Genomic DNA, 51,460 nt, shown 5'->3' with positions numbered 1-51,460 from the left:
TTGATCATCATGAAGAAGCCTATGGCGACTCATCCGCTGCTCCAAATCCACTGAAGGTTACGGATTTAACCTGCTCGATTCAAATGAGAACGCCCCCTAACAGAAGAAACAATTTGTAATGGAGCCGTGCATGTACTGGACAGAATTTTTGACCGTTGCCCTGATTCACTTGCTGGCCGTGGCCAGCCCCGGGCCTGATTTTGCGGTGGTGGTGCGCGAAAGCGTGACCCACGGTCGCCGCGCCGGGATGTTTACCGCGTTTGGTGTGGGCACGGCGATTTTCGTCCACGTCGGCTATTCGCTGTTGGGTATCGGGATCATTGTGTCGCAGTCGATTGTGCTGTTTAACGCCCTTAAATGGCTGGCAGCGGCTTACCTGCTGTACATCGGGATCAAGGCCCTGCGGGCCAAACCGGCCGACCCTGCAGCCCTGGCGGCCGCGTTGCCGGTGGGTGAGCGCACGGCGCGCGGGGCTTTCACGTCGGGCTTTGTGACCAATGGGCTGAACCCGAAAGCGACGCTGTTTTTCCTGTCGCTGTTCACCGTGGTGATCAACCCGCATACACCGCTGTCGATTCAGGCCGGTTACGGCGTGTATCTCGCGGTCGCCACCGGTGTGTGGTTTTGCATGGTGGCCATGTTGTTCAGCCATCAGCGCGTACGCACCGGCTTTGCCCGCATGGGCCATTGGTTTGATCGCACCATGGGCGCGGTGCTGGTGGCGCTGGGTGTGAAGCTGGCGTTTACCGAAATGCACTGATTACAGTCTTGTAGCAGCTGCCGCAGGAACGAGGCAGCGTCCGGCGGCGGAGCCGTCGTAAACCTGAGGCTGCGGTCCACCTGTTAAACCGCGTACACAGGTTTTACGATTGCTTCGCAATCGCACGCAACCTTCGTTCCTCGGCAGCTGCTACGGGGATAGTTGGGTTCTTGTCAAATTCTGGTTTTGCTTCATCCTTGCGCACTTAAATGCAGTGTGCCCACGGAGAAGTATCGATGTCCTCAGTCAACCGGTTCTGGCGCCGAGCCCAACTGTCGCTGGCAGTCAGTCTCGTTTCGACGCTCTCCGGGCCCGCTTGGGGCGTAAGTTTCAACATTGGCGAAGTCGAAGGTCAGATCGATTCCGAGCTGTCCATCGGCGCAAGCTGGTCGACCGCCAAGGCCGATCGCAGCCTGATTGGCGCCAACAATGGCGGCAAGGGGCAGTCCGAAATCTCGGACGATGGCCGTCTCAATTTCAAGCGCGGCGAAACCTTCTCAAAAATTTTCACCGGCATGCACGGGCTGGAGCTGAAGTACGGCGATAGCGGCCTGTATGTGCGCGGCAAGTACTGGTACGACTTTGAGTTGCAGGACGACAGCCGCCCCTTCAAACCCGTCAGCGACAGCGGGCGCAAAGCCAGTGCGCAATCAGCCGGGGCGCAACTGCTGGATGCTTTCGTGTATCACAACTATGAGATCGCCGATCAGCCCGGCGCGGCGCGCCTGGGCAAGCAAGTGGTCAGTTGGGGCGAGGGCGTGTTTATCGGCGGCGGGATCAATGCGATCAACCCCACCGACGTGTCAGCTTATCGGCGGCCGGGCACTGAATACAAAGATGGCCTGGTGCCGGTCAACCTGTTCTATCTCTCGCAAAACCTGACTGACAATCTGTCGGCCGAAGCTTTCTATCAGCTCGACTGGCAGCAGTCAGAGGCGGACAACTGCGGGACGTTTTTCTCGCAGTCGGACGTGATCGCGGACGGTTGCAGCGGCAATTACCGGGTCATGAGCAAGCGCTCGGCGCTCGATGCGGCCGACCTTGCGGCGCTGAGCAGTGCGGGTGTCGATGTGAATGGCGAAGGCGTGCTGGTGCGTCGTGGCGCCAACCGCAATGCGCGCAACAGCGGGCAGTTCGGCGTGGCCATGCACTATGTGTTTGAGCCGCTGGACACCGAGTTTGGCGCCTACTTCATGAACTACCACAGCCGTGACCCGATCCTCAGCGCAGGCGCTGCGCCGCAGTCGGCCTATAACGCGGCGGCTGGTGCGGGCGGGCTGGCGCCGATGATCGTTGCCGGCAACTCCAGCTACTACGTCGAATACCCCGAAGACATCCGTCTGTATGGTTTGAGCTTCGCCACTACGTTATCCACAGGCACGGCCTGGAAAGGCGAGCTGAGCTACCGTCCCAATGCGCCGGTGCAACTCAACAGCAACGACTTGCTGTATGCCAATGTCACGTTGCTGCCCGGCCTTGCCGATGCCTCGCCGCTGACCGTGACCCCCGGAGCGGATGTTCAGGGCTATCAGCGCAAGGAAATCACCCAGTTCCAGACGTCGCTCACGCATATTTTCGACAATGCGATGGGGGCCAATCGCCTGACCGTGATCGGTGAGGTGGGCGTGACCCATGTGGGCGGTCTGGAGGGTACGTCAGACCTGCGTTATGGCCGTGACCCGGTCTTCGGCACCGAGGGTGACGACGGTTTCGCCACCACCACGTCCTGGGGTTACCGTGGCCGGGCGGTGTGGGAATACAACAGCGTATTGCCCGGTGTGAACCTCAAGCCCAATCTGGGTTGGTCCCATGACATCAGCGGCTATTCCCCCGGCCCCAACGCCAACTTCGAAGAAGGCCGCAAAGCCATCACCCTGGGCCTGGACGGTGAGTATCAAAACACCTACACCAGCAGCCTGTCGTACACCAACTTCTTTGGCGGGCGCTACAGCACCCTGAGCGACCGCGACTTTGTGACGCTGACGGTGGGCGTGAAGTTCTGACAGCGGCTGTATAAAACCCATACCTGCAGTGGGAGCTTGCTTGCCAGCGATGCAGTCGCCTCGGTTTGCCTGCAATTGTTATGCGCAGCAAGGCGACCAAAAAGTAATGGGGTTGGCGAGGGTCAGGGATTTGTGGGCATGCAATCGGGCGACTATGGTTTGTTGACTGCAAATGTCAGCGCCCAAAGGAATTTTTACCATTGGTCGTGTTCTAACGCCCATGAAGGTCTAATGCCTATGGCCTTTTGCCCCCAGAAAGATTGATCAGGAGCTTCACCATGTTCATTTCGCGTCGTTTGATTGTTGCTGCAAGTGCGGTTGCCTTGCTGGCCGGCTGCGCTACGCCCAACCCGTATGGCAACCAGGGCCAGGCTTCCTCCGGGACGGGCTTGAGCAAAACCGCTACCTACGGTGGTCTGGGGGCTTTGGCCGGTGCTGTGGCGGGTGCTGCCATCGACCACAATAACCGCGGCAAGGGTGCGTTGATCGGCGCCGCCGTGGCGGGCCTGGGTGCGGCGGGTTACGGCTATTACGCCGACAAGCAGGAAGCTGCATTGCGCGCCAGCATGGCCAATACCGGCGTTGAGGTTCAGCGTCAGGGTGACAACATCACCCTGGTGATGCCGGGCAACATTACCTTCGCGACCAACTCCGCCAACATCGCCCCAAGTTTCTATCAGCCGCTGAACAACCTGGCGAACTCGCTGAAGCAGTTCAACAACCAGAACCTGATCCAGATTGCGGGTTACACCGACAGCACCGGTAACTACAACTACAACATGCAGCTCTCGCAGCAACGTGCACAAAGTGTGGCGACCTACCTGACGTCCCAGGGCGTGAGCGGGCAGTACCTGTCGGTCAAGGGCATGGGCCCGGCTGACCCGATTGCCAGCAACGCAACAGCTGACGGCCGTGCGCAGAACCGCCGCGTGCAAGTCACCCTGGCACCGATCCCGGGCATGCAATACCAGCAGCCGGGTCAGGTTCAGCAGTACCCGTAAAGTCCACGTTGTAGCCACTCAACAAAAAGCCCCGCGATCCTTATCGATCGCGGGGCTTTTTGTTTAACGCTTTACCGGAGGAATTACTTCTTCAGGCCGTAATGCTCATCAAGCATACCGGGGGCGTTCGGGGTTTTCGGTGCGTAATCCAGCGGCGGCTCAGCGCTGCGCGGCGGGGTAATGCGCTCGCGATGCGGTTGTGGCGCGTCAGAGTGCAATGCCGCCAGCAGGCGTTGGCGAGTTTGCTCGTCCAGGGCCAAACGGTTGGCGCCCTCGGCGAGGTGGTCTTGCACGTCCTGATGGCTCTGAGTGAGTTTTTTCATCAGGTTGGCGGTGCTGTTGAAGTGGGTGACCACTTCACTTTGATAACTGTCAAAACGTTCCTGGATGTCGTCTAGCTGACGCTGCGTGCGGTTAGGCACGGCATTTGGCAGCAGACGAGCGACCAGAAAACCAATGGCGACACCGGCAACCAAGGCTAGAGTCGGCAACAACCAAATCAAGAGCGAGTGTTCCACGAGTCCTTCCTCTATAAACGGCTTTGCTTTACGTTAACGGCTCGGACCTGCGCTGTATACCGCGATGCACTCGCAAATATGTCAGACAGAATCTATCAGCTAGACGAGTCGACCCAATTTGAGGTCACGGAGTTCCTTCTTGCTTACCCGCGAAACCCCTGTAGTAATTGATGGCCCCGTCGGCCAACTGGAAGCCTTGTACCTTGATTCTGCTGAGCCAAAGGGCCTTGCGCTGCTGTGCCACCCGAATCCGGTGCAGGGTGGAACCATGATGAATAAAGTGGTTTCGACCCTGCAGCGCACCGCACGTGATGCTGGCCTGATTACCTTGCGATTTAATTACCGCGGTACGGGTGCCAGCGAAGGCAGCCACGATATGGGTTCTGGCGAAGTCGATGATGCACTGGCTGCCGCGAACTGGTTGCGCGCCAAACACCCTGAATTACCGATTACCCTGCTCGGCTTTTCGTTTGGCGGTTTTGTTGCGGCCAGCCTGGGCGGGCGGCTTGAGGCCCGGGGCGAGAACCTGTCGCGCCTGTTCATGGTGGCCCCGGCGGTCATGCGATTGCGTGACGAAGATGCCTTGCCCCACAACTGCCCGCTGACGGTTATCCAGCCCGAAACCGACGAAGTGATTGACCCGCAGCTGGTCTATAACTGGTCAAGCGCGCTGACCCGCCCCCATGAGCTGCTGAAAGTGGCAGAATGCGGACACTTTTTTCACGGCAAGCTGCCCGAGCTCAAAGAGTTGGTAGCGCCACGCCTTTCGAATTGATTGCAGCCTGATAAGCGATTAACCATGACCACTCGTACTCGTATCCTCACCGGTATCACCACCACCGGTACGCCGCACCTGGGCAACTACGCCGGGGCCATCCGCCCTGCGATCGTGGCCAGCCGTGACCCCAATGCCGACTCGTTTTACTTCCTGGCCGACTACCACGCCCTGATCAAGTGCGATGACCCGCAGCGCATCCAGCGCTCGCGTCAGGAAATCGCCGCGACCTGGCTGGCCTCGGGTCTGGATGTCGATCGTGTGACGTTTTATCGCCAGTCCGATATCCCGGAGATCCCGGAACTGACCTGGCTGCTGACCTGTGTCGCGGCCAAGGGCTTGCTCAACCGGGCTCACGCCTACAAGGCCTCGGTCGACAAGAACCTGGAAAACGGTGAAGACCCGGATGCGGGCATCACCATGGGGCTGTACAGCTATCCGGTGCTGATGGCAGCAGACATCCTGATGTTCAACGCCAACAAGGTGCCGGTCGGTCGTGACCAGATCCAGCACGTAGAAATGGCTCGTGACATCGGCCAGCGCTTCAATCACCTGTTCGGCAATGGCAAGGAATTCTTCGCCATGCCTGAAGCGCTGATCGAAGAAAGCGTGGCCACTTTGCCGGGCCTTGATGGCCGCAAAATGTCCAAAAGCTACGACAACACCATTCCGTTGTTCAGCAGCGCCAAAGACATGAAAAGCGCGATTTCGCGGATCGTCACCGACTCCCGTGCGCCGGGCGAAGCCAAAGATCCGGACAACTCGCACCTGTTCACCCTGTATCAGGCGTTCTCCACGGCTGAGCAGGCAGATGAGTTGCGCAGCGAATTGTTGCAGGGCCTGGGCTGGGGCGAGGCCAAAGAGCGCCTGTTCAAGCTGCTGGATGCCGAGCTGGGTGAGTCCCGCGAGCGTTACCACGACTTGATGTCGCGACCTGCGGACATGGAAGACATCCTTCTGGCCGGCGCCCAAAAAGCGCGTAACATCGCGCGCCCGTTCCTGACCCAGTTGCGTGAAGCGGTTGGCTTGCGCTCGTTTGTCAGCGCCGCCCAGGCCACCACCAACATCAAGAAAAAAGCCGTCAAGGGCCCGAGATTTGTCAGCTTCCGCGACGAAGATGGCAGCTTCCGTTTCCGCCTGCTGGCCGCTGATGGCGAGCAACTGCTGCTGTCGCGCAGTTTTGCAGATGGCAAAGCCGCCGGTCAGGTGACCAAGCAACTGCAGGCGGGTGAACCGCTGGATGTGCGCAGTGACGAGCTGAGCTTCAGCGTGTGGCTGGCCGACGCATGCGTGGCAGACAGCCCTGCGTTTGCCGATAGCGCAGCGCGTGACGCGGCGATCCAGGCATTGCGCCTGGCATTGGTCCCCGCTCAAGACTGAGAAAGTGCGACGTTTCGTCTCAGGTTTGATTGCCATTCCCCAGGGCCGTCGCTACAGTGGCGGCCCGTTTTTGTTGCCTTGCTAACGAATTATGACGCCTCTAGAACGATACCAAGCTGATCTGAAACGCCCGGACTTCTTCCACGATGCCGCACAGGAAAACGCTGTGCGCCATTTGCAGCGTCTTTACGACGACCTGGTTGCTGCTTCCCAGAGCAAGCCTGGCGTGTTCAGCAAGCTGTTCGGCAAAAAAGAACGTACGCCGGTCAAGGGCCTGTATTTCTGGGGCGGTGTGGGTCGGGGTAAAACCTACCTGGTGGACACGTTCTTTGATGCCTTGCCGTTCAAAGAGAAGGTTCGTACGCACTTCCACCGCTTCATGAAGCGCGTGCACGAAGAAATGCGCACCCTCAATGGTGAAAAGAACCCGCTGACCATCATCGCCAAGCGTTTCTCCGATGAGGCCCGGGTGATTTGTTTCGACGAATTCTTTGTTTCGGACATTACCGATGCGATGATTCTCGGCACCTTGATGGAGGAACTGTTCAAAAACGGCGTGACCCTGGTCGCGACGTCGAACATCGTGCCGGACGGTTTGTACAGGGACGGCCTGCAACGCGCGCGCTTCCTGCCGGCCATTGCTCTGATCAAGCAGAACACCGAAATCGTCAACGTCGACAGCGGCGTCGACTACCGCCTGCGTCACCTTGAGCAGGCCGAGCTGTTCCACTTCCCGCTGGATGAAGCTTCCGAGAAGAGCCTGCGTGAGAGCTTTAAAGCGCTGACGCACAACTCCACCCGGGCGATTGAAAATGACGAGCTGATCATTGAAAACCGCACCATTCGTGCACTTCGCACTTGTGATGACGTGGCCTGGTTCGACTTCCGCGAACTGTGCGACGGCCCGCGTAGCCAGAATGACTACATCGAGCTCGGTAAAATCTTCAATGCCGTTATCCTGAGCGGTGTAGAGCAAATGGACGTCAAAAGCGACGACATCGCCCGCCGTTTCATCAACATGGTCGATGAGTTCTATGACCGCAACGTCAAGCTAATCATCTCGGCTGAAGTCGAGTTGAAAGACTTGTACACCGGTGGTCGTTTGAACTTTGAATTCCAGCGCACTCTTAGCCGCTTGCTGGAAATGCAGTCCCACGAATACCTGACGCGGGCGCACAAGCCTTAGTCCAGCGCTGTATCAAAAGGCCTGCATTGCAGGCCTTTTTGTTTTTCAGGGGAGCGATACGGCGCGGGCTGTCATGTGTCGCTGGTTTTTATCCCCAGCCGTTGCAAGTGCTTGCTGGCTTCGCGGCCCTGGCCTGAGCCGATCAGCAGCCATATCAGAATTCGCGCCTTGTGCGGGCACAGAAACCCGCACATCAGTGCTCCGCGGTCGATCAAGTCCATTTCGCTGCCGATAAAACCGCAAGACGTCTCGGCGGTCGAGCCAGAGCCTGTTCGGGTGCCCACCAGGACCGGGATCTGCGTGGAGATCTGATCGATCAGGTCGGCCCACTCGAGACTCACATGGCCGGCCCCGAAAGCGCTCACGACCAGCGCTTCATACCCCAGGGCAAGTACGTGGTCCAGCAGCAGGGTGTCGGCGGACAGGGATGCTTGCAGGAACGCGACCTTGTGATGGGTTGTGCGGGGCAAAGGCAGGACCGTTCGGGGTGAAGGTTTGCGCAAATAGCAGATACGTCGCTCGACCAGTAGTCCTGCCGGGCCGAAAAGCGGGGAGCTGAAGGCTTCCAGCGCCATGGATGAGCTTTTTCGTACATGCTGTGCCTGATGAATCTGGTTGTTCATCACCACCAGGACGCCGCGCTTGCGGCTCTGCGTGTCGAGCGCAACCCTGATGGCATCCAGCAGATTGGCGGGGCCGTCTGCACTGGGCTGGACGAAGGCGCGCATGGCGCCTGTCAGCACCAGCGGCACGTCGCAATTCCATAACAGATCAAAGAAAAAGGCGGCTTCTTCCAGGGTGTCAGTGCCCTGGGTAATCACCACACCTTGTACACCGAGTTTGACTTGCTCCTGGGCCCAGATCAGCACCTCAAGCAATAAATTGAAATCCAGCGAGGCGCTGGGCGCCATGCACAAGGTTTCGATGTGGACATCCAGCTCCTCGTGCAGCTCCGCTATGCTGCTGAGCAGCGCTTCATCGCTGGCCGCAGGCGCCAACCCCGCTGCGGGCTGCGGTGGGCGGATGCTCACGGTTTCGCCCAAGGCGCCGATGGCAAGTATGGGCAGGGAAGTGTGGTTGAGTTTTTGCTGCATGGTGCGTACCTCCGCAGGGGGCAGGTAAAGCCTCTATACACGCCCCGTTCAGGGCGTTTTTTATCAGAGGCTTTTCAGGTACGCAGAGGAATAAGATGATTCCGTTTGATGTGTAGTCCATCGCTATGAATTTAAGCGATCTGCTTTTCGACGTACGCCGCCTGCTGAAACTGCTGGCGATACTGGTTCGGTGACAGCTCGGTGTGCTGGCGAAACAGCCGGGCAAAGAAGCTTGCGTCGTCATAGCCCACGTCGTAGCTGATGGTCTTGATGCTTTTGCGGGTGGCCGACAGCAGGCCCTTGGCCGTTTCTATGCGCAGTCGTTGCAGGTAGTGCAGCGGTTTGTCGCCCGTTGCCATCTGAAAACGTCGCATGAAGTTGCGAATGCTCATGCCGTGCTCGCGGGCAACGTCTTCGAAGCGGAACTTGTCGGCAAAGTGATCTTCGAGCCAGTGCTGGATTTGCAGGATGATCACATCCTGGTGCAGCTTCTGACCGCCGAAGCCGATGCGCCCCGGTGTGTAGTTGCGCTGCACTTCGTAAAGAATGTCGCGGGCCACGGCCTGGGCGATGTTGGCGCCGCAGAAACGCTCGATCAGATAAATATAAAGGTCGCAGGCTGAAGTCGGGCCGCCGGCGCAGTAGAGGTTGTCTGCGTCGGTGAGGTGCTTGTCCTGGTTCAAATGAATCTTGGGGTAGCGCTGGGCGAAAGTGCTGAAAAAGCGCCAGTAGGTCGTGGCTTCTTTGCCATCCAGCAGCCCGGCTTCGGCGAGCCAGAACACACCGGTGGCCTCTGCGCACAGGACGGCGCCGCGTGCATGCTGTTCACGCAGCCATGGAAGGACTTGCGGATAGCGTTGGCAGAGGGTGTCGAAATCGTCGCCAAAGGCCGGGAGGATGATGATGTCCGCGTCTTCCAGGCCGCCATCGACGGGGAGCAGCACATTACTGAAGCTGATCGCCGGTTTGCCGTCGGGGCTGACCAGGCGTGTTTCGAAGGTGGCGGTAAGGCCTTGGCCCAGTTGCTTGCCGTGACGCAGGCTGGCGAGATGAAAGAAATCCTTGGCATGCATCAAGGTCGAGGCGAATACCCGATCGATGGCCAAAATGCTGACGCGCCGCAGGGGCGTGGAGAGTTGATTAGACATATTTTTGATTATTCTTATAGGTGAAATTGGTCAACTTGCGGCTGGATCGTCTTATTTTTTTTCCTGTGTGTCTAGGGGGAGGGTACACAACCCCCTGTAGGCGCTGCCGAAGCACGATGGCTGCGACGGTTCAAAAGATCGCAACCTGCGGCAGCGCCTACGAGGGTTTTATTGGGGTCAAGGCGCCGGGTTTGGCTGCTCCTTGTGGATTGCTTCGATGCCGGCCAGCACTTCATCCGATAATTGCAGGGCGAAACTCGCGATATTGCTTTCGAGCTGCTCCATGGTCGTGGCACCAATGATGTTGCTGGTGACGAAAGGTTGTCGGGTGACGTAGGCCAGGGCCATTTGCGCCGGATCCAGACCATGTTCGCGGGCCAGGGCCACATAACGCTCGCTGGCAGCCACGGCCTGGGGGTTTGAATAGCGCGAGAAGCGGCTGTAGAGGCTCAGGCGGCCTTTTGGCGGCCGGGCACCGCCACAGTACTTGCCCGAGAGCATTCCGAACGCCAGAGGCGAATAGGCGAGCAGGCCGCACTGTTCGCGAATGGCGATTTCAGCCAAGCCGACTTCGAAGCTGCGGTTAAGCAGGCTGTAGGGATTCTGGATCGAAACGGCACGGGGCCAGCCACGGCTTTCGGCCAGTTGCAGGAACTTCATGGTGGCCCAGGGTGTTTCGTTGGACAGGCCGATGTGGCGGATCTTGCCGGCCCTGACTTGCTCGTCCAGTGCCTCAAGGGTGTCTTCGAGCGGGGTGAAGGTTTCGTCGGCGTTGTGCTTGTAGCCCAGCTGGCCGAAAAAGTTGGTGCTGCGCTCGGGCCAGTGCAATTGGTAAAGATCGATCCAGTCGGTCTGCAGGCGTTTGAGGCTGGCGTCCAGGGCTTGCACGATATGGGTGCGGTTGTGCTTGAGGTGGCCGTCACGAATGTAATCGATGCCATTGCCGGGGCCGGCGATCTTGCTGGCCAGTACCCAGTCGGCGCGATCACCCCGGGCCTTGAACCAGTTTCCGATGTAGCGCTCGGTGCTGGCGTAGGTTTCTGCCTTGGGCGGCACCGGGTACATTTCGGCGGTATCGATAAAATTGATCCCGGCGTTTTTCGCGTATTCGATTTGAGCGAAGGCTTCATTCTGGGTGTTTTGCTCGCCCCAGGTCATGGTTCCGAGGGCGATTGCGCTTACTTTCAGATTGGTTCGGCCTAGCTGGCGGTAATCCATCGGTGACTCCTTCGGGTAAAGAATCATAAAAGCAGGTTGTATTTTTTTTCGCAATCTGGATAATTGCCGACCTCTTTCTGCGGTGGAAGTGATGCGCCGCCCGCCGAAGAATCTTGCCGTTGAACGGACGCGCTGACCCGAGCCCCCGATAGCGTCTGTATCCGGCTGCCTTTGACTTGTCAAAGTACGCACTATTCAGTAAGATCCGCCGTCTAATTTACAGGGCGGCCCCTGAGGCTATAAAGAATGAAAACTTTTACTGCTAAACCGGAAACAGTTACGCGCGACTGGTTTGTCGTCGACGCTGCTGGCCAGACACTGGGTCGTCTGGCCACCGAAATCGCGAGCCGTCTGCGTGGCAAGCACAAGCCTGAATACACTCCGCACGTTGACACCGGTGACTACATCGTTGTTATCAATGCCGAGCAGATTCGTGTCACTGGCGCTAAAACCACTGACAAAATGTACTACTCTCACTCCGGTTTCCCGGGCGGGATTAAGTCGATCAACTTCGAAAAGCTGATCGCCAAAGCTCCTGAACGCGTGATCGAGACCGCGGTTAAAGGCATGCTGCCTAAAAACCCGCTGGGTCGCGACATGTACCGTAAGCTGAAAGTCTATGCGGGCGCTGTACACCCTCATACTGCTCAGCAGCCCCAAGAACTGAAGTTTTAACGGAATAGTTCATTATGTCGGCGACTCAAAACTACGGCACTGGCCGTCGTAAAACCGCAACCGCTCGCGTTTTCCTGCGTCCGGGTACCGGTAACATCTCGATCAACAACCGCACTCTGGAGAATTTCTTCGGTCGCGAAACTGCCCGCATGGTAGTTCGTCAGCCGCTGGAACTGACTGAGACTGTCGAGAAATTCGACATCTACGTCACCGTGATCGGTGGTGGTGTAAGTGGTCAAGCTGGCGCAATCCGCCACGGTATCACTCGCGCACTGATGCAGTACGACGAAACCCTGCGTGGCGCTCTGCGCAAAGCTGGCTTCGTTACTCGCGATGCTCGTGAAGTTGAACGTAAGAAAGTCGGTCTGCGTAAAGCGCGTAAGCGTCCGCAGTACTCGAAGCGTTAATTCGCAGCTTCGTTCAAAAGCGCCCAGTCTCCTTCGGAGCTGGGCGTTTTTTATGGGTGATGATTTCTTGATGTGACAACTTGCCACATCCAGCAAACGCCTATACTGCAAGGCTTGTAGCCGCCCGAGAGCGGTAATTACCTTGTCAGAGTAGGGGCTTTTCATTACCATTCTGCAAAATTTTTATAAGTTCAGATGCAAATTTAGTAGATGCCTGATTTAACAGGCCACAAAGCTGATGGGAGAGGACTGAATGAGCAATGACGGCGTAAATGTCGGCCGGCGTCGCTTCCTCGTAGCAGCCACATCCGTGGTGGGTGCTGCAGGAGCGGTGGGGGCGGCGGTCCCGTTCGTGGGGTCGTGGTTCCCAAGTGCCAAGGCGAAAGCCGCAGGCGCACCGGTGAAAGTGAATATTGCAAAGATCGAGCCGGGGCAGCAGATGATTGCTGAGTGGCGCGGTCAGCCAGTATTCATTGTCCGCCGCACTGAGGAGATCCTGGCGAATCTGAAGAAGATCGAAGGGCAGCTTGCTGATCCTGAGTCCGCGCAATCGGATCAACCTGAAAACTCGAAAAACGAGTGGCGGTCCATCAAGCCAGAAGTGTTGGTGTTGATCGGCATTTGCACGCACTTGGGTTGCTCGCCAACTTTCCGTCCCGAGGTCGCACCTGCTGACCTGGGCAAGGATTGGGTCGGGGGGTATTTCTGCCCTTGCCATGGTTCGCACTATGACCTGGCCGGCCGCGTCTACAAGTCGCAACCTGCTCCGCTGAACCTGCCCGTGCCTCCTTACTACTATGTAGCTGGCAGTGACAACATCATTGTCGTTGGCCTTGAAGAGGAGAGCGCGTAATGAGCAAGTTCATGGATTGGATTGATGCTCGCTTCCCCGCTACCAAGATGTGGGAAGACCATCTGAGCAAGTATTACGCTCCGAAGAACTTCAACTTCTTCTACTTCTTTGGCTCTCTCGCATTGCTCGTTCTGGTAAACCAGATCGTTACCGGTGTGTGGCTGACCATGAGCTACACGCCGTCGGCAGAAGAAGCTTTTGCTTCTGTCGAATACATCATGCGTGACGTCGAATACGGCTCCATCCTGCGTTATCTGCACTCTACGGGTGCATCGGCGTTCTTTGTCGTCGTCTATCTGCACATGTTCCGCGGCTTGCTCTACGGCTCGTACCAAAAGCCCCGTGAGCTGGTGTGGCTGTTCGGCATGATGATTTATCTGGCCCTGATGGCGGAAGCCTTCATGGGTTACCTGCTGCCTTGGGGGCAAATGTCCTATTGGGGCGCCCAGGTGATCATCTCGCTGTTCGGTGCGATTCCGGTTATCGGTAACGACCTGACCCAGTGGATTCGCGGTGACTACCTGATCTCCGGAATTACCCTGAACCGCTTCTTCGCCCTGCACGTGGTGGCTTTGCCGATCGTGATTCTGGGCCTGGTCGTGCTGCACGTTCTGGCCTTGCACGAAGTCGGGTCCAACAACCCGGACGGCGTGGACATCAAAAAGCACAAGGACGAAAACGGCGTACCGCTGGACGGCATTGCCTTCCATCCGTACTACACCGTGAAAGACATCGTCGGCGTGGTGGTGTTCCTGTTTATCTTCTGCTCGATTGTGTTCTTCTTCCCGGAAATGGGTGGCTACTTCCTGGAAAAACCGAACTTTGAACAGGCTAACGCCTTTAAAACGCCGGAACACATTGCGCCTGTCTGGTACTTCACACCGTTCTACGCGATCTTGCGTGCAATCCCGGACAAGCTGCTTGGCGTAATCGCCATGGGCGCTGCTATTGCCATGTTGTTCGTGTTGCCATGGCTTGACCGCAGCCCGGTTAAATCCATGCGCTACAAGGGCTGGCTGAGCCGAATCTGGCTGTGGATCTTCTGCATCTCGTTCGTGATTCTGGGTGTGTTGGGTGTATTGGCACCGACCCCGGGTCGTACGTTGCTGTCGCAGGTGTGTACCTTCCTGTACTTCGCCTACTTCATTCTGATGCCGTTCTACACCAGGCTTGAGAAGACCAAACCGGTTCCGGAAAGGGTGACTGGCTGATGAAAAAGCTATTTGCTGTATTGATGCTTGCGGTGATGCCTGCTTTGTCCTTTGCGGCCGAGCAGGGCGTACAACTCGACAAGGTCGACATCGATGTTTCTGACAAGGCTGCCATGCAGGACGGCGCGCGTACGTTCGCCAACTACTGCATGGGCTGTCACAGTGCCAAGTTCCAGCGCTACGAGCGTGTGGCAGACGACCTGGGGATTCCCCATGACGTCATGCTCGACAACCTGGTGTTCACCGGTGCCAAGATTGGCGACCACATGAACATCGGCATGCAGCCTGCTGATGCCAAGGCCTGGTTCGGTGCTGCACCGCCAGACCTGACGCTGGTGGCCCGCGTGCGCGGTACTGACTGGCTCTATAGCTATCTGCGTTCTTTCTACGAAGACCCGTCGCGCCCTTGGGGTGTGAACAACAAGGTCTTCCCGAACGTGGGCATGCCTAACGTTCTGGCGCCGTTGCAAGGTCGTCAGGTTGTAGGCTGCAAGCAAGTACAGATCGTAGAAGACGGCAAGAAGCAGTATGATCCGTTGACCGGCACGCCTTTGACACATGAAGCGTGCGACCAGCTGACAGTTCTGCCAAAAACCGGCACGCTGACTGAAGAGCAGTTCGATGAGAAGATCAAGAATCTTGTGACCTTCCTGGCCTACTCGGCTAACCCGGTGAAGCTGGAGCATCAGCGCATCGGTACTTACGTGCTGCTCTACCTGGCCTTCTTCTTTGTGTTCGCTTATCTGCTCAAGCGCGAATACTGGAAAGATGTGCACTGATATAGTTACACGCATTGCTGTTAATCGTGCGCGCCCGAGGGTGTCTCTGAAAAGGTAACAGTGCAGGACAAGCGGCAAGCCGGGTCGAAAGACCTGGTTTGCCCGGGTTCTGCGGTTATCGGAGACGTTCCTTGGGCGCGTTCGTTTTTCCGCTCCCGATAATTTCAACAAGCGAGGAGGACCGCCATGGGCGTGACCAATCGGTTGGCCTGTTACTCCGACCCCGCCGACCACTATTCCCACCGAGTACGCATTGTGCTCGCAGAGAAAGGTGTCAGCGCCGAGATCATCAGTGTGGAGGCGGGCCGTCAGCCGTCGAAGCTGATCGAAGTGAACCCTTACGGCAGCCTGCCAACCCTGGTCGATCGCGACCTGGCGTTGTGGGAGTCGAGTGTGGTGATGGAATATCTGGATGAACGCTATCCGCATCCGCCGTTGTTGCCGGTTTATCCGGTAGCGCGGGCCAACAGCCGTCTGCTGATGCATCGCATCCAGCGCGACTGGTGTGTGCTGGTGGATTCGATTCTCGATTCGCGCACCAAAGAGCCGGCCCGGGTTCAGGCGCGCAAAGAGCTGCGTGAGAGCCTGACAGGGGTGTCTGCGTTGTTTGCGGACAAACCTTTTTTCCTCAGCACAGAGCTAAGTCTGGTCGACTGCTGCCTATTGCCGATACTCTGGCGCCTGCCCATTCTGGGTATTGAATTGCCGCGGCCGGCCAAGCCGCTGCTCGACTATATGGAGCGCCAATTTGCGCGTGAGGCTTTCCAGGCAAGTTTGTCTGGTGTCGAACGCGACATGCGCTAAGGCTTTAGGAGCCCTCGATGAATTCAAGTCGACCTTATCTGGTGCGTGCGCTGTACGAGTGGATTGTGGATAACGATTGCACTCCGCACATGCTGGTTAACTCTGACTACCCCAAGGTGCAAGTACCTCAGGGTTTTGCCAGTGACGGGCAGATTGTCCTGAATGTTTCGCCAACCGCCGTGCGTCAACTGCACATGGACAACGAAGCAGTAAGCTTTGAAGGGCGCTTTGGTGGTGTCCCACACACGTTGTACGTGCCCATATCGGCAATTCTGGGGATTTATGCCCGCGAGAATGGCCAGGGTATGGTGTTCGAGCAGGAAGAGCTTCTTGAAGGCGATGACGAGCTCGAGCCGGATGACGATGTGCCGCCGCCAGGCACTGAGCCGCCAAGACCTACGGGTCGGCCAAGCCTGAAAGTGGTCAAGTAATAAAAAGGCGACCTGCAAAGGTCGCCTTTTTTGTGCCTGACAATCGGGTCTGTCAGTCGATGTACTCAAACAGTTTGACGATTTTTTGTACCCCGGAAACGCCTTGCACCAGGCTGGTGGCGCGGGCGGCTTCTTGCTTGGTCACCAGGCCGAGCATGTAGACGATGCCGTTTTCGGTGACGATCTTGATGCGCGAGCCGGGGATCGCACTGTCGGTCAGCATCTGGGTCTTGATCTTGGTGGTCAGCCAGGCGTCATTGTTGCGCGCAATGATCGATGACGGTGCCATGACCTGCAGCTCGTTGTTCACCTTTTTGACCCGTTGAACAGCTGCAGCAGCCTGTTCGGCCTGGGCCTTGAGATCGGCGCGGGGGGTCTGGCCGGCCAGCAGCACGATGCCGTTGTAGCTGGTGACAACGATGTGCGAGCCCTTGTCCAGATCCGGGCTGGCCTTGGCCACGTTCACGGCGACCTTGGTTTCGATCAGGGAGTCGTCGATCTTGCTGCCGAAGGTGCGGGTGCCGCGGTCATCTTCGATTGGCGTGTCGCGGGTGGCGGTCAGCACCGAGCTGCAGCCGGCAGTCAGGCCCAGGCATAGCGTCAGTGCTACGAGGCTAAGGCGATTAAAGGTCATTCTTCACTCCCGAACAGTTGGCTGTCGATCAGATCGCACAAGCAGTGGATCGCCAGCAGGTGGACTTCTTGAATACGTGCAGTGACATTGGACGGGACGCGAATCTCGACGTCCTCAGGCAGCAGTAGCGAGGCCATGCCGCCGCCATCGCGGCCAGTCATCGCGACCACGATCATTTCACGGTCGTGCGCGGCCTGGATGGCCTGGATGATATTGGCCGAGTTGCCGCTGGTGGAAATGGCCAGCAGCACGTCGCCGGGTTGGCCGAGTGCGCGGATCTGCTTGGAGAATATCTCGTTGAAGCTGTAGTCGTTGGCGATCGAGGTGATCGTCGAGGTGTCGGTGGTCAGTGCAATGGCAGGCAGGCTGGGGCGCTCACGCTCAAAGCGGTTGAGCAGTTCGGACGAGAAGTGCTGGGCGTCACCGGCTGATCCACCATTGCCGCACGAAAGCATTTTGCCTTCGTTGAGCAGGGCGTTGACCATAACCTGGCTGGCTTGCTCGATGTGGGGGGCAAGAACGTCCATCGCCTGCTGCTTGGTGTCGATGCTGGCCTGAAAAAGCTGGCGAATCCGGGATTGCATGTCCATCTATGTGACCTTAAGTAGGGCGGCTGGTCGGGCGTGATCCAGGTGTTCCTGAGTGACTTCCCGGCACAAAAATGTGCAGCCCGCAAAGCAAAGCAAAATCGTTTAAAAAAGGGTGCTGGAATCGGCCTGGCAGCGCATTAGCTGTCAAAGGCGTTCCGTAGCCAGTTCAATTGGGGTGTTGCGCCGTCCAGTGTCACGACGTCAAATCGGCACGGCTGACTGGCCCAGCGCGACTCGCGCTGCAAAAAGTACTGGGCGGCAAGTATCAGCTTTTGACGCTTGCGTGCGTCAATGCTGGCAAGTGCGCCACCCCATTGCGCGTGTTTTCTGTAACGAACTTCGACGAATACTACTGTATCGCCGTCAAGCATGACCAGATCCAGCTCGCCACGCTTGCATAACCAGTTCTGCGCCAGCAGGCGCAAGCCCTGTTGCTCAAGATGCCGCAGCGCCAGGTGCTCGGCATCCTTGCCAGTGTGCTGGCTCGAGCGGTCGGGCATCAGTTGGGAGTATCTGGAAGGCGTTGAGGTTGGCCATTGATGAACTCGGCCCACGGCAACTGACGTTCGACCCGTTGTGTCGAGCTCATGCTCAGGCTGCCGGACAGACCGTCAATCCGGGAGTCGGGCAGTGCTTTGAGCTGTCCCAGGCTCGGCGCCAGGCGGTAGGCGTCGATGCCCATCGCATACAGGCGGCCAAGACTGCCGCCAGCCTGCGGCCACTGCGCGGTCACTTGCTGGCGCAGCGGGTTGGCAGGGTCGAGCAGCCAGGGTGTTTCACAAAAACGGATGCCGTTCATGTCGTTGTACTGGTTCTGGTCGCCACTGGCGCTGAATACGTGGGACGTCGCGTACACCGGGATGTCGCCAGCGTACTGGTAGTTCAATGTCGGCTTGATCTGCTGGGCCTGCTGAGGGGTGGCGGCGAGGAAGATAAACTCCATGTCCTGACGGCGTGAAGGTGTGGCCGAGCCGCCTGCGGTTTTGCGCAGTTGCACCAGATCAGCGACCTGTTGGGCCAGGGCTACGGGCTTGTCGATATGTTCGATGCCGACGATGGTCCCGCCGTGGGCTTCCCATTCCTCGCGGAATGCCTTGAGCACCCGATTGCCCCATTCGCCGACCGGCACCATGGCGCCGGCGCGGCTCAGGCCATCGGCACGTGCGCGGCGGGCCACTTCACGGGCTTCGTCTTCTGCTGCCAGGCCAAACTGGAACAACTGCGCCGGGCCTTGTGCGCCTTCGCTGTAGTTCAGGGCCAGGGTAGTGATCGGCAGTTGCGGGCGGGCATTGAGTTGTTTGACAAGCGGTTTCTCCAGCGGGCCTACCACCAGCTGCACGCCGTCGGCTTGTGCCTGACGATAGAACTCGTCCAGCGAGGTCAGGCGCGAGCTGTCATAGAACTGGATGCTCGGCGGGTTTTGCCCGGCTTGCTGTGCCTGATAGTGCGCAGCCATGAAACCGTCGCGCAGCGCTCTGCTGACAGAGGCCAGTTGGCCCTCCTGGGGCAGCAGCAGGGCAATCTTGGTCAGTGGCTGGCTGGCCAGCTCCTTGAGCTTGATCAGTGGTGCGGGCAGTTGGATGGCGGCCGGGTGAGCCGGATTCTGGGCGCGCCATTGGTCGATGGCGTTTTGCTGGTCCTGAAGGGTGCCGGCGCTCTTGACGGTCAGTGCCAGAGACATCCAGCCACCCAGCACGTCATTGCTGTGGGCCTGAAGCTGATCCACCGGCAGGGCGGCAACCAGTGCCCAGATGGCTTCGTTGTTGCTGTTGGCAGCATCGCCAGTAAGGTTAGGGGTCATCGCTGCGCGTTCGCGTGCGGCGGCCAGGGTCTGGCCATCAGCCTCAAGGGCGTTCGCGTGAACGGTGTGGGTGCGCACCTGCAAGTCTGTCGGCAATTCGCTCAGGCGCGACACGCTTGGGTGATTCAGGGCGGTCAGGGCGGCCTTCGGGTCATTGCGGCTCATCGCCAGCTCGGCTGCCAGCGTGCTGGCAAATACTTGCTGGGCGGGCTTGAGTTGATCCAGCGGGACCTGGGCCAGAATCTGCGCTGCGCGGTCATTATGATGCTGGCGCAGGGCTAGGTCGGCTGCGGACAAGCGCAGCAGGGCGGCCTTTTCCGGATTTGTGCTCTCGGCTGCCTGCTGGAGCAGTTGCTCAAGGCTGGCGTCCGGGGTCCGTGGGAGTTCGCCAAGGCTGGACGAGGGCGAGCTGGCGCAAGCCGCCAACAGGGCAGCGAGGCAGAGGGCAGTGAACAGCCGCAGGCAAGCGATCATGTAGTGTTCCTGATACTCGATCAAATGAGTGGGGAAGTGTACCCAAGCGTCGGCCGGGGCGCGATGTTACAGGCGATAAAGCCTGAATTTAGATCACTTCTGTAGGTTGTGGCGGTGAAAGTTTCCCTGGTGACGCGTTGCGACCTGCAGGGCGGGTACGTTCATGAGGGCTCTACGCGCTACAATGGCGCCTTTAACTCTTATGAGGTGCGCGTTTTGACTGCTCCAGGTGATTTGAATTCCGTTGTTGGCTCACTTTATGTGGTGGCCACGCCCATCGGTAACCTGGACGACATTAGTGCGCGTGCGTTAAAGGTCTTGCGTGACGTGTCATTGATTGCGGCCGAAGACACGCGTCACTCCCTGCGCCTGCTGCAGCACTTCGGCATTTCAACGCCGCTGGGTGCCTGCCACGAACATAACGAGCGCGATGAGGGCAGTCGCTTCATTCAGCGTTTGCTGGCCGGTGAAGATGTTGCATTGATCTCCGATGCGGGTACGCCGTTGATCTCCGACCCGGGTTATCACCTGGTGCGTCAGGCGCGAGCGGCCGGGGTCAGGGTTGTGCCCGTGCCCGGTGCCTGTGCATTGATCGCGGCGCTGTCCGCGGCGGGTCTGCCTTCTGATCGCTTCATCTTTGAAGGTTTTCTGCCAGCCAAGGCCGTCGGGCGTCGTTCGCGCCTGGAGTTGCTTAAAGAAGAGCCGCGCACGTTGATTTTCTACGAGGCGCCGCACCGCATTCTTGAGTGCCTGCAGGATCTGGAGCTGGTGTTCGGTCCGGATCGCCCGGCTTTGCTTGCACGTGAGCTGACCAAGACCTTCGAAACACTCAAGGGTTTGCCGTTGTCCGAGTTGCGCGCCTTTGTTGAGGGCGACAGCAATCAGCAGCGCGGCGAGTGCGTTGTGCTGGTCGCCGGCTGGACCGCGCCCGAAACCGATGAAGTGGTCAGTAGTGAGGCGATGCGCATCCTGGACTTGTTGCTCAAGGAGATGCCCCTCAAGCGTGCAGCAGCACTTGCAGCTGAAATAACCGGCGAGCGCAAAAATGTGCTGTATCAAGTTGCACTGGAAAAGCAAAAAGTTGAGTAACGCTTCGGGCTGGATAGTGGCGTTTTGATATTTCGGCGTATTTGATTGAGTTGTTAAAAGCCTCAAGTCGGGTAGATGAGCGTGCCTTCTGGCTTTTAACGCTTGTTCTATACGCTCTGTACAGTTAATCTTCGCGCCGGAGAGTCGATTGGACAGTCGCTGCCTTCTATGAAAATTAGGGGGGGGAGGAAAGTCCGGGCTCCATAGGGCGAAGTGCCAGGTAATGCCTGGGAGGCGTGAGCCTACGGAAAGTGCCACAGAAAATAACCGCCTAAGCGCTTCGGCGCCGGTAAGGGTGAAAAGGTGCGGTAAGAGCGCACCGCACGACTGGCAACAGTTCGTGGCTAGGTAAACCCCACTTGGAGCAAGACCAAATAGGGTCCCAAGGCGTGGCCCGCGCTGGGACCGGGTAGGTTGCTAAAGATGTCCAGTGATGGCCATCGTAGACGAATGACTGTTCACGACAGAACCCGGCTTACAGATCGACTCTCCACCTTTTTTTCTTCTGCTTGCCCTGCAGGCAGATTGCTATATCCGAAATCGTTTTATCCCCCGCCAGCAATCGTCAGAACAATACCCGACGTAATGCCGAAAAGTTCTTAGTCTTAACAAACTACTTTAAGTTTGAAGTCCAGAGCTTTGAATTCGCTGTGCATTACTCGTCAAAAAAAACCTTCGCTTACTGCTCTGAGTCTATTTCCTCTCCTAAATCTCCGTTATGTAAGGGTTTTCCTGTGGGTCGCTCCTTGACGGTGTGGTGGGCGCATTCCTATAGTGTGCATAAGTGGTGGAAAGTGGCATAAAGTGGGTTTTCTAAGCGTAAAACGCTAATATTTGGAGAAGCGCACAGTGTTTCGCGGAGCCAATGCAATCAGTCTCGATGCCAAGGGCCGACTCGCAATGCCGAGCCGGTACCGTGACGAGCTGATTTCGCGTAGTTCCGGGCAACTGATCGTGACCATTGATGCGGTAGATCCCTGCTTGTGTGTGTACCCGCTGGACGAGTGGGAATTGATTGAAACCAAGCTACGGGCGTTGCCTTCGTTGCGTGAAGAGAACCGCCGCTTGCAGCGTCTGTTGATTGGTAATGCCGTCGATCTTGAGCTCGATGGCAGTGGTCGATTTCTGGTGCCGCCGCGTTTGCGTGAATATGCCAAATTGGATAAACGCGCGATGTTGGTTGGCCAGCTAAACAAGTTTCAACTGTGGGACGAGGATGCCTGGGAAGCTGTTTCTGCCGCTGACCTTGCAGCCATTCAACAACCGGGCGCCATGCCTGAAGAACTGCGTGATTTAATCCTGTGACTATAGATAGCGGCTTCAACCACATCACCGTACTGCTCGACGAAGCCGTAGAGGCTCTCGCCGTACGTCCTGATGGATGCTATCTGGATGGCACCTTCGGTCGCGGCGGACATAGCCGCCTGATACTCCAGAAGCTTGGTCCCGAGGGTCGTTTACTCGGGTTTGACAAAGATCCCCAGGCAATTGCCACCGGGCAAGCGCTAGCGGCCGAAGACGGCCGCTTTGTTATTGTGCAACGCAGCTTTGCTGAAATGGGATCCGAAATTGCCGAGCGCGGTCTGGCCGGTAAAGTCAGCGGTGTGCTGCTCGATCTGGGCGTTTCGTCGCCACAGCTCGACGACCCGGAGCGCGGCTTCAGCTTCATGAATGACGGCCCGCTGGACATGCGTATGAACCCGGACAGCGGTATCAGCGCTGCCGAGTTCGTCAATACCGCCTCCCGTGAAGAAATTGCCCGCGTCTTCAAGGAATATGGCGAAGAACGTTTTTCCGGGCGCATGGCGCGCGCTGTTGTAGAGCGTCGTGACATCAAACCGTTCGAGCGCACGGCTGATCTGGCTGAAGTGCTGAAAGTGGCCAACCCTGCCTGGGAGAAGGGAAAACACCCGGCAACCCGTACATTCCAGGGCCTGCGCATTCACGTCAACAACGAACTGGGCGATCTTGAGGCCGGCCTTGAGGCTGCGCTGGAATCGCTGGAAGTGGGCGGCCGTCTGGTCGTGATCAGCTTTCACTCCCTTGAAGACCGCATGGTCAAACTGTTCATGCGCAAGCTGGTCAAGGGCGAACCCGACAACCTGCCTCGTGGGCTGCCTGTGCAGCACGTGGCTTTTGTGCCGAAAATCAAGATTCATGGCAAGGCCCAGACTGCTTCCGATGAGGAACTCAAGGCCAATCCGCGCTCGCGCAGCGCTGTCATGCGCGTCGCGGAGAAGCTTCGTTGAACAAGCTCTTCGCCAAGCCACTTCCCGGCGGAAGCTTTTTCATGCTGCTCCTGTTTCTTGGTGTGCTGGTTTCGGCCGTGGGCGTTTCTTACAGCGCGCACTGGAACCGGCAATTGCTCAACACCCTGTACGGGGAGTTGAGCGTGCGCGACAAGGCGCAGGCAGAGTGGGGTCGCTTGATTCTCGAGCAAAGCACCTGGACTGCCCATAGCCGCATCGAAACCCTGGCCAGCGAACAACTGAAAATGCGCATTCCGGGCGCAGCAGAAGTTCGAATGGTGGCGCCATGATCAAACTCGAAGGCGCACTCTACCCGTGGCGTTTTCGTGTGGTGCTGGCATTGCTGGCACTGCTGGTAGGTGCGATCGCGTGCCAGATCGTTTATCTGCAAGTGATCGACCATGACTTCCTCAAGGGGCAGGGCGATGCACGCAGCTTGCGTCACATCCCGATTCCTGCGCACCGCGGCCTGATTACCGACCGCAATGGCGAACCCCTGGCCGTGAGCACTCCGGTGACCACCCTGTGGGCCAATGCCAAAGAAATGCAGGTTGCCAAGGACCGTTGGCCCGCACTGGCGCACGCGCTTGGGCAAGACCCCAAAGTGCTGACTGCACGCCTGGAACAGCAAGCCAATAAAGAATTCATCTACCTGGTCCGTGGCTTGACGCCTGAGCAGGGTCAGGTGGTGCTCGACCTGAAAGTGCCAGGTGTATACGGCATTGAAGAGTTCCGCCGTTTTTACCCTGCCGGTGAAGTAACGGCCCACATGGTCGGCTTTACCGATATTGACGATAAAGGTCGTGAAGGCGTCGAGCTGGCCTATGACGAGTGGCTGGCCGGGGTACCGGGCAAGCGTCAGGTCATCAAGGATCGGCGCGGGCGTCTGATCAAAGACGTGCAAGTGACCAAAAACGCCAAGGCAGGGAAGACCTTGGCGTTGTCGATTGACCTGCGCCTGCAGTATCTGGCCAACCGCGAGCTGCGCAATGCGCTGGTCGAGAACGGAGCCAAGGCCGGCAGCCTGGTGATCATGGACGTGAAGACCGGCGAGATTCTGGCCATGGTCAACCAGCCGACCTACAACCCGAACAATCGTCGCAACCTGCAGCCGGCGATGATGCGTAACCGCGCCATGATCGATGTGTTCGAGCCAGGTTCGACGGTCAAGCCGATCTCAATGAGCGCGGCGCTGGAAAGCGGACGCTGGAAACCCACCGACAAGGTCGAGGTGTACCCGGGCACATTGCAACTGGGCAAATACACCATTCGTGACGTATCGCGTTCCGAAGGTCCGATCCTCGACCTGACCGGCATCCTGATTAACTCCAGTAACGTGGGTATGAGCAAGGTGGCCTTCGACATCGGCGGCGAAGCCATTTTCCGCCAGATGGCGAAAATGGGCCTGGGTCAGGACACTGGGCTGGGGTTCCCGGGCGAACGTGTCGGCAACCTGCCCAACTACCGCGAGTGGCGCAAGGCCGAAACCGCGACCCTGTCTTACGGCTACGGTGTTTCAGTGACCGCGATTCAGCTGGTTCATGCGTTCTCGGCATTGGCCAACAACGGCAAGCTTGCCCCGCTGACCCTGCTTAAAGCAGACAAGCCGGCCGAGGCTGCCCAGGTCATGCCTGAGCAAGTGGCCAAGACCGTTCAGGGCATGCTCCAGGAAGTTATCGAAAACCCGCGTGGTGTATGGCGTGCCAAGGTGCCGGCGTACCACGTCGGAGGCAAGTCGGGTACTGCGCGTAAAACCTCGTCCGGCGGTGTGAAGGGTTATGCGGTGAACTCCTACCGCTCCCTGTTCGCGGGCTTTGGCCCCATGAGCGACCCGCGTTACGCGATCGTTGTAGTCATCGATGAGCCGAGCAAGGCGGGCTACTTCGGTGGTCTGGTATCTGCCCCGGTATTTAGCAAAGTCATGTCCGGCACTTTGCGCCTGATGAACGTGACCCCGGATAACCTGCCGACGGCAGCGGAGCAACAAGCGGCAGCAACTGCTGCTGCAGCCAAAGGAGGGCGTGGCTAATGTCCTTGAGCCTGAACAAGATTTTCCCTCACGCCGGTCACGATCTGCTGATTCGTGAGCTGACCCTCGACAGCCGTAACGTGCGCGCAGGTGATTTGTTCCTTGCCGTGCCTGGCGGCAAGCTTGATGGTCGTGAACATATTGCTGACGCGCTCAAGCGCGGCGCTGCTGCCGTGGCCTATGAAGTGGATGGTGCCTCGGTGCTGCCTATTACCGATGTGCCGCTGATTCCGGTAAAAGGCCTGGCGGCCCAGTTGTCCGACATTGCCGGGCGCTTTTATGGCGAACCGAGCCACCACCTGAACCTGGTCGGCGTGACCGGCACCAACGGTAAAACCAGCGTTACTCAGCTGGTGGCCCAGGCGCTGGACCTGCTGGGTCAGCACTGCGGCATCGTCGGGACCTTGGGCGCAGGCTTTTATGGTGCGCTGCAAAGCGGTCGCCACACCACGCCAGACCCGATTGCGGTACAGGCCATGCTGGCCGACCTGAAAAAGGCCGGGGCCAAAGCGGTCGCCATGGAAGTCTCTTCCCACGGCCTGGATCAGGGCCGCGTCAGCGCATTGGCTTTTGATGTTGCCGTGCTGACCAACCTGTCCCGAGACCATCTGGACTACCACGGCACCATGGAGGTTTACGCTGCGGCCAAAGCCAAGCTGTTTGCCTGGCCTGACCTGCGTTGTCGGGTGCTCAACCTGGACGATGAGTTCGGCCGCCAGCTGGCGGGTGAAAAACACGAGTCGCGCCTGATCAGTTATAGCCTCGAAGACAGCAGCGCCACACTTTATTGCCGTGACGCGACCTTCGATGACGATGGCGTACGCGCCACTGTCGTGACGGCCCAAGGCGAGCATCTTCTGCGCAGCAGCCTGCTCGGCCGTTTCAACCTGAGTAACGTGCTGGCCGCCGTTGGCGCGTTGCTGGGCCTGGATTACGCGCTGGATGAAATCCTCAAGGTGCTGCCAAAACTGGAAGGTCCGGTTGGTCGCATGCAGCGTTTGGGTGGCGGCACCCGTCCGCTGGTGGTGGTCGACTACGCCCACACCCCGGATGCGCTGGAAAAAGTATTGCTGGCCCTGCGTCCCCATGCCAAAGGCAAGCTGCTGTGCCTGTTCGGCTGCGGCGGTGATCGCGATCGCGGCAAGCGTCCGTTGATGGCGCAGGTGGTTGAGCGTTTGGCTGACACGGTTCTGGTCACTGACGACAACCCGCGCACGGAAGCTGCGACGCAGATTTTTGATGACATTCGTGTTGGCTTTACCGCACCGCAGAACGTCACCTTTGTGGCCGGTCGCGGTGAAGCGATTGCCCGGATGATCGCGGGCGCCCATGCCGACGACGTGATCGTGCTGGCCGGTAAAGGGCATGAGGACTACCAGGAAATCAATGGCGAACGCCATGACTTTTCTGACCTGGTCGAGGCCGATAAAGCCCTGGCTGCCTGGGAGGTTGCTCATGCTTAAGCCTCTGCTGCTCAGTGAAGTGCAGGCAGCCCTGAACGGCCGACTGGTCGAGGCTGATGGCCGCTTCAATGGTGTCAGCATCGACAGCCGTGCGATTACCCCGGGCCAATTGTTTGTGGCTCTGACCGGCCCGCGCTTCGATGGCCATGACTATCTGAACGAAGTTGCGGCCAAGGGTGCGGTTGCCGCCCTAGTCGAGCGTGAAGTTCCCGGCTCGGCTTTGCCGCAGCTGGTGGTCAAGGATACCCGTCAGGCGCTGGGCCAATTGGCAGCGCTTAACCGTGCCGGATACACCAAGCCTGTTGCCGCGATTACCGGCTCCAGTGGCAAAACCACGGTCAAGGAAATGCTTGCCTGCATCCTGCGTACCCGTGGTCCGGTGCTGGCGACCAAAGGTAACTTGAATAACGATCTGGGCGTGCCGTTGACCCTGCTGGAACTGACGCTGGAGCACACGGCGGCTGTGATCGAGCTGGGTGCATCGCGTCTGGGTGAAATTGCTTACACAGTTGGCATGACCAAGCCGCATGTAGCCGTACTCAACAATGCCGGCACTGCCCACGTGGGCGAGTTCGGCGGGCCGGACAAAATTGTCGAAGCCAAGGGCGAGATTCTGGAAGGGCTGGATGCCGATGGCGTCGCCGTACTCAATCTTGACGACAAGGCTTTCGGCATCTGGCAGGCCCGGGCCGCCGGGCGCAAGGTGCTCAGCTTCGCCCTTGCAAACCCGGACGCAGATTTTTATGCAAGCAACCTGGCCCGCGACGCACGCGGTTGCCCGGGGTTCGACTTGCACAGCCCGCTGGGCGTAGCCCGTGTGCAGCTCAACCTGCTGGGCCAGCATAATGTGGCCAACGCCTTGGCCGCCGCGGCTGCCGCCCATGCGTTGGGTCTCTCGTTATTTGGTATCGCTTCGGGTCTTGAAGCGGTATTGCCGGTCAAAGGTCGGGCAGTGGCTCAGCTGACTGCCACAGGCCTGCGAATTATTGATGACACTTACAACGCAAACCCCACCTCAATGTGCGCTGCCGTTGATATACTCGCCGGCTTTTCCGGTCGCACCGTCCTGGTGCTCGGAGATATTGGCGAACTGGGTGAGTGGTCGGAGCAAGGACATCGTGAAGTAGGCGCTTATGCCGCCGACAAAGTTTCAGCGCTCTATGCGGTGGGACCCATGATGGCTCATGCCGTCACAGCATTTGGACACCAGGCTCGTCACTTCGCCAATCAGGCTGACCTGATCAAGGCGCTTCGCGCTGAGCACGAAACAAACACCACTATTTTGATCAAGGGCTCGCGCAGCGCAGCGATGGAAAACGTCGTAGCGGCTTTGTGCGGTTCCAGCGGGGAGAAACATTAATGCTGCTGCTTCTAGCGGAGTATCTGCAACAGTTCCATAAAGGCTTCGCGGTCTTCCAGTACTTGTCCCTGCGCGGGATTCTTGGAGTGCTGACCGCGTTGACCCTGTCGTTGTGCCTGGGGCCGTGGATGATCCGCACCCTGCAAAACCGTCAGATCGGCCAGTCGGTGCGTAATGACGGCCCGCAATCGCACTTGTCCAAATCCGGCACTCCGACCATGGGTGGCGCGCTGATTCTGTCGGCGATCACCATCAGCACCTTGCTCTGGGCTGACCTGAGCAACCGTTATGTGTGGGTCGTGATGATCGTGACCCTGCTGTTCGGTGCGATTGGCTGGGTCGACGACTACCGCAAGGTGATCGAGAAGAACTCCCGCGGCCTTCCGAGCCGCTGGAAGTATTTCTGGCAATCGGTGTTCGGCCTGGGTGCAGCGATCTTCCTGTACATGACGGCGCCAAGCGCGGTCGAAACCACGCTGATCCTGCCCATCCTCAAAGACGCCAGCATTCCGCTGGGTATCGGCTTTGTTGTACTCACCTACTTCGTGATCGTGGGTTCGAGCAACGCGGTCAACCTGACTGACGGCCTCGACGGCCTGGCGATCATGCCCACCGTCATGGTGGGCGGCGCGCTGGGTATCTTCTGCTACCTGTCGGGCAACGTGAAATTTGCCGACTACCTGCTGATCCCGTATGTCCCGGGCGCAGGTGAGTTGATTGTGTTCTGCGGCGCACTGATTGGCGCAGGTCTCGGTTTTCTCTGGTTCAACACCTACCCGGCACAAGTGTTTATGGGTGACGTCGGCGCCCTGGCGCTGGGCGCTGCACTGGGCACCATCGCCGTGATTGTGCGTCAGGAAATCGTGTTGTTCATCATGGGCGGTGTGTTCGTGATGGAAACCCTGTCCGTGGTGATCCAGGTAGCGTCTTTCAAGTTGACCGGCAAGCGGGTGTTCCGCATGGCGCCGATTCATCACCACTTTGAACTCAAGGGCTGGCCCGAGCCACGCGTGATTGTCCGTTTCTGGATCATCACCGTGATTCTGGTACTGGTCGGCCTTGCCACGCTGAAGCTGAGGTAGAACCTGTGTCTCTGATCGCTTCTGACCACTTCCGCATCGTTGTCGGCCTCGGCAAGAGCGGCATGTCCCTGGTGCGCTTTCTCGCGCAGCGCGGCGTGTCGTTTGCCGTGGCCGACACGCGGGAAAACCCGCCGGAGCTGGCCACGCTGCGCCGTGACTACCCGCAAGTGGAAGTGCGTTGTGGCGAGCTGGATGTCGAATTCCTGTGCCGTGCCGACGAGCTCTATGTGAGCCCCGGCCTGGCACTGGCGACTCCGGCCCTGCAAGCGGCGGCGGCCCGTGGCGTGAAACTGTCGGGCGACATCGACCTGTTCGCGCGTAACGCGAAGGCACCCATCGTTGCAATCAGTGGCTCCAACGCCAAAAGCACCGTGACCACGCTGGTTGGTGAAATGGCGGCTGCAGCCGGCAAGCGCGTGGCAGTTGGCGGCAACCTCGGCACGCCGGCGCTCGACCTGCTCAGCGATGACATCGAGCTGTACGTGATGGAGCTCTCGAGCTTCCAGTTGGAAACCACCAACCAGCTCGGCGCCGAAGTCGCCACCGTGCTCAACGTCAGTGAAGATCACATGGACCGCTACACCGGCTTGCCTGCGTATCACCTGGCCAAGCACCGGATTTTCCGGGGTGCCAGGCAGGTGGTGGTCAATCGCCAGGACGCCCTGACCCGTCCGCTGATGGGCGAAGGCCTGCCGTGCTGGACCTTCGGCCTGGGCGTGCCCGACTTCAAGGCCTTTGGCCTGCGTGAAGAAAACGGCGAAAAATACCTGGCCTTCGAATTTCAGAACCTGATGCCTGTGCGCGAGCTGAAAGTTCGCGGCGCACACAATCAGGCCAACGCCCTTGCGGCGCTGGCGCTGGGGCATGCCGTGGGCCTGCCGTTCGACGCCATGCTGGCCAGCCTGCGCACCTTTACCGGCCTTGAGCATCGCTGCCAGTGGGTACGCGAGCTTGACGGCGTGAGTTACTACAACGACTCCAAGGCCACCAACGTTGGCGCCGCTCTGGCTGCCATCGATGGTCTGGGCATGGACATGGACGGCAAGCTGGTCCTGATCGCCGGCGGTGATGGCAAAGGCGCTGACTTCAGCGGCCTGCGTGACTCCGTGGCCAAGTACTGCCGCGCGGTGGTGCTGATGGGCCGTGATGCAGACCTGATCGCAGAAGCCATTGGCGACTCGGTCCCCCTGGTGCGCGTCGGCTCGCTGGACGAAGCGATTGAGCAAAGCCGAGCGCTGGCGTTGCCTGGCGATGCGGTTTTGCTGTCGCCTGCCTGCGCCAGTTTTGACATGTTCAAAAATTACGAAGAGCGCGGCCAGCTGTTCGCCCGTGCCGTGGAGGTGCTGGCATGATCTTCGGCATCCTCAAGCCTTATCCTTCGCCGCTGATCACGGGCCGTGGCATCGACCTCGATTTCCCGTTGCTGGCCGGTTGCCTGGCCTTGCTCGGTCTTGGGCTGGTGATGATCACTTCGGCATCGTCCGAAGTTGCCGCCTTGCAGTCGGGCAACACCCTGTACCACATGATCCGGCACCTGTTTTACATCGTGCTCGGCCTGGGCGCGTGCATCATGACCATGATGGTGCCGATTGCGACATGGCAACGCCTGGGCTGGTTGCTGCTGATCGGTGCATTCGGTTTGTTGGTGATGGTGTTGATCCCGGGTATCGGCCGTGAGGTAAACGGCTCCATGCGGTGGATCGGTTTCAGCTTCTTCAACGTCCAGCCTTCGGAAGTCGCCAAGGTGTTTGTGGTGATCTACCTCGCAGGCTATCTGGTGCGTCAGCAGAAGGAAGTCCGCGAGAGCTGGATGGGCTTCTTCAAGCCGTTCATCGTGCTGCTGCCGATGGCCGGCCTGTTGCTGATGGAGCCCGACTTCGGTGCCACCGTTGTAATGATGGGCGCTGCTGCTGCGATGCTGTTCCTCGGCGGTGTGGGTCTGTTCCGTTTCGCCCTGATGGTGGCGCTGGCGGTGGGGGCGGTGTTTGTTCTGGTGCAGGCGCAGCCTTACCGGATGGCACGTCTGATTACCTTTACCGACCCGTGGTCCGATCAGTTCGGCTCCGGCTACCAGCTGACCCAGGCCCTGATCGCGTTCGGTCGCGGCGAGTGGTTCGGCGTGGGGTTGGGCAACAGCGTACAGAAGCAGTTCTACCTGCCGGAAGCGCACACCGACTTCGTGTTTTCGGTACTGGCCGAAGAGCTGGGCGTAGTCGGCTCGCTGCTGACCCTGGCCCTGTTCGTCTTCGTCTGTGTGCGTGGCATGTACATCGGCATGTGGGCTGAACGCGCGAAACAATATTTCGCCGCTTACATGGCGTACGGCTTGTCGTTCCTGTGGATCGGCCAGTTCCTGATCAACATCGGGGTGAACGTCGGCTTGCTGCCAACCAAGGGTCTGACCCTGCCATTCCTCAGTTATGGCGGCAGCTCGCTGGTGATCTGCTGCGTGTGCATGGGCTTGTTGCTGCGCATCGAATGGGAGAGTCGAACCCACCTGGGCAGCGAAGAAACCGACTTTAAAGAAAGCGACTTCGCAGAGGAGCCGACCCATGGGCGCTAATGTGCTGATCATGGCGGGCGGCACCGGCGGGCACGTGTTCCCGGCCCTGGCTTGCGCCCGTGAATTTGAAGCTCGCGGCTACACCGTGCACTGGCTCGGTACACCGCGCGGCATCGAAAATGAACTGGTCGAGCCGGCCGGTTTCAAACTGCACCTGATCAACGTGGCGGGCCTGCGTGGCAAGAGCAAGCTGTCGCTGATCAAAGCGCCGTTTGTGTTGCTCAAGGCGCTGTTTCAGGCGCGCAAAATCATTCGTCAGCTCAAGCCGGTCTGCGTGCTTGGCTTCGGTGGGTACGTGACCGGGCCTGGCGGTCTGGCGGCGAAAACGTGCGGCGTGCCGGTGATCATTCACGAGCAAAACGCGGTAGCCGGTACCGCCAATCGGTTGCTGGTGCCCATGACCCGCCGTGTGTGCGAAGCCTTCCCTGAAACCTTCGCTGCATCGGACAAGCTGCGTTCCACCGGTAACCCGGTGCGCCCCGAGCTGTTCACCCTGGCACCGCGCGCAGCACTCGAAGGGCGCAAGGCGCGCCTGCTGGTGCTGGGTGGCAGCCTGGGCGCCGAGCCGCTGAACAAGTTGTTGCCTGAAGCGCTGGCCAACGTACCGGCTGACGTACGCCCTGAAGTGTTTCATCAGGCCGGCAAGCAGCACGACCAGATTACTGCCGAGCGCTACACCGCGGTCGGCGTCGAGGCTCAAGTGCAGCCTTTTATCAAAGACATGGCCCAAGCCTATGGCTGGGCCGACCTGGTGGTCTGTCGCGCAGGCGCGCTGACCGTCAGTGAACTGGCTGCGGCCGGTCTGCCTTCGCTGCTGGTGCCATTGCCCCACGCGATTGACGACCATCAAAGCCGCAATGCCGACTTTTTGGCTCGCGAAGGCGCTGCTTTCCTGATGCCGCAAGCGACAACTGGCGCAGCCGAACTGGCTGCACGCCTGACAGAGGTTTTGATGCAACCGGAACGACTCAACAGCATGGCGGCCAATGCCCGCCGCCTGGCCAAACCTGATGCGACCCGCAACGTTGTAGATATCTGCCTGGAGGTGGCCAATGGTTGAGAATCAGAAAGCTATGCCACAACCCGAGATGCGTCGTATCCGTCGTATCCACTTCGTCGGTATCGGCGGCGTGGGCATGTGCGGTATCGCCGAAGTGTTGCTGAACCTGGGCTATGAAGTGTCGGGTTCGGACCTGAACGCATCGCCCGTGACCGAACGTCTTGAGTCGTTCGGCGCACACATCTTTATCGGCCACCGCGCCGAAAACGCTGCCAACGCCGATGTGCTGGTGGTGTCGAGCGCGGTCAATACCTCGAACCCTGAAGTCGCGACTGCACTGGAACGTCGTATTCCAGTGGTGCCACGGGCCGAGATGCTGGCTGAGTTGATGCGCTACCGCCACGGCATCGCCGTTGCCGGTACTCACGGCAAAACCACCACCACCAGCCTGCTGGCTTCGGTGTTCGCGGCCGGTGGCCTGGACCCGACGTTCGTGATCGGTGGCCGGCTGAATGCAGCAGGCACCAATGCACAGCTGGGCACCAGCCGTTACCTGATCGCCGAAGCTGACGAAAGCGATGCGAGCTTCCTGCACCTGCAGCCGATGGTTGCCGTGGTCACGAACATCGACGCCGACCACATGGCGACCTACGAAGGCGACTTCAACAAGCTGAAGAAAACCTTCGTCGAGTTCCTGCACAACCTGCCGTTCTACGGTCTGGCCGTGGTGTGTCTGGATGATCCGGTGGTGCGTGAAATCCTGCCGCTGGTCAAGCGTCCGACCGTGACTTACGGCTTTAGTGAGTCGGCTGACGTGCGCGCCATCAATGTTCGCCAGCAAGGCATGCAAACCTTCTTCACCGTCCTGCGACCTGATCGCGAGCCGCTGGATGTATCGGTGAACATGCCGGGCAACCATAACGTGCTCAATGCTCTGGCAACCATCTGCATTGCCTCGGATGAAGGCATCAGCGATGAAGCCATCGTTCAGGGCCTGTCGGGCTTCGAGGGCGTGGGTCGACGCTTCCAGGTCTACGGCGAGCTACCGGTTGAAGGCGGCCACGTGATGCTGGTGGATGACTACGGTCATCACCCGACCGAAGTTGCCGCAGTAATCAAGGCCGTACGCGGTGGCTGGCCGGAGCGCCGTCTGGTGATGGTTTACCAGCCGCACCGGTTCAGTCGCACCCGCGATCTGTACGACGACTTCGTGCAGGTGCTGGCTGACGCCAACGTGCTGCTGCTGATGGAGGTTTACCCGGCCGGCGAAGAGCCGATTCCTGGCGCCGACAGCCGTCAGCTGTGCCACAGCATCCGCCAGCGCGGTCAGCTGGACCCGATCTACATAGAGCGCGGCGTCGAGCTGGCACCGATCGTCAAGCCGCTGCTGCGCGCCGGCGACATTCTGTTGTGCCAAGGGGCGGGCGATATCGGCCGTCTGGCACCGCAACTTATTAAAAGCCCGTTGTTCGCCGGCGCTGTTGTTGCCGCCAGTGAAGGAAAGTTGAAATGACTGCTGCCTACGCCAATCTGTTCTCGACCATTGCCCCAGCCGACTTCGGCCGTGTGGCCGTGCTGTTCGGCGGCAAAAGCGCTGAGCGTGAAGTCTCGCTGAAATCGGGCAATGCCGTGCTGGGCGCGCTGCAAAGCGCAGGCGTGGATGCCTTCGGTATCGATGTGGGCGATGACTTCATCACCCGTATCACCAGCGAAAAAATCGACCGTGCATTCGTCATCCTCCACGGCCGTGGCGGTGAAGACGGCAGCATGCAAGGCCTGCTGGAATGCCTGGGCATTCCTTACACCGGGAGTGGCATCCTGGCGTCGGCTCTGGCAATGGACAAGCTGCGCACCAAGCAGGTATGGCACAGCCTGGGCATTCCAACGCCGCGTCACGCCGTGTTGAGCAGCGAAGCCGATTGTATTTCTGCAGCGAAGGAACTGAGCTTCCCTTTGATCGTCAAACCGGCACATGAAGGTTCAAGTATCGGTATGGCCAAAGTGAACACTGCTGACGAGTTGATCGTCGCGTGGGCCGAGGCCAGTAAGTACGACTCGCAAGTGTTGGTAGAGCAATGGATCACAGGTCCCGAGTTCACCATCGCCACCCTGCGTGACCAGGTGTTGCCACCGATTGCCCTGGGCACTCCGCATACCTTTTACGACTACGACGCCAAGTACGTGGCCAACGATACCCAGTATCGGATCCCGTGCGGCCTCGATCGCGCCAAGGAACAAGAGCTCATGGATCTCACGGCGAAAGCCTGTGAGGCGATCGGTATTGCCGGTTGGGGCCGTCTGGACGTGATGCAGGACACCGACGGCCAGTTCTGGCTGCTGGAAGTCAACACCGCGCCGGGCATGACCGATCACAGCCTGGTACCAATGGCGGCCAAGGCGGCCGGTCTGGATTTCCAGCAACTGGTTCTGTCGATTCTGGCAGCCAGTGTTGAAGAGTTGCGAGGTTAAGACCATGCAAGGCGCATCGCTTCGTCATCAACCACCCGCTCCCGGCCGCAAGCCGGTGCCGCGTGGCGCCAGCAGGATGGTGGCGAAAGAACCGATGTCGGGGCGTTTGCCAAAAGCCAATTTCGGCTTTTTGAAGGCGTTGTTCTGGCCGGTGCTGCTGGTTGCGCTGGGGTATGGCACCTACGAAGGTGCGCAGCGTTTGCTGCCTTATGCCGATCGGCCGATCACCAACATCAATGTGCAGGGTGATCTGACTTATATCAGCCAGCAAGCCGTACAGCAGCGCATCGCCCCGTATGCGGCGGCGAGTTTCTTCACGGTCGACCTGGCAGGCATGCGCACCGAGCTTGAGCAAATGCCCTGGATCGCCCACGCCGAAGTACGTCGGGTATGGCCGGACCAGGTGGTGATTCGCCTTGAAGAGCAACTGCCGGTTGCCCGTTGGGGCGACGAGGCATTGTTGAACAACCAGGGGCAGGCGTTTACGCCCCGCGAGTTGGCCAACTACGAACATTTGCCGCAGCTGTTTGGCCCACAACGGGCCCAGCAGCAAGTGATGCAGCAGTATCAGGTGTTGAGCCAGATGCTGCGTCCGATGGGCTTCTCCATTGCCCGGCTGGAATTGCGTGAGCGCGGCAGCTGGTTCCTGACCACCGGAGCCGGCAGTGCAGGACCCGGGATCGAGTTGCTGTTGGGACGCGATCACCTGGTAGAGAAGATGCGTCGCTTCATAGCCATCTATGAAAAAACGTTGAAAGAACAGATTACAAACATAGCGCGCATCGATTTGCGTTATGCCAACGGATTGGCCGTCGGCTGGCGGGAACCTGTGGCACCCACGATAGCCCAACCCGCTGTCGCGAAGAATTAAGAAGAGGCAGGACCCATGGCAAACGTGCAAAGCGGGAAAATGATCGTCGGTCTCGATATCGGCACCTCCAAAGTGGTGGCGCTGGTGGGCGAGGTCGGGGAAGACGGCACAATCGAAATCGTCGGTATTGGCACGCATCCGTCCCGTGGCCTGAAGAAAGGCGTGGTGGTGAACATCGAGTCCACCGTGCAATCGATCCAGCGCGCCATCGAAGAAGCGCAGCTGATGGCCGGTTGCCGGATCCACTCGGCGTTTGTCGGTGTGGCCGGTAATCACATTCGCAGCCTGAACTCCCACGGCATCGTGGCGATTCGGGACCGTGAAGTCAGCTCGGCCGACCTTGAGCGCGTCCTCGATGCCGCCCAGGCTGTCGCGATTCCGGCTGACCAGCGTGTACTTCACACCCTGGCCCAGGACTACGTGATCGACAACCAGGAAGGCGTTCGCGAGCCACTGGGCATGTCGGGCGTACGTCTGGAAGCCAAGGTGCACGTAGTGACCTGCGCGGTGAATGCGGCACAGAACATCGAGAAGTGCGTACGCCGCTGTGGGCTTGAGGTGGACGACATCATCCTCGAGCAACTGGCATCGGCTTACTCGGTACTGACCGATGACGAAAAAGAACTGGGCGTATGCCTGGTTGACATCGGCGGCGGTACTACCGACATCGCGATCTTCACCGAGGGCGCCATTCGCCACACGGCGGTGATCCCGATTGCGGGTGATCAGGTGACCAACGACATCGCAATGGCGCTGCGTACACCGACCCAGTACGCCGAAGAAATCAAGATTCGTTACGCCTGTGCACTGGCCAAACTGGCTGGCGCCGGCGAAACCATCAAGGTGCCAAGCGTGGGCGATCGTCCACCGCGTGAGCTGTCCCGTCAGGCATTGGCCGAAGTGGTCGAGCCGCGTTACGACGAGCTGTTCACCCTGATTCAGGCAGAGCTGCGTCGCAGCGGCTACGAAGATCTGATCCCGGCAGGCATCGTCCTGACTGGCGGTACTTCGAAGATGGAAGGTGCGGTCGAACTGGCCGAAGAGATCTTCCACATGCCGGTCCGTCTGGGCGTGCCGCACAGCTTCAAGGGCTTGACCGACGTTGTGCGCAATCCGATTTACTCCACCGCTGTGGGCTTGTTGCTGTACGGGCTGCAAAAGCAGTCAGACGGTATCTCCATATCGGGTATCAGCAACCGCGACAACTACAGCAGTGACGAACAAAAAGCCCCTGTGCTTGAGCGCCTTAAGCGCTGGGTCCAGGGCAACTTTTAAGGCTTGAGCGGTAACAGATTCAAAGCAGTAGAAGTAGGCGAAAAAAACTAGAGAACTGAAAGGAGAGGGACCATGTTCGAACTCGTAGACAACATCCCGCAAAGCCCGGTAATCAAGGTTATCGGTGTGGGTGGTGGCGGTGGCAATGCTGTTAACCATATGGTTAAGAGCAACATCGAAGGTGTGGAATTCATCTGCGCCAACACTGACGCACAAGCGCTGAAAAGCATCGGCGCCCGTACCATCCTGCAATTGGGTACCGGTGTGACCAAGGGCCTGGGTGCCGGCGCGAATCCTGAGGTCGGTCGTCAGGCCGCTCTGGAAGACCGCGAGCGCATCGCGGAAGTGTTGCAGGGCACCAATATGGTGTTCATCACCACGGGCATGGGCGGTGGTACCGGTACCGGTGCTGCGCCGATCATTGCCGAAGTGGCCAAGGAAATGGGGATTCTCACCGTTGCGGTGGTGACTCGTCCGTTCCCGTTCGAAGGTCGCAAGCGCATGCAGATCGCTGACGAAGGTATTCGTCTGCTGTCCGAAAGCGTCGATTCGTTGATCACGATTCCGAACGAAAAACTGCTGACCATCCTCGGCAAGGACGCAAGCCTGCTGTCGGCTTTCGCCAAGGCCGATGACGTGCTGGCGGGTGCCGTTCGCGGTATCTCCGACATCATCAAGCGTCCGGGCATGATCAACGTCGACTTTGCCGACGTGCGTACCGTGATGAGCGAAATGGGCATGGCGATGATGGGCACTGGCTGCGCCAGCGGTCCGAACCGTGCACGTGAAGCGACCGAAGCGGCCATTCGCAACCCGTTGCTTGAAGACGTGAACCTGGAAGGCGCTCGCGGCATCCTGGTAAACATCACCGCCGGTCCTGACCTGTCCCTGGGTGAGTACTCCGACGTGGGTAGCATCATCGAAGCCTTCGCTTCCGAGCACGCGATGGTCAAGGTCGGTACCGTTATCGATCCGGACATGCGCGACGAACTGCATGTGACCGTGGTTGCGACCGGTCTGGGCGCAAAAATCGAGAAGCCGGTCAAGGTTATCGACAACAGCGTTCAAACTTCGTACGCCGCCTCTTCGGCACACAGCGCTACTGCTCGTCAGGAAGCCCGTACCGAGCGTCAGGAACAACCGGTGGTCAACTACCGTGATCTGGACCGCCCGACTGTGATGCGTAATCAGGCCCAGCAAGGCGCGACGACCGCTGCCAAGCTCAATCCTCAAGACGATCTGGACTACCTGGACATCCCGGCTTTCCTGCGTCGACAGGCTGATTAATGATGTCAATCAGGGGGATTAAGGTGATTGGTATTCAGCAAAGGCTCGGTCTGCTATTATCCCCAGCCTTTGTTGATACCTATTCGCAATTTGCGCTGAAGCGGCCAATGCCATGATTAAGCAACGCACCCTGAAAAATATTATCCGTGCCACAGGTGTCGGCCTGCACTCCGGTGAAAAGGTCTACCTGACCCTTAAGCCTGCTCCTGTGGATACCGGCATCGTGTTTTGTCGTGCAGACCTTGACCCTGTTGTGCAGATTCCTGCCCGCGCGGAAAACGTCGGCGAGACAACGATGTCGACCACGTTGGTCAACGGCGACGTAAAAGTAGACACGGTAGAGCACTTGCTCTCGGCCATGGCTGGCCTGGGGATCGATAACGCCTACGTCGAACTCTCCGCGTCTGAAGTCCCGATTATGGACGGTAGCGCCGGACCTTTCGTGTTCCTGATTCAATCTGCCGGCCTGGAAGAACAGGACGCGCCGAAGAAGTTCATCCGTATCCTGCGTGAAGTGACAGTGGAAGATGGCGACAAGCGCGCCACTTTCGTCCCTTTCGAAGGCTTCAAGGTGAGCTTCGAGATCGATTTCGATCACCCGGTTTTCCGTAATCGCACCCAAAGCGCAACCGTGGATTTCTCAAGCACTTCGTTTGTAAAAGAAGTCAGCCGCGCGCGTACTTTTGGTTTCATGAGTGATATCGAGTACCTGCGCAAGCACAACCTCGCACTCGGCGGTAGCGTTGAAAACGCGATCGTGGTCGATGCGGATGGTGTACTGAACGAAGACGGCCTTCGCTATGAAGACGAATTCGTGAAGCACAAGATCCTCGACGCCATTGGCGACCTCTACCTGTTGGGCAACAGCCTGATTGGTGAGTTCAAGGGCTTCAAGTCTGGCCATGCACTGAACAACCAGCTGATTCGCAAGCTGCTTGAGCAGACCGATGCGTGGGAAGTCGTGACCTTTGAAGATGCCAGCACTGCACCGATCTCGTACATGCGTCCGGTTGCGGCAGTTTAAGTAAAACTTCTTTCTCTAGTTTTTGAAGGCCACCTCCGGGTGGCCTTTTTTTATGGCGCGGGTTTGGTTTTTAGCGCGTTAAGCCCGGTTTCATTGATGTCCATGACCCGATTGCGCCCACGTTTCTTGGCCTGATAAAGGGCCCTGTCGGCGGTGCTGAGCAGTTCTTCCTGGTTGTCACCGGGCTTGGCGTAGCGGGAACAGGTGCCCACGCTGACCGTGAGCCTGGTGGTATGCGGGTTGGCAGGCTCCATCTGCTCGACAGCTGCCCGAATTTTCTCCGCCAGCAGCCGGGTGCCCGCCGCATCGGTTTCTGTGAGGACCACGGCAAACTCTTCGCCCCCATAGCGAGCGGCCAGGTCGGCGGGGCGGCGGACATGAGCCTTGATCTGCTGCGCCACCTGGCGCAGGGCCTCGTCTCCGGCCTGGTGGCCGTAGTTGTCGTTGAAGGCCTTGAAGTGGTCGATATCAATCATCATCAGCGACAGCGGCGCGCCGGAGCGTTGTGCGCGCCGCCATTCCAGATCCAGGGTGGTGTCCAGCATCCGGCGATTGGCCAGCCCGGTCAGCGGGTCGGTTGCAGCCAGGGCGGCAAGTTCGCGTTCGGCCTGTTGGCGCAGGCGCAGCTCGCGCGTCAGCATCCAGGTGAGCCACAGCATGCCCAGGCACAGCAGCAGGGTTGCAGTGCCGATCAGGGCGGCGGTGTGGCGCCAGTTGCTGAAAATATGCTCGGTCGACAAGGCAACCACGACCACCATGGGCAAGTCGCTGATCTGGGCAAAGTTGTACAGCCGCTCCAGGTGATAGAGCCCGGACATGGCGGTAAAGCTGCCATAGCGCTCATTGAGAAAGCGCAAAAAGATCGGCCGCTCACTCAGGTCCTGACCGGTAAAGGTTTTGTCGGTCGCCGGGTACTGAATCAGCAAGATGCCGTCCGTACTGACCAGGCTGATGTTGCCGGTTGGTCCCAGGTCCAGGCCGCGGAACAGGTTCTGGAAGTAGGCCATTCTCATCTGGGCCACGACAACGCCCCCGAACGAGCCGTCCGGGGCAGAGATTCTTCGGCTCAGCAGCAGGGTCCAGTCATTGGTGGACTGATTGGTGAGGACGGGGCGGCTGATGAAAATCTTGTCGCTTTGCACCTTGCTATGAGCCTTGAACCAGGGTTGCTGGCTGGCATTGTCCAGTGAGGGTGTGCCCGGGCGAGAGCTGGCAATCAGCTTGCCCTTGGCATCCAGCACAAAGAACCCGGCATTGGACGGCGCCTCGGAGGCTCTGTCGAAGAGCAATGGCTGTTGCGTCTGTGGTGAGAGCGAGGCCAGTGCCTGGCTTTGCACCAGATTGACCAGGTTGATGAGCGCGGAGTCATAGATCGAGAGGGTGTTGCGGATATCACGGCTGATCAGTTGCACGATGTTCAGGGCCGAGCGTGCAGCATCCTCTTCAGTGTTGCGGTACTCCCGGACCAGTAAATAGCCAACGATGCTGAGAATGGCAACCACCGAGAGGGCGCTGGCCCCGACCAGCCTGCGCCGAGTGATGATGTGTGTTCGCGTGGAGAATGGAATGGCCTTACCCTCACAGATACGAATCGTGCCCAGCCATAAGGTGTCGCCTTACAGAGATAAGGCCAGCTAAAAAGCTGGCCTTATGGTCACGGATTAAAACACATCAATAGGATAGTCGACGATCACCCGATACTCATCGACATCGTTGTCAACGCTCTGGTACGCGGTATTTCCGCGGTTCGTGGCCCAGCGCAGACTCACCGCCAGGTCCTTGGCCTTGCCTTCCTGGATCACGTATTTGAGCCCCAGGTCGCGCTCCCAGTGGTGGGCGTTCTTGCCCTCGGGGTTGTACCAGTTGCTGTAGCCGATGCTGTTGGAATCAGCCTTGGTCAGATCCAGCTCCCCGCGTGAGTACGAGGCACTGCCCGTCAGGCCGGCGATGCCGATCCCGGCAAAGTCATATTCGTATTGCAGCTTCCAGGAGCGCTCGTTCGGGCCGTTGAAGTCCGAGTACTGCTGTGAGTTGTCGAGGTAAACGCTGTCGCCCTGGTAGAGGTAGTCAAAGGGCGTGTTGCCGTTGACCCGCTGGTAAACCGCCGTCACCTTGTGCCCGTCCACGCCGACTGCAAAGTGCAGGCTGAAGGTGTTGTTGTCGATGTCCCCCAGCAGCGCCTTGCCGGTGTCCTGGGTGTGATAGAAGTGCAGGCCGGGGTTCAGGCTGATGCTGTCGCTCAGCGCATAGGTGTAATCCAGGTCGTAGTAGTACTGGTTCCAGATGTCTTGCAATTGGGCTGCATACAGATTGCTGGTGATCTCGGGTACACCGCTCCACGATACCCCGGCCCAGGTGATGTGCTTGCTGCTCTGGTCGCCCAGATCGCCGTAAGTGGTGGTCAGGCGGCGCATGCCACTCTGGTTGTACGGTTTCTCGAAGCTGACCTGGCCGCCTTCGAACATCCAGCCCTCGAAGCTGTTATTGGTCAGGCTGACGCCGCGGAAGGTCTGCGGCAGCATGCGCGACTCACCGCCGGCAATCACCGGGTTTGTCAGGAACATGTCGCCCGCCTTGAGCTCGGTATCGAACGCCCGCATTTTCAGCGCCGCCCCGGCTGAGGAGAATGCGGTTGGCGCTTTGCCGTTGCCATCACTGACCGGCAGGATGCTGCTGCCATCCGTGCCCCCGCCGCCATCGAGTTTGAGCCCGAGCAGGGCGTACGCATCCAGACCGAAGCCGACCGTGCCCTGGGTGAAGCCCGACTCGAATTTGCCGATAAAACCTTGCCCCCACTCTTTGCTGTCCTCTGCATGGGGGCTGCGGATGTCGTGGTTCATGTAGTAATTGCGGGCGTTGACTTTCAGGCTTGAGCCTTCGATAAAGCCGTCTTTTGAGGCTTCGTCACCTGCATGGGCGTAAGTGGGGATCGTTGCAGCCAGGGCAATGAATAACGGACTGAGTTTTAGTGAGTACTTCACCAGTGAGTTGCTCCTTGAAAGTGGCGGCAGTTGTTATTTTGATCAAAAAAACAGTTCTTGTTTGATCGCACTACAAAGAGGCAGTGCTTTTTTTTTAAACAAAAAAAAGCCGCTATGATAGCGGCTTTTGAAACAATCAGTCACATGCGTGGCATGGGACTGACTGGGTCGGGAAGTCTGAAGGCGTTGGATCAGCTGTCTTTCGCTTCATCCGAAACGTTGGCTTTGGCCTGTGTTTGCTGGGACTTGGCGTCGTTTTGGTGACGTGCCGTCAGCTCTGCCTGGTTCTGTTCAAAAGAAGCTGCGCGAGCCGCATTTTGTGCGACGAATGCAGGGGATTCTTCCGCCATGGCCAAGGGCGACAACAACAAAGACGACAAAACGAAAACGCTAGCCATACCCATACTGGTGGACATTTCAAAGACCTTCTTGCTGAGCAAGTTGTGTGTGATGGGCTAAATCTATAGCGGTGCGAGGTGGCGAAAAAGCCTTGTTTTGGACAAGGACTTTTGCGTTTTAGGTAACAAATGCTGTGAGCCGCTGGCTAGACGCATCCCCCTGTGGGAGCGGGCTTGCTCGCGATGCAGACGCCTCGGTCAGCCAGGTCAATCAAGGCGATGCCATCGCGAGCAAGCCCGCTCCCACAGGGTCACGTCGGCAAGTACAACCCGAATGTATTGCGCCCGCCGCCGCTATGCACAAACACTTCTCCTCCATGCATTTGCGCGATGGCCTTGACGATTGCCAGCCCCAGCCCGTGATTGGCACCGCTGTTGTGGCGCGAGGCGTCCACGCGATAGAAACGCTCGAACAAGCGCGGCAGATGCTCGGCGGCAATCGGCTGGCCCGGGTTGCTGATGCTGACGGTCACGCCTTCGGGGGTGCGGGCGATCAGTACGTCGATGGATTGCCCGGCAGCGGTGTGCTGCACGGCGTTGTTCAGCAAGTTGATCAGCGCCCGGCGCAGGTGAGGCTTTTCGATACTGACTTCAGCGTCGCCACTGACCCGCACCTGTACTTGTGCGTCCTCAAGGATGAACTCCAGGTAGTCCAGGGTCGTTTTCACTTCGTCCGCCAGGGAGGCGCGGGTCAGTTTGCTGGCCTTGCTGCCCTGGTCGGCACTGGCCAGAAACAGCATGTCATTGATGATGTTGCGCAGCCGCTCCAGCTCTTCAAGGTTGGATTGCAGCACCTCGAAGTAATGCTCGGCCGAACGCCCGCGGGTCAGTGCAACCTGGGTCTGGCCAATCAGGTTGGTCAGGGGCGAGCGCAGTTCGTGGGCCACGTCGGCATTGAATGATTCCAGTCGGGTATAGGCCTGCTCGACCCGGTCCAGAGTCGAGTTAAAGGCGCTGACTAACTGGTCCAGCTCCGGCGCCAGTGGCGCAAGGTGCAAGCGCCCGGACAACCGCGGCGGGGCCAGTTTTTGCGCTTCTTCAGACAACTTGATCAGCGGCTTGAGGCCGATCCGCGCCACCCAGTAGCCCAGCGCCGAGGCCAGCAACACGCCGATTGTCGCCAGGCTGATGAGGGCAATCAGCAAGTGGTGCTGGGTCTGGCGGAAGGTCCGGGTATCGATGCCGATCACAAAGCGCAGCGCCGGGCGTTGTTCCTTGGCCGGTACCTCGCTGATCAGCACCTTGAACGGGTACGCCTGGCCGGGTAACTGCACGTCCTGCACGCCGGTCTGCCCTTGGGCAAGCTCGCGGACCCGGGCCTCGGGGTTGCCGTATTCATAGGCGGGGTCCGGGCTGATGGCCCAAAACCGGATGCGCTTGTCTTCTTCACTGAGCAGTTTGAGCTTGGTGCTCATCTTGGCCCAGTGTTCGGGGTTGCCGTAGCGGTTTATCGAAGACTCAAGCACGCTGTATCGGGCTTCCAGCTCTGCTTCGGGCAGACGGCCGATGCTTTTGTCGACCTGCTGGTACAGCGCACCGCCGATCAACACAAAGACCAGCAACGCCACCAGGGTAAACATCGCGCTCAAGCGCAAGGCGATGGAGTCCAGGTGTTTGGGCCGCTTAAACACCGCGCCGCTCCAGCACATAACCCATGCCGCGAATGGTGTGCAGCAGCTTGTGTTCGAACGGCCCGTCGAGCTTGGCCCGCAGCCGTTTGATTGCGACTTCGACCACGTTGGCGTCGCTGTCGAAATTGATGTCCCAGACCATCTCGGCGATGGCGGTTTTGGAGAGGATTTCACCCTGACGCCGCGCCAGCACGCTGAGCAGTGAAAACTCCTTGGCGGTCAGGTCAAGACGGGCGCCGGCGCGACTGGCCTTGCGGCTGATCAGGTCAATCCACAGGTCATCCACCGTCACTTGCACCGGCTCGTGGCCACCGCTGCGGCGGGTCAAGGCCTGCAGACGGGCCACCAGCTCCAGAAACGAAAACGGCTTGCCCAGGTAATCGTCGGCACCTTCGCGCAAACCGCGAATGCGGTCTTCGACCCGCTCGCGGGCGGTGAGCATGATCACCGGGGTTTGCTTGCGCGCGCGCAGGGCCCGCAGTACGCCAAAGCCGTCGAGCCCCGGGAGCATCACATCGAGCACGATCACCGCGTAATCGCTCTCCATCGCCAGGTGCAAACCTTCGATCCCGTCCCGGGCCACATCCACCGTATAACCCTGCTCGGTCAGGCCGCGGTGCAGGTAGTCGGCGGTTTTCTCTTCATCTTCAATAATCAGAACGCGCATAACCCGCCTCAGTGATTCGTCGTCAGCACACTGACGGGTTTGGAACGATGGAATAACCGTTCAAGCCACAAGTATATGACTGGCGTGGTAAACAGCGTCAGCGCCTGGCTCACCAGCAACCCGCCCACCACGGCAATCCCCAGTGGCTGGCGCAGTTCGGCGCCGGTGCCGTAGCCGAGCATCAGCGGCAGGGCGCCAAGCAGGGCGGCGAGGGTGGTCATGATGATGGGCCGGAACCGCGTAATGCACGCCTGGTAGATGGCCTCTTCGGGGCTCAAACCGCGGTTGCGCTGGGCATCGAGGGCAAAGTCGATCATCAGGATGCCGTTCTTCTTGACGATACCGATCAGCAGCACCAGCCCTATCAGCGCCATGATCGAAAAGTCCTGGCCGCAGATCCACAGCATCAATAGCGCCCCGACCCCTGCCGATGGCAGGGTCGAAATGATGGTCAGCGGGTGCACAAAGCTTTCATAGAGCACCCCCAGAATGATGTAAACCGCGACCAGTGCCGCCAGGATCAGCCACGGCTGGCTGGCCAGCGAGCTCTGGAACGCCTGGGCGGCACCCTGGAAGTTGCCGCTGATGGTGCTCGGCATGCCGATTTCGTTTTTCGCCTGATTGAGCATCAGTACCGCATCGCCCAGGGCCACGCCGGGGGCGAGGTTGAATGACAGATTGGCGGCCGGGAACATGCCGTCATGGCTGATTGAAAGGGGCCCGCTGGTGGGCGCATCGACCCTGGCCACGGCCGACAGCGGCACCATGTCCCCGGTCAGCGGCGAGCGCAGATAGAAGTAGTTCAGGCTCTCGGCCTTGCCGCGCTGTTGTGCGTCCACTTCCAGGATCACGTTGTACTGATTGGTCTCGGTCTGGAACTCATTGACCTGACGCTGGCCAAACGCGTCGTACAGCGCCTCATCGACATCGGTGGCGGTGAGGCCGAAGCGGGCCGCGGCGTTACGGTCGATGCTGAGGTGGGTGATGCTGCCGCCCAGTTGCAGGTCGTTGGACAAGTCGCGAAATGCCGGGTTGGTACGCAGCTTTTCGGTCAGGCGCTGGGTCCAGGTGGTGAGCGTCGGTCCGTCGTTGCTCTTGAGCACATATTGATACTGGCTGCGGCTTGGCCCTGAACTGAGGTTGATGTCCTGCCCGGCGCGCAGGTACAGCACGATGCCCGGGACCTTGGCCAGTTGCGGGCGAATCCGGTCGATAAACTGACTGGCCGACACATCGCGATCCCCCCGGTCCTTGAGGGCAATCCAGAACCGGCCGTTGGCGATGGTCTGGTTGCTGCCGGTCACACCCACCGAATGGGAAAACGCCTGCACGGCAGGGTCGTCACTGACGATTTTGGCCAGCGCCAGATGCTTTTGCATCATGTCCGGGAACGAGATATCCGACGCCGCTTCGCTGGTGCCAAGCACGAAGCCGGTGTCTTGTACCGGGAAGAAGCCTTTGGGGATCAATACATAGCCGGCGATGGCCATGGCCAGCGTCACGCCGAAAACCCCCAGCATCAGGCGCTGGTGGGCCAGGGCCCGTTTCAAGCCCTTTTCATACAGTGCCAGCAAGCGTTCGCCAAAGCCGGGCCGGGCATCGGCTTTATGCACAGGGGAGCGCATGAACAGCGCGGCGAGGGTCGGGGCGAGGGTCAGCGACACCACGACCGAAATCAGGATGGTCGAGGTCGCAGTCAGGGCGAACTCCTTGAACAGCCGCCCGACCACCCCGCCCATGAACAGCAGCGGGATAAACGCCGCCACCAGCGACAAGCTGATGGACACCACGGTGAAGCCAATCTCGCTGGAGCCCTTGATCGCCGCATCGCGCATGCTTTCGCCGGCTTCCAGGTGGCGGTGAATGTTCTCCACCACCACGATCGCATCATCGACCACAAACCCCACGGCCACCACAATCGCCACCAGCGTCAGGTTGTTGAGGCTGAAACCCAGTACGTACATCAACGCAAAACTGGCGATCAGCGACACGCCCAGTACCGCCGACACAATCAGCGTGGCGGACCATTGGCGCAAAAACAGCGCCATCACCGCGACCACCAGCAGTACGGCAATCAGCAGGGTGATTTCCACTTCATGGAGCGAGGCGCGGATGGTTTTGGTCCGGTCGCTCAGCACGGTCACTTCAACCGAAGCCGGGAGCATGGCTTGCAGGCCGGGCAGGGCGGCCTGGATACGGTCCACGGTTTCAACGATATTGGCTCCCGGCTGACGGGATATCACCAGGTTGAGTCCCGGCTGATGCCCGGACCAGGCTTGTACGTAGTCGTTCTCGGCACCGTTGACCACTCGCGCCACGTCACGCAGCTGCACGGGAGCGCCGTCTTTGTACGAGATGATCAACTGCCCGTACTCATCGGCGTCAAACAACTGATCGTTGGTGGACAGGGTGGAAATGCTCGATGGGCCGTACAGCGCACCCTTGGCCAGGTTGAGGCTGGTTTGCTGGATCGCCAGGCGGATGTCGCTCAGGGTCAGGCCAATGGCGGCCAGCTTGTCGGCCGAGGCCTGGACCCGGATTGCCGGGCGTTGCTGGCCGGTGATGTTGATCAGGCCCACGCCGTCGATCTGGCTGATCTGGCGCGCCAGCAGGGTCTCGACGTAATCGCTCAGTTCAGTGCCGGGCATGTGCAGGGAGCTGATGCTCAGGATCAGCACCGGGCTGTCGGCCGGGTTGACCTTCTTCCAGGTCGGCAGGGTCGGCATGTCCTTGGGCAGTTTGCCGGACGCGGTGTTGATCGCCGCCTGCACTTCTTGCGCGGCGGTATCGATGCTTTTGTTCAGGGTGAATTGCAGGGTCAGGGTGGTGGAGCCCAGTGCGCTGCTGGACGTCATCTGGGTCATGCCGGGGATGGCGCTGAATTGCACCTCCAGGGGCGTTGCCACCGATGACGCCATGGTGTCCGGGCTGGCGCCGGGCAGTTGCGCCGACACCTGGATGGTCGGGAACTCGGCTTCGGGCAAGGGCGCGATGGGCAGGCGCGGGAAGGCAATCAGCCCCACCAGCACCAGGGCGAAGGTCAGCAGCACCGTGGCGACCGGGTGGTCGACGCACCAGGCGGACACTGAACGGCTGCGGTTCATGGCTGCACCTGAGCGGCGGGCGGCTCACCCAGCACTTCAACCCGCGACCCCGGTTTGAGTCGCGACTGGCCATCGCTGACCAGTGTGTCGCCGGGCTTGACCCCGGTGATGATGCTTTGTTGGGTGTCCTGATAGACCAGTTGCACGGGCACTGTTTCGACGTGGTCGCCGTTCACCCGGTATACGAAATAGTTGTCCAGCCCGCGCTGCACCACCTGGGGCGGCACCACCAGCGCGTTCTTCGTGAGCCCGGTCTGGATCTCGACATTGACCAGCTGGCCGGGCCATAGCATCTGTTTGGGGTTGTCAAACCGGGCCTTGACCTTGATCGTTCCGGTGGTCGCCGACACCTGATTGTCGATCAGGCTCAAGCGTCCTTCGCCCAACGGCGTGCCGCTGCTGCCGGGGTTGCCGATAAAGGCTTTGACCCGGGCCGGCTCCGTGGCTTCGAGCAAGTCGTGCAAGGTGGGCAACTGTTGCTGGGGTAGCGAAAACTCCACGGCGACAGGGTCTATCTGGGTTACGGAGAACAGCCCCTGGGCATCGCTGACCCGCAAAAAGTTACCCGCATCCACTGCGCGAATCCCCACACGGCCAGTGACCGGAGAGTGGATTTGCGTATATGACAACTGCACCTGCGCCGCCGTGATTGCGGCCTGATCGCCCTGGGCCGTAGCCTTGAGCTGGTTGACCAGCGCCTGTTGCTGGTCGAGGGTCTGTTTGGATACGCCGTCGTCCACGCTCAACAACTGGTAGCGCTTGAGGTTGACCAGAGCGACTTGCAGCAGCGCCTGATTTTGCCCCAGCTGGGCCCTGGCCTGATCGAGGCTGGCCTTGATCGAACGGTCATCCAGGGTCGCCAGCAGGTCGCCGGCCTTGACCGTCTGGCCTTCCTCGACCTGTATGGCCGTGAGGATGCCGTCGATCTGCGGGCGGATCGTCACGCTGTGCAGCGACAACACTGCGCCAATCCCGCTGACATAGCGCGGGACATCCTGCTCCAGCACCTGAACAACCCGTACCGGCACCGGTGCGCCACCTGCGGCAATGCCTGGAACGGTGCGATTGAGCCACCAGAGGCAGCCACCGATCAGGGCAATCACAAGCGCGCCCAGCAAGATTTTTTGGGTTTTATTGGGCATGCCGTATATACGCCGTGTGCGTGGACTGTGGGCTGATCTATCCGTTATAGCGCGCTGACCCGGTCAGTACGGTGACGGCTAACTGACATTGCTGACAGCTAGCTCTGCGAGAAACACCCTTCAGGCCATTTCAGTGGGTGCAAGATTGATGATTTTTTACGACCAGTGAGTGCAACGCACCGCGGGCGCACAGGTATACTGCGCGGCATTGCGCCACTTGGCCTGACTTTTTACCGAATTTCGGAGCTTTCATGACTACTCCTACACAATCGACGGCTCCTGATGCCCCGGGCACTGAACTGGTTGAAAATGAAACCAATCTGGAGACCCCGAAAAAGCCGGTAATTCCAGCGTTCACTTTCCCGTTCAAGCCATCCGAGTTTGCCAAGGCCAAGTCCCAGGGCAAGGCCTACTACCAGAAGAGCGGTCTCGGCGGCCACGACACAACCCCCGGCGCACCGCCACACGGCACCCGCAAAACCATGGGCAAGCGCTGATTCATAGCTCGATGCGCTGCACCTGAACCATCCCGGCCCGCTCGTACAGACGACGGGCCGTGGTGTTGCCCTCCATGACCTTCAGGTCAACACAGGGCTCACCGCGTTGTGCGTACACCTCAAACACCCGGGTCAGCAGCGCCCGGCCAATGCCTTGGCCCTGGTGCCGGGCATGCACCACCAAGTCCTTCAGATAAGCGCTGGTCCAGCCTTGTGCAACCCCCACCACGATGCCTGAGCGCATTGCGATAAAGCACAACTGCGGGTCGAATTCGGCATCGTGCAGCAGGTTGTGACGCCAGTCCTCCAGGGATTCGATACTGCCGCTGCCATCGCTGTAACCCTGGCAGAGCAAGGCATGCACCGGTTGCAGCAACTCATCGCTCAGCGCCACAAGGCTGACATCCGCAGGCCAGTGTGCGGCTGTCAGCGGGCCGGTCAGGTCTTTGCGCAGCAACAGGCAATGCGTGCTCATGGCGCTCAGTAACCTTGCTCGGCAACGGTGCGGGCGGCCAGGATCAGGCACTGGGTCAGTTCCGGTGAGGAAAACTTGGTGAGCACCGCGTTGGCCCCGGCCAGTCGTGCCTTTTCACTGTTCATCGAACTGTTGAGCGAGGTGTGCAGCAACACGTACAGGTGCGCAAAGTCCGGGGTATCACGCACGGTGCGGGTAAAGGCGTAGCCGTCCATTTCGGACATTTCGATATCGGACACCAGCACATTGATCTGATTTTCAGTGCCCTGCAGCTCCAGCAGGCGCTCGATGGCTTCCTTGGCACTGCGCGCCGTGTGGCAGTGCAGGCCCAGGTTGCGCAGGGTAATCACCGATTGTTGCAGCGCCACCTGGCTGTCATCCACCACCAGAATCCGTGCGTTGGCCAGCAGCCTGGTGTCTTCGCGGCTGAGGGTGCCGCCATTGGCTTCAACCTTGGCGGGGGTGATGCCGTGAATCACTTTTTCGATGTCCAGCACCTGCACCAGCACGCCATCGACCTGGGTGACCCCGGTGATGTACGAGCGTCGGCCGGAGCCATAGGGTGGCGGGCGGATATCGGTGCTCAGGCAATGCACGATTTTGCTCACGGCCTGCACGTGCAGGCCCTGCTTGGAGCGGCTGACATCGGTCACGATCAGGCAGCCACCGTCAGGGTCGAGCAGCGGTTGCTCACCGATGGCGCGGCTCAGGTCGATCACCGACAGCGGGGCGCCGCGCAATACCGCAATGCCTTTCACGTTGGGGTGCGACTCGGGCATTTTGGTCAGCGGCGGGCAGGGAATGATCTCGCTGACTTTGAGCAGGTTGATCGCCATCAGCTTGCCGCTGCGCAGCGTGAACAGCAGAAGCGAAAGTGAATCTGCGCGGGCATTGTTAGATGACATAAAAACCTTCTGTTGAGGGGCAGCAATACGGGGTTATCGACCTGAGTGGCGCGGGCTTTAATTTGTGGGAGCGGGCTTGCTCGCGATTGCATCGCCTCGATTTGGCTGGCCGACCGCATCGCCTGCATCGCGAGCAAGCCCGCTCCCACAGTAGGTG

At 59.3% G+C, this 51,460-nt stretch carries 48 protein-coding genes and 1 other RNA gene; 32 read left to right on the top strand and 17 right to left on the bottom strand.

Going from position 1 to position 51,460, the window contains the following annotated elements:
- The first annotated feature begins 130 nt into the window (after positions 1 to 130).
- The 3 genes from ACZRMS_RS23190 to ACZRMS_RS23180 all read left to right on the top strand — a co-directional run bounded on the left by ACZRMS_RS23190 (position 131) and on the right by ACZRMS_RS23180 (position 3,764).
- Positions 131 to 760, top strand: coding sequence for a LysE family translocator (locus tag ACZRMS_RS23190; RefSeq protein WP_463997243.1), 630 nt, complete (start codon positions 131 to 133; stop codon positions 758 to 760).
- Positions 761 to 996: 236 nt separating this feature from the next.
- Entirely contained in the window at positions 997 to 2,763 is a 1,767-nt protein-coding gene (locus ACZRMS_RS23185; RefSeq protein WP_463997242.1) for a DUF1302 domain-containing protein, read from the top strand.
- Positions 2,764 to 3,041: 278 nt separating this feature from the next.
- Positions 3,042 to 3,764, top strand: a complete 723-nt coding sequence (locus tag ACZRMS_RS23180; RefSeq protein ID WP_048359190.1) for a YiaD family glycine zipper/OmpA-like lipoprotein — start codon at positions 3,042 to 3,044, stop codon at positions 3,762 to 3,764.
- Between the two features lie 83 nt (positions 3,765 to 3,847).
- Here ACZRMS_RS23180 and ACZRMS_RS23175 read toward each other — a convergent pair whose 3' ends face one another.
- Complete coding sequence (locus tag ACZRMS_RS23175; RefSeq protein ID WP_048359189.1) at positions 3,848 to 4,282, bottom strand: Z-ring associated ZapG family protein; 435 nt, start codon at positions 4,280 to 4,282, stop codon at positions 3,848 to 3,850.
- Positions 4,283 to 4,421: 139 nt separating this feature from the next.
- On the opposite strand from ACZRMS_RS23175, the gene ACZRMS_RS23170 reads away from it, so the two are divergent.
- The 3 genes from ACZRMS_RS23170 to zapE all read left to right on the top strand — a co-directional run bounded on the left by ACZRMS_RS23170 (position 4,422) and on the right by zapE (position 7,623).
- Positions 4,422 to 5,057, top strand: coding sequence for an alpha/beta hydrolase (locus tag ACZRMS_RS23170; protein ID WP_463997241.1), 636 nt, complete (start codon positions 4,422 to 4,424; stop codon positions 5,055 to 5,057).
- A 24-nt stretch (positions 5,058 to 5,081) separates the two neighbouring features.
- A complete protein-coding gene (locus ACZRMS_RS23165; RefSeq protein ID WP_463997240.1) occupies positions 5,082 to 6,437 on the top strand; it encodes a tryptophan--tRNA ligase in 1,356 nt (451 codons plus the stop codon).
- Positions 6,438 to 6,528: 91 nt separating this feature from the next.
- Complete coding sequence (zapE, locus tag ACZRMS_RS23160; protein WP_463997239.1) at positions 6,529 to 7,623, top strand: cell division protein ZapE; 1,095 nt, start codon at positions 6,529 to 6,531, stop codon at positions 7,621 to 7,623.
- A gap of 71 nt (positions 7,624 to 7,694) precedes the next feature.
- Here the strand turns inward: zapE and ACZRMS_RS23155 are convergent, their stop codons facing one another.
- The 3 genes from ACZRMS_RS23155 to ACZRMS_RS23145 all read right to left on the bottom strand — a co-directional run bounded on the left by ACZRMS_RS23155 (position 7,695) and on the right by ACZRMS_RS23145 (position 11,083).
- A complete protein-coding gene (locus tag ACZRMS_RS23155; protein ID WP_463997238.1) occupies positions 7,695 to 8,717 on the bottom strand; it encodes an asparaginase in 1,023 nt (340 codons plus the stop codon).
- A gap of 131 nt (positions 8,718 to 8,848) precedes the next feature.
- On the bottom strand, positions 8,849 to 9,790 hold the full coding sequence (locus ACZRMS_RS23150) for a GlxA family transcriptional regulator (RefSeq protein WP_463997245.1): 942 nt from the start codon (positions 9,788 to 9,790) through the stop codon (positions 8,849 to 8,851).
- A gap of 252 nt (positions 9,791 to 10,042) precedes the next feature.
- On the bottom strand, positions 10,043 to 11,083 hold the full coding sequence (locus ACZRMS_RS23145) for an NADP(H)-dependent aldo-keto reductase (protein ID WP_463997237.1): 1,041 nt from the start codon (positions 11,081 to 11,083) through the stop codon (positions 10,043 to 10,045).
- A 246-nt stretch (positions 11,084 to 11,329) separates the two neighbouring features.
- Between ACZRMS_RS23145 and rplM the strand changes: the two genes are divergently transcribed.
- The 7 genes from rplM to ACZRMS_RS23110 all read left to right on the top strand — a co-directional run bounded on the left by rplM (position 11,330) and on the right by ACZRMS_RS23110 (position 16,243).
- Complete coding sequence (gene rplM / locus ACZRMS_RS23140; protein WP_048359182.1) at positions 11,330 to 11,758, top strand: 50S ribosomal protein L13; 429 nt, start codon at positions 11,330 to 11,332, stop codon at positions 11,756 to 11,758.
- 14 nt (positions 11,759 to 11,772) lie between these two features.
- Positions 11,773 to 12,165: a 30S ribosomal protein S9 gene (rpsI, locus tag ACZRMS_RS23135; RefSeq protein ID WP_003216038.1), complete on the top strand. Its 393-nt coding sequence runs from the start codon at positions 11,773 to 11,775 to the stop codon at positions 12,163 to 12,165.
- 253 nt (positions 12,166 to 12,418) lie between these two features.
- Positions 12,419 to 13,018: a ubiquinol-cytochrome c reductase iron-sulfur subunit gene (gene petA / locus ACZRMS_RS23130; RefSeq protein ID WP_048359181.1), complete on the top strand. Its 600-nt coding sequence runs from the start codon at positions 12,419 to 12,421 to the stop codon at positions 13,016 to 13,018.
- Positions 13,018 to 14,229, top strand: coding sequence for a cytochrome b (locus ACZRMS_RS23125; protein WP_048359180.1), 1,212 nt, complete (start codon positions 13,018 to 13,020; stop codon positions 14,227 to 14,229). Before petA ends, ACZRMS_RS23125 begins: the two co-directional genes overlap by 1 nt.
- Positions 14,229 to 15,008 carry a cytochrome c1 gene (locus tag ACZRMS_RS23120; protein WP_463997236.1) on the top strand — a complete coding sequence of 260 codons (780 nt, stop codon included), beginning with the start codon at positions 14,229 to 14,231 and terminating at the stop codon, positions 15,006 to 15,008. Before ACZRMS_RS23125 ends, ACZRMS_RS23120 begins: the two co-directional genes overlap by 1 nt.
- Positions 15,009 to 15,194: 186 nt before the next feature.
- Complete coding sequence (locus ACZRMS_RS23115) at positions 15,195 to 15,812, top strand: glutathione S-transferase N-terminal domain-containing protein (protein ID WP_463997235.1); 618 nt, start codon at positions 15,195 to 15,197, stop codon at positions 15,810 to 15,812.
- Between the two features lie 17 nt (positions 15,813 to 15,829).
- Positions 15,830 to 16,243: a ClpXP protease specificity-enhancing factor gene (locus tag ACZRMS_RS23110; protein WP_463997234.1), complete on the top strand. Its 414-nt coding sequence runs from the start codon at positions 15,830 to 15,832 to the stop codon at positions 16,241 to 16,243.
- Between the two features lie 52 nt (positions 16,244 to 16,295).
- Here ACZRMS_RS23110 and ACZRMS_RS23105 read toward each other — a convergent pair whose 3' ends face one another.
- The 4 genes from ACZRMS_RS23105 to ACZRMS_RS23090 form a co-directional block, all read right to left on the bottom strand.
- The gene (locus ACZRMS_RS23105; protein WP_463997233.1) at positions 16,296 to 16,877 is read right to left on the bottom strand and encodes a BON domain-containing protein; all 582 of its coding nucleotides are present in this window, start codon (positions 16,875 to 16,877) and stop codon (positions 16,296 to 16,298) included.
- Entirely contained in the window at positions 16,874 to 17,467 is a 594-nt protein-coding gene (locus ACZRMS_RS23100; RefSeq protein ID WP_029612203.1) for a phosphoheptose isomerase, read from the bottom strand. Before ACZRMS_RS23100 ends, ACZRMS_RS23105 begins: the two co-directional genes overlap by 4 nt.
- A 137-nt stretch (positions 17,468 to 17,604) precedes the next feature.
- The gene (locus tag ACZRMS_RS23095; RefSeq protein WP_463997232.1) at positions 17,605 to 17,967 is read right to left on the bottom strand and encodes a YraN family protein; all 363 of its coding nucleotides are present in this window, start codon (positions 17,965 to 17,967) and stop codon (positions 17,605 to 17,607) included.
- Positions 17,967 to 19,742 carry a penicillin-binding protein activator gene (locus tag ACZRMS_RS23090; protein WP_463997231.1) on the bottom strand — a complete coding sequence of 592 codons (1,776 nt, stop codon included), beginning with the start codon at positions 19,740 to 19,742 and terminating at the stop codon, positions 17,967 to 17,969. The genes ACZRMS_RS23095 and ACZRMS_RS23090 overlap by 1 nt, the downstream gene beginning before the upstream one ends.
- A gap of 234 nt (positions 19,743 to 19,976) precedes the next feature.
- Between ACZRMS_RS23090 and rsmI the strand changes: the two genes are divergently transcribed.
- From rsmI to lpxC, 18 genes are all read left to right on the top strand, one after another.
- Positions 19,977 to 20,831: a 16S rRNA (cytidine(1402)-2'-O)-methyltransferase gene (rsmI, locus tag ACZRMS_RS23085; protein ID WP_463997244.1), complete on the top strand. Its 855-nt coding sequence runs from the start codon at positions 19,977 to 19,979 to the stop codon at positions 20,829 to 20,831.
- A 140-nt stretch (positions 20,832 to 20,971) separates the two neighbouring features.
- Positions 20,972 to 21,325: RNase P RNA component class A (gene rnpB, locus ACZRMS_RS23080), an RNA gene on the top strand.
- A 355-nt stretch (positions 21,326 to 21,680) separates the two neighbouring features.
- The gene (gene mraZ, locus ACZRMS_RS23075; RefSeq protein WP_048359172.1) at positions 21,681 to 22,136 is read left to right on the top strand and encodes a division/cell wall cluster transcriptional repressor MraZ; all 456 of its coding nucleotides are present in this window, start codon (positions 21,681 to 21,683) and stop codon (positions 22,134 to 22,136) included.
- Complete coding sequence (gene rsmH / locus ACZRMS_RS23070) at positions 22,133 to 23,080, top strand: 16S rRNA (cytosine(1402)-N(4))-methyltransferase RsmH (protein ID WP_463997230.1); 948 nt, start codon at positions 22,133 to 22,135, stop codon at positions 23,078 to 23,080. Before mraZ ends, rsmH begins: the two co-directional genes overlap by 4 nt.
- Positions 23,077 to 23,370 carry a cell division protein FtsL gene (ftsL, locus tag ACZRMS_RS23065; RefSeq protein WP_463997229.1) on the top strand — a complete coding sequence of 98 codons (294 nt, stop codon included), beginning with the start codon at positions 23,077 to 23,079 and terminating at the stop codon, positions 23,368 to 23,370. The genes rsmH and ftsL overlap by 4 nt, the downstream gene beginning before the upstream one ends.
- Positions 23,367 to 25,109 (top strand): peptidoglycan D,D-transpeptidase FtsI family protein, encoded by a 1,743-nt coding sequence (locus ACZRMS_RS23060; protein ID WP_463997228.1) that lies wholly within the window; start codon positions 23,367 to 23,369, stop codon positions 25,107 to 25,109. The genes ftsL and ACZRMS_RS23060 overlap by 4 nt, the downstream gene beginning before the upstream one ends.
- On the top strand, positions 25,109 to 26,572 hold the full coding sequence (locus tag ACZRMS_RS23055; RefSeq protein WP_463997227.1) for a UDP-N-acetylmuramoyl-L-alanyl-D-glutamate--2,6-diaminopimelate ligase: 1,464 nt from the start codon (positions 25,109 to 25,111) through the stop codon (positions 26,570 to 26,572). The genes ACZRMS_RS23060 and ACZRMS_RS23055 overlap by 1 nt, the downstream gene beginning before the upstream one ends.
- Entirely contained in the window at positions 26,565 to 27,932 is a 1,368-nt protein-coding gene (locus ACZRMS_RS23050) for a UDP-N-acetylmuramoyl-tripeptide--D-alanyl-D-alanine ligase (RefSeq protein WP_463997226.1), read from the top strand. Before ACZRMS_RS23055 ends, ACZRMS_RS23050 begins: the two co-directional genes overlap by 8 nt.
- Positions 27,932 to 29,014: a phospho-N-acetylmuramoyl-pentapeptide-transferase gene (gene mraY / locus ACZRMS_RS23045; protein ID WP_463997225.1), complete on the top strand. Its 1,083-nt coding sequence runs from the start codon at positions 27,932 to 27,934 to the stop codon at positions 29,012 to 29,014. Before ACZRMS_RS23050 ends, mraY begins: the two co-directional genes overlap by 1 nt.
- A 5-nt stretch (positions 29,015 to 29,019) precedes the next feature.
- Positions 29,020 to 30,366: a UDP-N-acetylmuramoyl-L-alanine--D-glutamate ligase gene (gene murD / locus ACZRMS_RS23040; protein ID WP_463997224.1), complete on the top strand. Its 1,347-nt coding sequence runs from the start codon at positions 29,020 to 29,022 to the stop codon at positions 30,364 to 30,366.
- The gene (gene ftsW / locus ACZRMS_RS23035; RefSeq protein WP_463997223.1) at positions 30,363 to 31,577 is read left to right on the top strand and encodes a putative lipid II flippase FtsW; all 1,215 of its coding nucleotides are present in this window, start codon (positions 30,363 to 30,365) and stop codon (positions 31,575 to 31,577) included. The genes murD and ftsW overlap by 4 nt, the downstream gene beginning before the upstream one ends.
- Complete coding sequence (gene murG, locus ACZRMS_RS23030) at positions 31,567 to 32,637, top strand: undecaprenyldiphospho-muramoylpentapeptide beta-N-acetylglucosaminyltransferase (RefSeq protein WP_463997222.1); 1,071 nt, start codon at positions 31,567 to 31,569, stop codon at positions 32,635 to 32,637. The genes ftsW and murG overlap by 11 nt, the downstream gene beginning before the upstream one ends.
- A complete protein-coding gene (gene murC, locus ACZRMS_RS23025) occupies positions 32,630 to 34,090 on the top strand; it encodes a UDP-N-acetylmuramate--L-alanine ligase (RefSeq protein WP_463997221.1) in 1,461 nt (486 codons plus the stop codon). Before murG ends, murC begins: the two co-directional genes overlap by 8 nt.
- Positions 34,087 to 35,046 (top strand): D-alanine--D-alanine ligase, encoded by a 960-nt coding sequence (locus ACZRMS_RS23020; protein ID WP_463997220.1) that lies wholly within the window; start codon positions 34,087 to 34,089, stop codon positions 35,044 to 35,046. The genes murC and ACZRMS_RS23020 overlap by 4 nt, the downstream gene beginning before the upstream one ends.
- Positions 35,047 to 35,050: 4 nt before the next feature.
- Positions 35,051 to 35,917 (top strand): cell division protein FtsQ/DivIB, encoded by an 867-nt coding sequence (locus tag ACZRMS_RS23015; RefSeq protein WP_463997219.1) that lies wholly within the window; start codon positions 35,051 to 35,053, stop codon positions 35,915 to 35,917.
- Positions 35,918 to 35,932: 15 nt separating this feature from the next.
- A complete protein-coding gene (gene ftsA, locus ACZRMS_RS23010; RefSeq protein ID WP_326398459.1) occupies positions 35,933 to 37,192 on the top strand; it encodes a cell division protein FtsA in 1,260 nt (419 codons plus the stop codon).
- A 72-nt stretch (positions 37,193 to 37,264) separates the two neighbouring features.
- Complete coding sequence (gene ftsZ / locus ACZRMS_RS23005) at positions 37,265 to 38,479, top strand: cell division protein FtsZ (protein WP_048359159.1); 1,215 nt, start codon at positions 37,265 to 37,267, stop codon at positions 38,477 to 38,479.
- Between the two features lie 112 nt (positions 38,480 to 38,591).
- Positions 38,592 to 39,503 (top strand): UDP-3-O-acyl-N-acetylglucosamine deacetylase, encoded by a 912-nt coding sequence (gene lpxC, locus ACZRMS_RS23000; RefSeq protein WP_019823785.1) that lies wholly within the window; start codon positions 38,592 to 38,594, stop codon positions 39,501 to 39,503.
- Positions 39,504 to 39,553: 50 nt separating this feature from the next.
- Here lpxC and ACZRMS_RS22995 read toward each other — a convergent pair whose 3' ends face one another.
- The 7 genes from ACZRMS_RS22995 to ACZRMS_RS22965 all read right to left on the bottom strand — a co-directional run bounded on the left by ACZRMS_RS22995 (position 39,554) and on the right by ACZRMS_RS22965 (position 49,426).
- Complete coding sequence (locus ACZRMS_RS22995) at positions 39,554 to 41,005, bottom strand: diguanylate cyclase (protein WP_463997218.1); 1,452 nt, start codon at positions 41,003 to 41,005, stop codon at positions 39,554 to 39,556.
- Positions 41,006 to 41,164: 159 nt separating this feature from the next.
- The gene (locus tag ACZRMS_RS22990) at positions 41,165 to 42,484 is read right to left on the bottom strand and encodes an OprD family porin (protein WP_463997217.1); all 1,320 of its coding nucleotides are present in this window, start codon (positions 42,482 to 42,484) and stop codon (positions 41,165 to 41,167) included.
- A gap of 191 nt (positions 42,485 to 42,675) precedes the next feature.
- Positions 42,676 to 42,900 (bottom strand): hypothetical protein, encoded by a 225-nt coding sequence (locus ACZRMS_RS22985; RefSeq protein WP_463997216.1) that lies wholly within the window; start codon positions 42,898 to 42,900, stop codon positions 42,676 to 42,678.
- A gap of 233 nt (positions 42,901 to 43,133) precedes the next feature.
- Positions 43,134 to 44,531: a heavy metal sensor histidine kinase gene (locus ACZRMS_RS22980; protein ID WP_463997215.1), complete on the bottom strand. Its 1,398-nt coding sequence runs from the start codon at positions 44,529 to 44,531 to the stop codon at positions 43,134 to 43,136.
- Entirely contained in the window at positions 44,506 to 45,180 is a 675-nt protein-coding gene (locus tag ACZRMS_RS22975; RefSeq protein WP_019823773.1) for a heavy metal response regulator transcription factor, read from the bottom strand. Before ACZRMS_RS22975 ends, ACZRMS_RS22980 begins: the two co-directional genes overlap by 26 nt.
- 8 nt (positions 45,181 to 45,188) lie before the next feature.
- Positions 45,189 to 48,284 carry a multidrug efflux RND transporter permease subunit gene (locus ACZRMS_RS22970; protein ID WP_463997214.1) on the bottom strand — a complete coding sequence of 1,032 codons (3,096 nt, stop codon included), beginning with the start codon at positions 48,282 to 48,284 and terminating at the stop codon, positions 45,189 to 45,191.
- Positions 48,281 to 49,426 carry an efflux RND transporter periplasmic adaptor subunit gene (locus ACZRMS_RS22965; protein WP_463997213.1) on the bottom strand — a complete coding sequence of 382 codons (1,146 nt, stop codon included), beginning with the start codon at positions 49,424 to 49,426 and terminating at the stop codon, positions 48,281 to 48,283. Before ACZRMS_RS22965 ends, ACZRMS_RS22970 begins: the two co-directional genes overlap by 4 nt.
- A 251-nt stretch (positions 49,427 to 49,677) precedes the next feature.
- Here ACZRMS_RS22965 and ACZRMS_RS22960 point away from each other — a divergent pair, with 251 nt between their 5' ends.
- The gene (locus tag ACZRMS_RS22960; RefSeq protein WP_463997212.1) at positions 49,678 to 49,923 is read left to right on the top strand and encodes a hypothetical protein; all 246 of its coding nucleotides are present in this window, start codon (positions 49,678 to 49,680) and stop codon (positions 49,921 to 49,923) included.
- Position 49,924: 1 nt separating this feature from the next.
- Here ACZRMS_RS22960 and ACZRMS_RS22955 read toward each other — a convergent pair whose 3' ends face one another.
- Together ACZRMS_RS22955 and ACZRMS_RS22950 are read right to left on the bottom strand one after the other, a co-directional pair.
- The gene (locus ACZRMS_RS22955; RefSeq protein ID WP_463997211.1) at positions 49,925 to 50,398 is read right to left on the bottom strand and encodes a GNAT family N-acetyltransferase; all 474 of its coding nucleotides are present in this window, start codon (positions 50,396 to 50,398) and stop codon (positions 49,925 to 49,927) included.
- 5 nt (positions 50,399 to 50,403) lie between these two features.
- On the bottom strand, positions 50,404 to 51,303 hold the full coding sequence (locus ACZRMS_RS22950) for a chemotaxis protein CheW (RefSeq protein ID WP_463997210.1): 900 nt from the start codon (positions 51,301 to 51,303) through the stop codon (positions 50,404 to 50,406).
- Positions 51,304 to 51,460 lie beyond the last annotated feature (157 nt).

The organism is Pseudomonas sp. B424 (assembly GCF_055408345.1).
This window is presented reverse-complemented; position numbering and strand designations above follow the sequence as displayed.

Coding starts and splice junctions, on each gene's coding strand:
- ACZRMS_RS23190 (WP_463997243.1), top strand. CDS start 131: ATGTACTGGACAGAATTTTTGACCGTTGCCCTGATTCACTTGCTGGCC.
- ACZRMS_RS23185 (WP_463997242.1), top strand. CDS start 997: ATGTCCTCAGTCAACCGGTTCTGGCGCCGAGCCCAACTGTCGCTGGCA.
- ACZRMS_RS23180 (WP_048359190.1), top strand. CDS start 3,042: ATGTTCATTTCGCGTCGTTTGATTGTTGCTGCAAGTGCGGTTGCCTTG.
- ACZRMS_RS23165 (WP_463997240.1), top strand. CDS start 5,082: ATGACCACTCGTACTCGTATCCTCACCGGTATCACCACCACCGGTACG.
- zapE (WP_463997239.1), top strand. CDS start 6,529: ATGACGCCTCTAGAACGATACCAAGCTGATCTGAAACGCCCGGACTTC.
- ACZRMS_RS23155 (WP_463997238.1), bottom strand. CDS start 8,717: ATGCAGCAAAAACTCAACCACACTTCCCTGCCCATACTTGCCATCGGC.
- ACZRMS_RS23150 (WP_463997245.1), bottom strand. CDS start 9,790: ATGCATGCCAAGGATTTCTTTCATCTCGCCAGCCTGCGTCACGGCAAG.
- ACZRMS_RS23145 (WP_463997237.1), bottom strand. CDS start 11,083: ATGGATTACCGCCAGCTAGGCCGAACCAATCTGAAAGTAAGCGCAATC.
- rplM (WP_048359182.1), top strand. CDS start 11,330: ATGAAAACTTTTACTGCTAAACCGGAAACAGTTACGCGCGACTGGTTT.
- rpsI (WP_003216038.1), top strand. CDS start 11,773: ATGTCGGCGACTCAAAACTACGGCACTGGCCGTCGTAAAACCGCAACC.
- petA (WP_048359181.1), top strand. CDS start 12,419: ATGAGCAATGACGGCGTAAATGTCGGCCGGCGTCGCTTCCTCGTAGCA.
- ACZRMS_RS23125 (WP_048359180.1), top strand. CDS start 13,018: ATGAGCAAGTTCATGGATTGGATTGATGCTCGCTTCCCCGCTACCAAG.
- ACZRMS_RS23120 (WP_463997236.1), top strand. CDS start 14,229: ATGAAAAAGCTATTTGCTGTATTGATGCTTGCGGTGATGCCTGCTTTG.
- ACZRMS_RS23115 (WP_463997235.1), top strand. CDS start 15,195: ATGGGCGTGACCAATCGGTTGGCCTGTTACTCCGACCCCGCCGACCAC.
- ACZRMS_RS23110 (WP_463997234.1), top strand. CDS start 15,830: ATGAATTCAAGTCGACCTTATCTGGTGCGTGCGCTGTACGAGTGGATT.
- ACZRMS_RS23105 (WP_463997233.1), bottom strand. CDS start 16,877: ATGACCTTTAATCGCCTTAGCCTCGTAGCACTGACGCTATGCCTGGGC.
- ACZRMS_RS23100 (WP_029612203.1), bottom strand. CDS start 17,467: ATGGACATGCAATCCCGGATTCGCCAGCTTTTTCAGGCCAGCATCGAC.
- ACZRMS_RS23095 (WP_463997232.1), bottom strand. CDS start 17,967: ATGCCCGACCGCTCGAGCCAGCACACTGGCAAGGATGCCGAGCACCTG.
- ACZRMS_RS23090 (WP_463997231.1), bottom strand. CDS start 19,742: ATGATCGCTTGCCTGCGGCTGTTCACTGCCCTCTGCCTCGCTGCCCTG.
- ACZRMS_RS23060 (WP_463997228.1), top strand. CDS start 23,367: ATGATCAAACTCGAAGGCGCACTCTACCCGTGGCGTTTTCGTGTGGTG.
- ACZRMS_RS23055 (WP_463997227.1), top strand. CDS start 25,109: ATGTCCTTGAGCCTGAACAAGATTTTCCCTCACGCCGGTCACGATCTG.
- ACZRMS_RS23050 (WP_463997226.1), top strand. CDS start 26,565: ATGCTTAAGCCTCTGCTGCTCAGTGAAGTGCAGGCAGCCCTGAACGGC.
- mraY (WP_463997225.1), top strand. CDS start 27,932: ATGCTGCTGCTTCTAGCGGAGTATCTGCAACAGTTCCATAAAGGCTTC.
- ftsW (WP_463997223.1), top strand. CDS start 30,363: ATGATCTTCGGCATCCTCAAGCCTTATCCTTCGCCGCTGATCACGGGC.
- murG (WP_463997222.1), top strand. CDS start 31,567: ATGGGCGCTAATGTGCTGATCATGGCGGGCGGCACCGGCGGGCACGTG.
- murC (WP_463997221.1), top strand. CDS start 32,630: ATGGTTGAGAATCAGAAAGCTATGCCACAACCCGAGATGCGTCGTATC.
- ACZRMS_RS23020 (WP_463997220.1), top strand. CDS start 34,087: ATGACTGCTGCCTACGCCAATCTGTTCTCGACCATTGCCCCAGCCGAC.
- ACZRMS_RS23015 (WP_463997219.1), top strand. CDS start 35,051: ATGCAAGGCGCATCGCTTCGTCATCAACCACCCGCTCCCGGCCGCAAG.
- ftsA (WP_326398459.1), top strand. CDS start 35,933: ATGGCAAACGTGCAAAGCGGGAAAATGATCGTCGGTCTCGATATCGGC.
- ftsZ (WP_048359159.1), top strand. CDS start 37,265: ATGTTCGAACTCGTAGACAACATCCCGCAAAGCCCGGTAATCAAGGTT.
- lpxC (WP_019823785.1), top strand. CDS start 38,592: ATGATTAAGCAACGCACCCTGAAAAATATTATCCGTGCCACAGGTGTC.
- ACZRMS_RS22985 (WP_463997216.1), bottom strand. CDS start 42,900: ATGTCCACCAGTATGGGTATGGCTAGCGTTTTCGTTTTGTCGTCTTTG.
- ACZRMS_RS22980 (WP_463997215.1), bottom strand. CDS start 44,531: ATGTGCTGGAGCGGCGCGGTGTTTAAGCGGCCCAAACACCTGGACTCC.
- ACZRMS_RS22975 (WP_019823773.1), bottom strand. CDS start 45,180: ATGCGCGTTCTGATTATTGAAGATGAAGAGAAAACCGCCGACTACCTG.
- ACZRMS_RS22970 (WP_463997214.1), bottom strand. CDS start 48,284: ATGAACCGCAGCCGTTCAGTGTCCGCCTGGTGCGTCGACCACCCGGTC.
- ACZRMS_RS22965 (WP_463997213.1), bottom strand. CDS start 49,426: ATGCCCAATAAAACCCAAAAAATCTTGCTGGGCGCGCTTGTGATTGCC.
- ACZRMS_RS22960 (WP_463997212.1), top strand. CDS start 49,678: ATGACTACTCCTACACAATCGACGGCTCCTGATGCCCCGGGCACTGAA.
- ACZRMS_RS22955 (WP_463997211.1), bottom strand. CDS start 50,398: ATGAGCACGCATTGCCTGTTGCTGCGCAAAGACCTGACCGGCCCGCTG.
- ACZRMS_RS22950 (WP_463997210.1), bottom strand. CDS start 51,303: ATGTCATCTAACAATGCCCGCGCAGATTCACTTTCGCTTCTGCTGTTC.